The organism is Streptomyces sp. VTCC 41912 (assembly GCF_045799175.1).
GTDB classification, from domain to species: Bacteria; Actinomycetota; Actinomycetes; order Streptomycetales; family Streptomycetaceae; genus Streptomyces; species Streptomyces albulus_C.
The window spans coordinates 1-56,108 of record NZ_JBJMAB010000009.1; the positions used below are offsets into that span (position 1 = coordinate 1).

General features: G+C 73.0%; 48 protein-coding genes and 2 tRNA genes (1 of these 50 running past the window's edge). 11 read left to right on the forward strand and 39 right to left on the reverse strand.

The genetic code is table 11. The features are described 5' to 3' along the window. Nucleotides 1-172: 172 nt before the first annotated feature. The 6 genes from era to ACJ6WD_RS15620 all read right to left on the reverse strand — a co-directional run bounded on the left by era (nucleotide 173) and on the right by ACJ6WD_RS15620 (nucleotide 6,616). A complete protein-coding gene (era, locus tag ACJ6WD_RS15595) occupies nucleotides 173-1,120 on the reverse strand; it encodes a GTPase Era (protein WP_374206794.1) in 948 nt (315 codons plus the stop codon). 96 nt (nucleotides 1,121-1,216) lie between these two features. Beyond that, on the reverse strand, nucleotides 1,217-1,579 hold the full coding sequence (locus ACJ6WD_RS15600; RefSeq protein ID WP_376446071.1) for a cytidine deaminase: 363 nt from the start codon (nucleotides 1,577-1,579) through the stop codon (nucleotides 1,217-1,219). A 786-nt stretch (nucleotides 1,580-2,365) separates the two neighbouring features. After that, a complete protein-coding gene (locus ACJ6WD_RS15605; RefSeq protein ID WP_233657754.1) occupies nucleotides 2,366-3,685 on the reverse strand; it encodes a hemolysin family protein in 1,320 nt (439 codons plus the stop codon). An 11-nt stretch (nucleotides 3,686-3,696) separates the two neighbouring features. Beyond that, the gene (gene ybeY, locus ACJ6WD_RS15610) at nucleotides 3,697-4,194 is read right to left on the reverse strand and encodes an rRNA maturation RNase YbeY (RefSeq protein ID WP_233657753.1); all 498 of its coding nucleotides are present in this window, start codon (nucleotides 4,192-4,194) and stop codon (nucleotides 3,697-3,699) included. Between the two features lie 39 nt (nucleotides 4,195-4,233). Beyond that, nucleotides 4,234-5,235, reverse strand: a complete 1,002-nt coding sequence (locus tag ACJ6WD_RS15615; RefSeq protein WP_020929295.1) for a PhoH family protein — start codon at nucleotides 5,233-5,235, stop codon at nucleotides 4,234-4,236. A 184-nt stretch (nucleotides 5,236-5,419) separates the two neighbouring features. After that, entirely contained in the window at nucleotides 5,420-6,616 is a 1,197-nt protein-coding gene (locus ACJ6WD_RS15620; RefSeq protein WP_016574967.1) for a carbohydrate kinase family protein, read from the reverse strand. Between the two features lie 67 nt (nucleotides 6,617-6,683). Here ACJ6WD_RS15620 and ACJ6WD_RS15625 point away from each other — a divergent pair, with 67 nt between their 5' ends. Then, a complete protein-coding gene (locus ACJ6WD_RS15625; protein ID WP_407615992.1) occupies nucleotides 6,684-8,024 on the forward strand; it encodes a 6-phospho-beta-glucosidase in 1,341 nt (446 codons plus the stop codon). Between the two features lie 229 nt (nucleotides 8,025-8,253). On the opposite strand, the gene ACJ6WD_RS15630 is transcribed toward ACJ6WD_RS15625, so the two are convergent. The 3 genes from ACJ6WD_RS15630 to ACJ6WD_RS15640 form a co-directional block, all read right to left on the reverse strand. Then, entirely contained in the window at nucleotides 8,254-8,883 is a 630-nt protein-coding gene (locus ACJ6WD_RS15630) for an MBL fold metallo-hydrolase (protein ID WP_016573927.1), read from the reverse strand. Then, nucleotides 8,883-9,968 carry an S-(hydroxymethyl)mycothiol dehydrogenase gene (locus ACJ6WD_RS15635; protein ID WP_016573928.1) on the reverse strand — a complete coding sequence of 362 codons (1,086 nt, stop codon included), beginning with the start codon at nucleotides 9,966-9,968 and terminating at the stop codon, nucleotides 8,883-8,885. The genes ACJ6WD_RS15630 and ACJ6WD_RS15635 overlap by 1 nt, the downstream gene beginning before the upstream one ends. Before the next feature lie 187 nt (nucleotides 9,969-10,155). After that, complete coding sequence (locus ACJ6WD_RS15640; protein WP_376556388.1) at nucleotides 10,156-11,463, reverse strand: glucarate dehydratase family protein; 1,308 nt, start codon at nucleotides 11,461-11,463, stop codon at nucleotides 10,156-10,158. A gap of 215 nt (nucleotides 11,464-11,678) precedes the next feature. Here ACJ6WD_RS15640 and ACJ6WD_RS15645 point away from each other — a divergent pair, with 215 nt between their 5' ends. Next, nucleotides 11,679-12,473 (forward strand): HAD family acid phosphatase, encoded by a 795-nt coding sequence (locus tag ACJ6WD_RS15645; protein WP_233657749.1) that lies wholly within the window; start codon nucleotides 11,679-11,681, stop codon nucleotides 12,471-12,473. 40 nt (nucleotides 12,474-12,513) lie between these two features. Here the strand turns inward: ACJ6WD_RS15645 and ACJ6WD_RS15650 are convergent, their stop codons facing one another. Both ACJ6WD_RS15650 and ACJ6WD_RS15655 read right to left on the reverse strand, forming a co-directional pair. Further along, the gene (locus ACJ6WD_RS15650; protein ID WP_376446081.1) at nucleotides 12,514-13,419 is read right to left on the reverse strand and encodes a ribonuclease Z; all 906 of its coding nucleotides are present in this window, start codon (nucleotides 13,417-13,419) and stop codon (nucleotides 12,514-12,516) included. 6 nt (nucleotides 13,420-13,425) lie between these two features. Then, entirely contained in the window at nucleotides 13,426-13,785 is a 360-nt protein-coding gene (locus ACJ6WD_RS15655; RefSeq protein WP_016573932.1) for a histidine triad nucleotide-binding protein, read from the reverse strand. A gap of 240 nt (nucleotides 13,786-14,025) precedes the next feature. On the opposite strand from ACJ6WD_RS15655, the gene ACJ6WD_RS15660 reads away from it, so the two are divergent. Then, nucleotides 14,026-14,457 (forward strand): OsmC family protein, encoded by a 432-nt coding sequence (locus tag ACJ6WD_RS15660; protein ID WP_016573933.1) that lies wholly within the window; start codon nucleotides 14,026-14,028, stop codon nucleotides 14,455-14,457. Nucleotides 14,458-14,506: 49 nt separating this feature from the next. Here the strand turns inward: ACJ6WD_RS15660 and ACJ6WD_RS15665 are convergent, their stop codons facing one another. The 5 genes from ACJ6WD_RS15665 to hrcA all read right to left on the reverse strand — a co-directional run bounded on the left by ACJ6WD_RS15665 (nucleotide 14,507) and on the right by hrcA (nucleotide 19,614). Further along, nucleotides 14,507-15,400 (reverse strand): DUF2510 domain-containing protein, encoded by an 894-nt coding sequence (locus ACJ6WD_RS15665; RefSeq protein WP_407615993.1) that lies wholly within the window; start codon nucleotides 15,398-15,400, stop codon nucleotides 14,507-14,509. Between the two features lie 132 nt (nucleotides 15,401-15,532). After that, nucleotides 15,533-16,276: a 16S rRNA (uracil(1498)-N(3))-methyltransferase gene (locus ACJ6WD_RS15670; RefSeq protein ID WP_233657746.1), complete on the reverse strand. Its 744-nt coding sequence runs from the start codon at nucleotides 16,274-16,276 to the stop codon at nucleotides 15,533-15,535. After that, nucleotides 16,273-17,373 (reverse strand): nitronate monooxygenase, encoded by a 1,101-nt coding sequence (locus tag ACJ6WD_RS15675; protein ID WP_233657745.1) that lies wholly within the window; start codon nucleotides 17,371-17,373, stop codon nucleotides 16,273-16,275. Before ACJ6WD_RS15675 ends, ACJ6WD_RS15670 begins: the two co-directional genes overlap by 4 nt. An 87-nt stretch (nucleotides 17,374-17,460) precedes the next feature. After that, nucleotides 17,461-18,597 (reverse strand): molecular chaperone DnaJ, encoded by a 1,137-nt coding sequence (dnaJ, locus tag ACJ6WD_RS15680; protein ID WP_233657744.1) that lies wholly within the window; start codon nucleotides 18,595-18,597, stop codon nucleotides 17,461-17,463. Beyond that, entirely contained in the window at nucleotides 18,598-19,614 is a 1,017-nt protein-coding gene (hrcA, locus tag ACJ6WD_RS15685) for a heat-inducible transcriptional repressor HrcA (RefSeq protein WP_016573938.1), read from the reverse strand. 321 nt (nucleotides 19,615-19,935) lie between these two features. Between hrcA and ACJ6WD_RS15690 the strand changes: the two genes are divergently transcribed. The 3 genes from ACJ6WD_RS15690 to ACJ6WD_RS15700 all read left to right on the forward strand — a co-directional run bounded on the left by ACJ6WD_RS15690 (nucleotide 19,936) and on the right by ACJ6WD_RS15700 (nucleotide 22,051). Continuing rightward, entirely contained in the window at nucleotides 19,936-20,670 is a 735-nt protein-coding gene (locus tag ACJ6WD_RS15690; protein ID WP_016573939.1) for an MBL fold metallo-hydrolase, read from the forward strand. 138 nt (nucleotides 20,671-20,808) lie between these two features. Continuing rightward, nucleotides 20,809-21,660, forward strand: a complete 852-nt coding sequence (locus tag ACJ6WD_RS15695; protein WP_233657743.1) for a DUF3097 domain-containing protein — start codon at nucleotides 20,809-20,811, stop codon at nucleotides 21,658-21,660. A 115-nt stretch (nucleotides 21,661-21,775) separates the two neighbouring features. After that, a complete protein-coding gene (locus tag ACJ6WD_RS15700; RefSeq protein WP_233657742.1) occupies nucleotides 21,776-22,051 on the forward strand; it encodes a DUF1876 domain-containing protein in 276 nt (91 codons plus the stop codon). Nucleotides 22,052-22,096: 45 nt separating this feature from the next. Here the strand turns inward: ACJ6WD_RS15700 and hemW are convergent, their stop codons facing one another. From hemW to lepA, 4 genes are all read right to left on the reverse strand, one after another. Continuing rightward, nucleotides 22,097-23,329: a radical SAM family heme chaperone HemW gene (gene hemW, locus ACJ6WD_RS15705; protein ID WP_016577213.1), complete on the reverse strand. Its 1,233-nt coding sequence runs from the start codon at nucleotides 23,327-23,329 to the stop codon at nucleotides 22,097-22,099. A gap of 111 nt (nucleotides 23,330-23,440) precedes the next feature. After that, entirely contained in the window at nucleotides 23,441-25,549 is a 2,109-nt protein-coding gene (locus ACJ6WD_RS15710; RefSeq protein ID WP_233657765.1) for an ATP-binding SpoIIE family protein phosphatase, read from the reverse strand. A gap of 195 nt (nucleotides 25,550-25,744) precedes the next feature. Then, on the reverse strand, nucleotides 25,745-27,634 hold the full coding sequence (locus tag ACJ6WD_RS15715; protein WP_407615994.1) for an AMP-dependent synthetase/ligase: 1,890 nt from the start codon (nucleotides 27,632-27,634) through the stop codon (nucleotides 25,745-25,747). A gap of 314 nt (nucleotides 27,635-27,948) precedes the next feature. After that, the gene (lepA, locus tag ACJ6WD_RS15720; protein WP_044375242.1) at nucleotides 27,949-29,823 is read right to left on the reverse strand and encodes a translation elongation factor 4; all 1,875 of its coding nucleotides are present in this window, start codon (nucleotides 29,821-29,823) and stop codon (nucleotides 27,949-27,951) included. Nucleotides 29,824-30,258: 435 nt separating this feature from the next. Between lepA and rpsT the strand changes: the two genes are divergently transcribed. After that, complete coding sequence (gene rpsT, locus ACJ6WD_RS15725; RefSeq protein ID WP_016576187.1) at nucleotides 30,259-30,525, forward strand: 30S ribosomal protein S20; 267 nt, start codon at nucleotides 30,259-30,261, stop codon at nucleotides 30,523-30,525. A gap of 314 nt (nucleotides 30,526-30,839) precedes the next feature. Next, nucleotides 30,840-31,790: a hypothetical protein gene (locus ACJ6WD_RS15730; protein WP_376446969.1), complete on the forward strand. Its 951-nt coding sequence runs from the start codon at nucleotides 30,840-30,842 to the stop codon at nucleotides 31,788-31,790. Between the two features lie 258 nt (nucleotides 31,791-32,048). Here the strand turns inward: ACJ6WD_RS15730 and holA are convergent, their stop codons facing one another. Continuing rightward, complete coding sequence (gene holA, locus ACJ6WD_RS15735; protein ID WP_053164797.1) at nucleotides 32,049-33,032, reverse strand: DNA polymerase III subunit delta; 984 nt, start codon at nucleotides 33,030-33,032, stop codon at nucleotides 32,049-32,051. A 114-nt stretch (nucleotides 33,033-33,146) separates the two neighbouring features. Between holA and ACJ6WD_RS15740 the strand changes: the two genes are divergently transcribed. Then, the gene (locus tag ACJ6WD_RS15740; protein ID WP_016577677.1) at nucleotides 33,147-33,401 is read left to right on the forward strand and encodes a hypothetical protein; all 255 of its coding nucleotides are present in this window, start codon (nucleotides 33,147-33,149) and stop codon (nucleotides 33,399-33,401) included. A 160-nt stretch (nucleotides 33,402-33,561) separates the two neighbouring features. Here ACJ6WD_RS15740 and ACJ6WD_RS15745 read toward each other — a convergent pair whose 3' ends face one another. From ACJ6WD_RS15745 to ACJ6WD_RS15780, 8 genes are all read right to left on the reverse strand, one after another. Continuing rightward, nucleotides 33,562-34,335 carry an arylamine N-acetyltransferase family protein gene (locus tag ACJ6WD_RS15745; protein ID WP_407615995.1) on the reverse strand — a complete coding sequence of 258 codons (774 nt, stop codon included), beginning with the start codon at nucleotides 34,333-34,335 and terminating at the stop codon, nucleotides 33,562-33,564. Then, nucleotides 34,335-37,469: a ComEC/Rec2 family competence protein gene (locus ACJ6WD_RS15750; RefSeq protein ID WP_407615996.1), complete on the reverse strand. Its 3,135-nt coding sequence runs from the start codon at nucleotides 37,467-37,469 to the stop codon at nucleotides 34,335-34,337. Before ACJ6WD_RS15750 ends, ACJ6WD_RS15745 begins: the two co-directional genes overlap by 1 nt. After that, complete coding sequence (locus ACJ6WD_RS15755; protein ID WP_407615997.1) at nucleotides 37,466-38,206, reverse strand: ComEA family DNA-binding protein; 741 nt, start codon at nucleotides 38,204-38,206, stop codon at nucleotides 37,466-37,468. The genes ACJ6WD_RS15750 and ACJ6WD_RS15755 overlap by 4 nt, the downstream gene beginning before the upstream one ends. A gap of 783 nt (nucleotides 38,207-38,989) precedes the next feature. After that, a complete protein-coding gene (locus tag ACJ6WD_RS15760; protein ID WP_016573216.1) occupies nucleotides 38,990-39,835 on the reverse strand; it encodes a DegV family protein in 846 nt (281 codons plus the stop codon). Nucleotides 39,836-40,124: 289 nt separating this feature from the next. Continuing rightward, nucleotides 40,125-40,889, reverse strand: a complete 765-nt coding sequence (locus ACJ6WD_RS15765; RefSeq protein ID WP_233657739.1) for a hypothetical protein — start codon at nucleotides 40,887-40,889, stop codon at nucleotides 40,125-40,127. 276 nt (nucleotides 40,890-41,165) lie between these two features. Continuing rightward, on the reverse strand, nucleotides 41,166-44,063 hold the full coding sequence (locus tag ACJ6WD_RS15770) for a class I tRNA ligase family protein (RefSeq protein ID WP_331248295.1): 2,898 nt from the start codon (nucleotides 44,061-44,063) through the stop codon (nucleotides 41,166-41,168). Nucleotides 44,064-44,384: 321 nt separating this feature from the next. Next, on the reverse strand, nucleotides 44,385-46,343 hold the full coding sequence (locus ACJ6WD_RS15775) for a protease pro-enzyme activation domain-containing protein (protein WP_233657738.1): 1,959 nt from the start codon (nucleotides 46,341-46,343) through the stop codon (nucleotides 44,385-44,387). Nucleotides 46,344-46,690: 347 nt separating this feature from the next. Further along, nucleotides 46,691-46,763, reverse strand: a tRNA-Ala gene (locus ACJ6WD_RS15780). Between the two features lie 165 nt (nucleotides 46,764-46,928). On the opposite strand from ACJ6WD_RS15780, the gene ACJ6WD_RS15785 reads away from it, so the two are divergent. Further along, nucleotides 46,929-48,308 (forward strand): glycosyltransferase 87 family protein, encoded by a 1,380-nt coding sequence (locus ACJ6WD_RS15785; RefSeq protein WP_407615998.1) that lies wholly within the window; start codon nucleotides 46,929-46,931, stop codon nucleotides 48,306-48,308. 249 nt (nucleotides 48,309-48,557) lie between these two features. On the opposite strand, the gene ACJ6WD_RS15790 is transcribed toward ACJ6WD_RS15785, so the two are convergent. The 9 genes from ACJ6WD_RS15790 to ACJ6WD_RS15830 form a co-directional block, all read right to left on the reverse strand. Continuing rightward, complete coding sequence (locus ACJ6WD_RS15790; protein ID WP_407615999.1) at nucleotides 48,558-48,791, reverse strand: hypothetical protein; 234 nt, start codon at nucleotides 48,789-48,791, stop codon at nucleotides 48,558-48,560. Between the two features lie 3 nt (nucleotides 48,792-48,794). Beyond that, complete coding sequence (locus ACJ6WD_RS15795; protein WP_233657736.1) at nucleotides 48,795-48,971, reverse strand: hypothetical protein; 177 nt, start codon at nucleotides 48,969-48,971, stop codon at nucleotides 48,795-48,797. A 766-nt stretch (nucleotides 48,972-49,737) separates the two neighbouring features. Further along, nucleotides 49,738-49,810 (reverse strand) — tRNA-Ala (locus tag ACJ6WD_RS15800). Between the two features lie 112 nt (nucleotides 49,811-49,922). Continuing rightward, the gene (locus tag ACJ6WD_RS15805) at nucleotides 49,923-50,576 is read right to left on the reverse strand and encodes a histidine phosphatase family protein (protein ID WP_407616050.1); all 654 of its coding nucleotides are present in this window, start codon (nucleotides 50,574-50,576) and stop codon (nucleotides 49,923-49,925) included. Continuing rightward, a complete protein-coding gene (gene rsfS, locus ACJ6WD_RS15810; protein ID WP_016577822.1) occupies nucleotides 50,573-51,007 on the reverse strand; it encodes a ribosome silencing factor in 435 nt (144 codons plus the stop codon). Before rsfS ends, ACJ6WD_RS15805 begins: the two co-directional genes overlap by 4 nt. A gap of 207 nt (nucleotides 51,008-51,214) precedes the next feature. Next, entirely contained in the window at nucleotides 51,215-53,110 is a 1,896-nt protein-coding gene (locus ACJ6WD_RS15815; protein ID WP_376447118.1) for a LytR C-terminal domain-containing protein, read from the reverse strand. A 24-nt stretch (nucleotides 53,111-53,134) separates the two neighbouring features. After that, complete coding sequence (gene nadD, locus ACJ6WD_RS15820; RefSeq protein ID WP_037635115.1) at nucleotides 53,135-53,746, reverse strand: nicotinate-nucleotide adenylyltransferase; 612 nt, start codon at nucleotides 53,744-53,746, stop codon at nucleotides 53,135-53,137. Between the two features lie 53 nt (nucleotides 53,747-53,799). After that, nucleotides 53,800-53,961: a hypothetical protein gene (locus tag ACJ6WD_RS15825; protein ID WP_016577759.1), complete on the reverse strand. Its 162-nt coding sequence runs from the start codon at nucleotides 53,959-53,961 to the stop codon at nucleotides 53,800-53,802. A gap of 219 nt (nucleotides 53,962-54,180) precedes the next feature. Then, nucleotides 54,181-54,330: a hypothetical protein gene (locus ACJ6WD_RS15830; protein ID WP_016577758.1), complete on the reverse strand. Its 150-nt coding sequence runs from the start codon at nucleotides 54,328-54,330 to the stop codon at nucleotides 54,181-54,183. A gap of 130 nt (nucleotides 54,331-54,460) precedes the next feature. Here ACJ6WD_RS15830 and ACJ6WD_RS15835 point away from each other — a divergent pair, with 130 nt between their 5' ends. Next, nucleotides 54,461-55,552, forward strand: coding sequence for a M48 family metallopeptidase (locus ACJ6WD_RS15835; protein WP_331248299.1), 1,092 nt, complete (start codon nucleotides 54,461-54,463; stop codon nucleotides 55,550-55,552). Here the strand turns inward: ACJ6WD_RS15835 and ACJ6WD_RS15840 are convergent. Continuing rightward, nucleotides 55,515-56,108, reverse strand: partial view of a hypothetical protein gene (locus ACJ6WD_RS15840; RefSeq protein ID WP_037635114.1) — the 3' portion only. It continues 531 nt past the right edge of the window; 594 of the gene's 1,125 nt are visible here — the last part of the coding sequence; its start codon lies beyond the right edge, outside the window; it ends in the stop codon at nucleotides 55,515-55,517. The genes ACJ6WD_RS15835 and ACJ6WD_RS15840 overlap by 38 nt on opposite strands.

A 56,108-nucleotide genomic window follows, 5' to 3' on the forward strand; every position in this document is an offset into this window, starting at 1 on the left:
AGGCCCGTCACCGCACCCAACAGCCCCGCGCAGCGGACAACGCGCCGCAGGCGCAAACAGCACCCCCACGGCGGGAAAGCCGACAACGTGGGAAGAAGCCCCGCGCAGCGGCAACGCGCCGCAGGCGCAAAACAGCAACCCCCACGGCGGGAAAGCCGACAACGTGGGAAGCCTAAAACCCCAGCTTGCGGAGTTGCTTCGGGTCGCGTTGCCAGTCCTTGGCGACCTTGACGTGGAGGTCGAGGAAGACGGGGGTGCCGAGCAGTGCCTCGATGTGCTTGCGGGACTTGGTGCCGACCTCTTTCAGGCGCTTGCCCTTGGGGCCGATGATGATCCCCTTCTGGCTGGGGCGCTCGATGTAGACGTTGGCGTGGATGTCCAGCAGCGGCTTGTCGGCGGGGCGGTCCTCGCGGGGCAGCATTTCCTCGACGACGACGGCGATGGAGTGCGGCAGTTCGTCGCGGACGCCTTCCAGCGCGGCCTCGCGGATCAGTTCGGCGACCATGACCTGCTCCGGCTCGTCGGTCAGGTCGCCCTCGGGGTAGAGGGCGGGGCCTTCGGGGAGCAGCGGGACGAGCAGGTCGGCGAGGAGCGAGACCTGCTGGTCGCCGACGGCCGACACCGGGATGATCTCGGCCCATTCGATGCCGAGTTCCTTGCCGAGCTGGTCGATGGCGATGAGCTGGGCGGCGAGCGCCTTGGAGTCGACCAGGTCGGTCTTGGTGACGATGGCGATCTTGGGGGTCTTCTTGATCTCGGCGAGTTCGCTGGCGATGTAGCGGTCGCCGGGGCCGAGCTTCTGGTCGGCGGGCAGGCAGAAGCCGATGACGTCGACTTCGGACCAGGTGGTGCGGACGACGTCGTTGAGCCGCTCGCCGAGGAGGGTGCGGGGCTTGTGGAGGCCCGGGGTGTCGACAAGGACCAGTTGGGCGTCGGGCCGGTGCACGATGCCGCGCACGGTGTGGCGGGTGGTCTGGGGGCGGTTGGAGGTGATCGCCACCTTCGTCCCGACGAGAGCGTTCGTCAGGGTGGACTTGCCTGCGTTGGGACGGCCGACGAAACAGGCGAAGCCGGCGCGGTGGGGGGCGGTGGACTCTGTGCGAACGCTCATGGCGCCCATTCTCCCCGATCCCCGCGGCCGGTCCGACCATTCGGCGCACCTGCCGTCGCGGAGGGCGGGGCGCGCCGGCCGCGGGCGCCCCGCCCGGTGGTGCGGTCAGGCCGCGGGGCCGGCCGGGGTGGCGGCGCGCAGGGTGCCGTCGGGGGCGGCGACGAGGACGGGGGTGTCCGGGCCGCCGAGGTCGCGCACGGCGGCCCGGTCGGCGTCGGCGGCCTGGTCGGCGTCGGTGACCACGGCCGCGGCCTCCAGGGACGTGGCGCCGCTGGCGACCGCCATCGCGACGGCCGTCTGCAACGCGCTGAGCTGCAGGGAGTCCAGGGCGACGGTGCCGGCTGCGTAGGTCCGGCCGGTCTCGTCGCGGACGGCGGCGCCCTCGGGAACGCCGTTACGGGCCCGCGCCGAGCGCGCGAGCGTGATGATCTTGCGGTCTTCGGGGTCCAGCGGTGCGGCTTCGGTCATACCGGCGAGCATATGCGGGGGCCCGGTGGGGTGTACGGGGGCGGGCCCTCGGGGCTGGTTCGGGGGCGGTGCGGCCGGTTCGGTCGGCCAGCGGGACCGGGGTGGGCGTCAGAACGCACGATGGCTGAAGAGTCCGGTTGCCCCGCTCCCCTGTGCCGGGGCACCCGGCTCTCCAGCCAACGTCGTTTCCGGGTCCGCACCGGCGGGGCCGCCGCGGGCAGTGCCCGCGGGGCCGCCGCGCGGTGCGGAGTCGTGAGTGACCACCGGGTCTCCGGTCACCGTCGTCGGTGACCGGCCCCCCTCCCGGTGCCCGTGTTCGCGATGTCCGCGGCCTGGCCGGACGTCATCGCGAATTCTTCGGTGATCGTGGAGTCACCGCCCGGCGGCTCCCGCGAAAGGGGCCGCTCCCGGGGCGTTCGCCGCAATATGGGCGGCGCTCCGGAATTCCTCACCTCTGGTCGTGCTGCGGGTCTTTTCACTCGCGGCGAGGGCAGCGGTCCTGTCCGGCCTTACCGCCCGCAGAACTGCCGCGACGGTGTCCACCACCCCGGCTTTTCTTTCACGCATTTCGTTCAGCTTCCCTCTGCCGCAAAGCACCGGCGCCCTTTTCGGCGCCGGTGCGAAGATCTTTCCACGGAATTGGCAAGGGAATCCAGCGCTGCCGGAAATGGCTTTGAGGATATTTCCGCTGCACTGCGGATCAGGAGCGGGTGCGGGGGCGTAGGCCCCGGAATTGCCGGTGGTGCGGGGGTGCACCGCGGGCTGCGGAGGGCACCGGGCGGGCGGTCAGCCGCCGGCGCCGTCACCCTCCGCTTCCGCCGCGCGGACCGGTTCGCAGAGCACCGTGACGATCTTGTTGCGGCGGCCGGCCGGTGCCTCGGCGACCAGCCGCAGCGCCTTGAGATCCGGGTCCGAGGCGTGCTCGGACAGATCGATCTCGACGGTTGCCCCGGCGATCGGAACCCTGCCCAATTGCTTGGCGAGCAATCCGCCGACCGTCTCCACGTCCTCGTCGTCGAGCTCCGCCAGGCCGTACAGCTCGCCGAGCGCGCCGATGTCGAGGCGGGCGGTGACGCGGTAGCGGCCGGCGCCGAGGTCCTGCACGGGCGGGAGTTCCCGGTCGTACTCGTCGGTGATCTCCCCGACGATCTCCTCCAGGATGTCCTCGATGGTGATGATGCCGGCGGTGCCGCCGTACTCGTCGATCACGACCGCGACGTGGTTGCGGTCGCGCTGCATCTCGCGCAGCAGGTCCCCGGCGTTCTTGGTGTCCGGGACGAACACCGCCGGGCGCATCGCCGTGGACACCAGGTCGGTCTCCGCGTCCCGGCTGATGTGCACCTTGCGGGCCAGGTCCTTGAGGTAGACGACGCCGACGACGTCGTCCTCGTTCTCCCCGGTCACCGGGATCCGTGAGAAGCCGGAGCGCAGCGCCAGGGTCAGCGCCTGCCGGATGGTCTTGAAGCGTTCGACGGAGATCAGGTCCGTGCGCGGCACCATCACCTCCCGGACGAGGGTGTCGCCGAGCTGGAAGACCGAGTGCACCATCCGGCGCTCCTCGTCCTCGATCAGCGACTCCTTCTCCGCGAGGTCGACCAGGGACCGCAGTTCCGCCTCGGAGGCGAACGGGCCCTTGCGGAAGCCCTTGCCGGGGGTGAGGGCGTTGCCGAGGAGGATCAGCAACTGCGGCACCGGGCCCATCACCCGGGCCAGCGGCAGCAGCACGTACGCGGCGGCGGTGGCGGTGTTGAGCGGGTGCTGGCGGCCGATGGTGCGCGGGGAGACGCCGACGGCGACGTAGGAGACCAGGACCATCACCGCGATGGCGACGGTCAGCGCCTCCCAGGTGGTGTCGAACGAGCGCAGGCAGGCGTAGGTGACCAGGGCGCCGGCGGCCATCTCGCAGCCGACCCGCACCAGCAGCGCGACGTTGAGGTAGCGGGTGGGGTCGGCGGCGACGGCGGCGAGCTTGGCACTGCCCCGGCGGCCGGAGCGGACGGCCTCCTCGGCGCGGAAGCTCGTCGTCCGGGTCAGTCCGGCCTCCGCGCAGGCGGCGAGCCAGGCGACCACGACGAGCAGTACCGCGACGGCGATCAGGGTGGTCATCGAGCGCCCCGTCAGGTCACGGTCGGGGCCGGCGAGGGACCGGTCATCCCGCGCTCGGCCCGCCAGCCGTCGACGATCGCGGCCTGAAGGCCGAACATCTCGGCCTTCTCGTCCGGCTCCTCGTGGTCGTAGCCGAGCAGGTGCAGCACGCCGTGGACGGTCAGCAGTTGCAGCTCCTCGTCCATGCTGTGCTCCGTCGGGGCGTCCTTGCCCTGCTTCTCGGCGACCTCCGGGCAGAGCACGATGTCGCCGAGAAGGCCCTGCGGCGGCTCCTCGTCGTCCTTGGCCGGCGGCCGCAGCTCGTCCATCGGGAAGGACATGACGTCCGTCGGGCCGGGGAGGTCCATCCACTGGATGTGGAGCTGCTCCATGGCCTCGGCGTCCACGACGATGACGGACAGCTCGGAGAGCGGGTGGATCCGCATCCGGGCCAGGGCATAGCGGGCGACGTCCAGGATCGCCTGCTCGTCGATGTCCGTACCGGACTCGTTGTTGACGTCGATCGACATGGGGAAGGTGGGTCTCGCTTCTTGGTCGCGCAGCGCGGGCTACTTGCCGTTGCGGCTGTCGTACTTCTCGTAGGCGTCGACGATACGGCCGACGAGCTTGTGCCGGACCACGTCCCTGCTGGTGAGCTCGGAGAAGTGGACGTCGTCGACGTCGGTCAGGATGTCCCGGACCTGGCGCAGACCGCTCTTCGTGCCGCCCGGCAGGTCGATCTGGGTGACGTCGCCGGTGATGACTATCTTCGATTCGAAGCCGAGCCGGGTGAGGAACATCTTCATCTGCTCGGGATTGGTGTTCTGCGCCTCGTCGAGAATGATGAAGGCGTCGTTGAGCGTCCGACCGCGCATGTACGCCAGCGGCGCGACCTCGATGGTGCCCGCCGCCATCAGCCGCGGGATGGAATCCGGGTCGAGCATGTCGTGCAGCGCGTCGTAGAGCGGGCGCAGGTAGGGGTCGATCTTCTCGTAGAGGGTGCCGGGCAGGAAGCCCAGGCGCTCGCCGGCCTCGACCGCGGGGCGGGTCAGGATGATCCGGTTGACCTGCTTGGCCTGGAGGGCCTGGACGGCCTTGGCCATGGCCAGGTAGGTCTTGCCGGTGCCGGCCGGGCCGATGCCGAAGACGATGGTGTGCTTGTCGATGGCGTCGACGTAGCGCTTCTGGTTGAGGGTCTTGGGGCGGATGGTGCGGCCGCGGTTGGAGAGGATGTTCTGGGTGAGCACCTCGGCCGGGGTCTCGCTCGCTCCCTCGCCGTTCTCCGCCGCGCGCAGCATGGCGATGGAGCGTTCCACTGCGTCCTCCGTCATCGGTTGTCCGGTGCGGAGCACCAGCATCATCTCGTCGAACAGGCGCTGGACCAGGGCGACTTCCCGGGCGTCACCGACCGCGCTGATCTCGTTGCCCCGGACGTGGATGTCGGTGGCGGGGAAGGCGTCCTCGATCACGCGCAGCAGCGAGTCACCGGATCCGAGGACCGTCACCATCGGGTGCTTGGCCGGGACCGTGAAGTGGGCGCTCGCCTGCGCTCGTGTGGGTGTCTGCGTCATGGGTAGGCCGGGTGGCCTGCTCAACCCCCATCCTTTGCTCATCACAGGTGCGGACCTCGGCAGCGACGCCCGCACTGGCTCCTTGCGCTACCAGAGTACGACGGGGCACTGACAAGCCGGCCGGCTTTTCCGGGCGGCGGCCGGGAGCACGGCCGGGGCGCCGCCCGGCGGGGCCGCGGCGGGCTCAGGCCGGGGGGCGGAACCCGATCGTGGGGACCGCCCGGGCCAGCGGCGACGCGGCCGCGGCCGCCCGCGCGGGGCCCGCCGCCCCGGTGCTGCCCAGGCTCACTCCCGGCGCGGGCAGCACGGCGTCCAGGAAGCCGTACTGGCGCCGCAGTCCGGCGGTGGCTCCGGTGTCGCAGGCCCGGACCCGGCGCCACCAGGCGGCGATCTCCGCCCAGCCCGGTGCGGAGAGCGAACCGCCGAACTCCTGCACCGACAGGGCGGCGCTCAGCCCGGCGAAGGACAGCCGGTCGGCGAGCGGCCAGTCGGCGAGCGTGCCGGTGACGAACCCGGCGACGAAGACGTCCCCGGCGCCGGTCGGGTCCAGCGCCTCCACCACGATGGCGGGCACCTCGGCGCTCTCGCCGGTGCGGGCGTCCACCGCGCACGCGCCCTCCGAGCCGAGCGTGACGACGGCGAGCGGCACCAGGTCGGCGAGCTTGCGGGCGGCGGCGCGCGGACAGTCGGTGCGGGTGTAGCGCATCGCCTCCTCCGCGTTGGGCAGGAACGCCTCGCAGTGCTCCAGGTCGGCGAGGTCGGCCGGGTCCCAGCGGCCGGTGTCGTCCCAGCCGACGTCGGCGAAGATCCGGCTGCCGCGGCCGGCCGCGCAGCCCAGCCAGCCCTCCCGGCGGCCGGGCACCAGCGAGGCGACGCAGGCCCGGGTCGGCGGCGGGCAACCGGGGGCGTGGCCGCCGTCGAAGGCGTGCTCGGGGGCCGGTGCCTCGTGGCCGTGCGAGACCATGGTGCGCTCGCCCTCGTAGGCCATCGAGACGGTGACCGGCGAGTGCCAGCCGGGGACCGTCCGCGACAGTTCCAGGTCGATGCCCTCGCCCCGTTCCAGCGCCTCCCAGCAGTACTCGCCGTACATGTCGTCGCCGAACGCGGCGGCCAGGGAGGTGCGCAGCCCGAGGCGGGCCAGCGCGGTGGCCATGTTGGCGACGCCGCCGGGGCTGGAGCCCATGCCGCGGGCCCAGGACTCGGTGCCGCGGACCGGCGCGGAATCCAGGCCGGTGAAGATGATGTCGAGGAAGACGGTGCCGGTGAGGTAGACGTCGGTGGGCGGGTCGCCCGCGCGGCGCACCGCGGCCAGCGGATCGAGCCCCGGCGGCTCGGTGGCCGGCCCCGCGGGCGGTTGGACATCGCGTCGGCCAGTGTTCACCGCGCTCGCCCCTCTCGTACGCAACTCGTGCCGCCAGTGTGCCTGATGCTGCGGTACGTTCCGCCCCATGAGGCTCTCCATTCTCGGCGGTGGCGGCTTCCGGGTACCGCTGGTCTACCGCGCACTGCTGGACGACCCCACACGCTCCGTCTCCGAGCTGACGCTCTACGACACCGATCCCCGCCGGGTGGCGGTGATCTCCGACGTACTGGCCGAGCTGACCCGGGGCCGTACCCAACCGGTACCCGTACGAGTGGCGGAAACTCTCGACGCGGCGCTGACCGGGGCCGACTTCGTGTTCTCCGCCATACGGGTCGGCGGCACCGCGGGCCGCATCCGGGACGAGCGGATCCCGCTGTCCGAGGGCGTCCTGGGGCAGGAGACGGTCGGCGCCGGCGGGGTCCTGTACGGGCTGCGGACGATCCCGGTGGCGCTGCACGTCGCCGAGCGGGTCGCGGCGCTCGCCCCGGGGGCGTGGGTCATCAACTTCACCAATCCGGCGGGGATGGTGACCGAGGCGATGGCGCAGGTGCTGGGCGACCGGGTCATCGGGATCTGCGACTCCCCCGTGGGTCTGGTGCGCCGCGCGGCGCGGGCGGCCGGCGCGGACCCGGCGGCCCTGGAGGACCCGGCGCGGTCCGGCTACGACTACGTGGGGCTCAACCACCTCGGCTGGCTGCGGTCGTTGACGGTCGACGGCACCGACGTGCTGCCCGGCCTGCTGGGGGACGTGGCGGCCCTGGGCTCCTTCGAGGAGGGCCGGCTCTTCGGCCCGGAGTGGCTCCGCGTCCTCGGTGCCCTCCCCAACGAGTACCTGCACTACTACTACTTCCGGCGGGAGACCCTGCACTCCGTACAGGACACCGCGCAGACCCGCGGGGAGTTCCTGGACCGGCAGCAGGGCGGCTTCTTCGACCGGGCCACGACGGCCGGCTCCCCGGACGCGGTGTACGCCCTGTGGGAGCGCACCCGACTGGAGCGCGAGCAGACGTACATGGCGCACAGCCGGGAGGCGACCGGCGGCTGGCAGCGGGACAGCGACGACCTGGAGGGCGGCGGCTACGACCGGGTGGCGCTGGCGCTGATGCACGCCATCGCCGGCGACTCCGGCCGGCGGCTGATCCTCAACGTCCGCAACGGGACGACGGTGCCGCAGCTGGCGCCGGACGCGATCGTGGAGACGGTGTGCGAGGTGACCGCCAAGGGGGCTCGTCCGCTGCCCTGCGCGCCGCTGCGCGAGGATCAGTTGGGCCTGATGCTCCAGATCAAGGCGGTCGAACGGGCGACGGTCGCCGCGGCCCTGTTCAAGGACCGCGACGCGGCGCTGCGGGCCCTCGCGCTGCACCCCCTCGTCGACTCGGCGGCCGTGGCCGCCCGCATCCTCCAACGGGCGGGCACGCAGAGGTGAGACGGGCGGGCCAGGCGGGCGAGGCGGCCGACGTGGGCGTTCGTGGCGGGCGGTCGTGGCGGGGCAGCGGCCGGGTCCGGGCCGGGCGGGCGGCCGGTGGCGGAGCCGTCCTTGACGGAGCCGTCGGTGGCGGAGCCGTCGGGCCCCGGCCGGAATACCCGCCACCCCGGCCACGTTGTGGCCCCGCAGGGGGCGTTCAGGCCCCCTACGGGAAGTGTTCGCCCGCCCCCTAGTGGCCCCGGGCGACCCATTCCGCCAGGTGCGGTGCTTCCCGTTCGATGGTCGTCTGGTCTCCGTGGCCGGTGCGGACCACGGTCGTCGGCGGCAGGGTCAGCAGCCGGTCGCGGATCGAGTCGATGATCGTCGGGAAGTCGGAGAAGGACCGGCCGGTGGCGCCGGGACCGCCCTGGAAGAGCGTGTCCCCGGTGAAGACGGTGTTCAGGTCGGGGGCGTGCAGGCAGACCGCGCCGGGCGCGTGGCCGGGCGTGTGCAGCACCGTCAGGTCGATGCCGGCGATGGTCAGCACCTGACCGTCCGACAGGTCCCCGTCGGGGGCGGTGTCCGGGTGGGTCTGCTTCCACAGCGGCAGGTCGTCGGGGTGCAGCAGGATCCGCGCCCCGGTGCGGGCGGCGAGCGCCGGGGCCGCGTCGATGTGGTCGTTGTGCGCGTGGGTGCAGATGATCGCGCGCAGGGTGCGCCCGTCGAGGGCGCGCAGGATGGCGTCGGCGTCGTGCGCGGCGTCGATGACGACGGCCTCCGAACCGTCGCCGACGATCCACACGTTGTTGTCGACGTCCCAGGTACCGCCGTCCAGCGAGAACGTCCCCGAGGTGACGAGGTGGTCGATACGGGCGCCCATCACAGCACCACCACCGAGCGCAGCACGTCACCGGCGTGCATCCGGTCGAAGGCCCGCTCGACCTCGTCGATGCCGATGGTCTCGGTGACGAACCCGCCGAGGTCGATCCGGCCCTGCTGGTGGAGGTCGATCAGCATCGGGAAGTCCCGGGACGGCAGGCAGTCGCCGTACCAGGAGGACTTCAGGGCGCCGCCGCGGCCGAAGACGTCCAGGAGGGGGAGTTCCAGGGTCATCTCCGGGGTGGGCACGCCCACCAGGACGACCGTGCCGGCCAGGTCGCGGGCGTAGAACGCCTGCCGGTAGGTCTCCGGGCGGCCGACCGCGTCGATGACGACGTCCGCGCCGAAGCCGCCGGTCAGCTCGCGGACCGCCTCGACGGGGTCGGTGCTGCGGGAGTTGACGGTGTGGGTGGCCCCCATGGTGCGGGCCGTCTCCAGCTTCCGGTCGTCGATGTCGACGGCGATGATCTTGGCGGCGCCGGCCAGGCGGGCGCCGACCACCGCCGCGTCGCCGACGCCGCCGCAGCCGATGACCGCGACCGTGTCGCCGCGGCCCACCTGGCCGGTGTTGATCGCGGCGCCGATCCCGGCCATCACCCCGCAGCCCAGCAGCCCCGCGACGGCCGGTGCGACCTCGGGGTCGACCTTGGTGCACTGGCCGGCGGCGACCAGCGTCTTGTCGGCGAAGGCGCCGATGCCCAGTGCCGGGGTCAGCTCGGTGCCGTCCTTGAGCGTCATCTTCTGCCGCGCGTTGTGGGTGTTGAAGCAGTACTGGGGGCGCCCGCGCAGGCACGCCCGGCAGGAGCCGCACACCGCACGCCAGTTGAGGATGACGAAGTCCCCGGGGGCGACGTCGGTGACGCCCTCGCCCACCGACTCCACCACGCCGGACGCCTCGTGGCCGAGCAGGAACGGGAAGTCGTCGTTGATCCCGCCCTGCTTGTAGTGCAGGTCGGTGTGGCACACCCCGCACGCCTGCACCTGCACCACGGCCTCACCGGGCCCCGGGTCGGGCACCAGGACGGTCTCCAGCCGGACCGCCTCGTTCTTCCCCGGCGCCACGACGCCGCGCACTTCCTGTGCCATCGGTACCGCCCCTCTTCGAAGATCACGTACAGGACCACTGTGGCCCACCGCCACCGGCCCGTGCCACACCGTACGCGGACGCGGCAGGGGCACGCCGCGCGCCGCTCCCGCGGGGCCGGCGCGCGGGACGGGGCACCGGACGGGGCACGGGGGCGCCCGTCCGGCACGCCGGAGGGCGCCGCGGGCGTCACCAGCGGGGCACCGGGGGCGTGGTCCAGTCGGGGTGGACGCGGCGCATCGCCGCGGCGTCGTCGCGGTTGCGGTACGTGCCGTCGTCGGCGAGCCAGCGGTGGTGCAGTGCGGCGAGCCGGTCCCGGTCGAGGGTGACGCCGAGGCCGGGGGCGTCGCCGACGTCCAGGTGGCCGTCGCGGAAGGCGAGGCGTTCGGTCAGCACGTCCTCGGTCTGCCAGGGGTAGTGGGTGTCGCAGGCGTGGTCCAGGTCGGGGACGGTGGCCGCCACGTGGGTCATGGCGGCGAGGCTGATGCCGAGGTGGGTGTTGGAGTGCATGGCCAGGCCGAGGCCGAAGGTGCGGCAGAGGGCGGCGAGTTCCCGGGTGGCGTGCAGGCCGCCCCAGTAGTGGTGGTCGGAGAGCACGATCCGGACGGCGTCGCGGGCGATCGCCTCGGGGAGCTCCTCGAAGGTGGTGACGCACATGTTGGTGGCGAGCGGGACCGTGGTGCCGGCCGCGACCTCGGCCATCGCCTCGGTGCCGCTGACCGGGTCCTCCAGGTATTCGAGGACGTCCGCGAGTTCGTCGGCCACCTTCAGCGCGGTGCGCACCGACCAGGCGCCGTTGGGGTCCAGGCGCAGGGGCCGGCCGGGGAACGCCGCGGCCAGTGCCCGGATCGCGGCGGCCTCCCGGTCCGGCGGGAGGACCCCGCCCTTGAGCTTGAACGAGGTGAAGCCGTACCGGTCGGCGAACCGGCGGGCCTGGGCGACGATGCCGGCGGGGTCGAGGGCGGCGCCCCAGTCGTCCGGTTCGCCCGGGCCGTCGGGGTGGCGTTCCCACCGGTAGAAGAGGTAGGCGCTGTAGGGGACCCGGTCGCGTACCGCACCGCCCAAGAGGGCGTGCACGGGCAGTCCGGTGGCGTGCCCCCAGGCGTCGAGGCAGGCCACTTCGAAGCCGGAGCGGACCGAGCGGCGCAGTTTGTCGGCGGTGCGGACGCCGCGCAGTCCGGCCGCGTCGACGCCGTCCGGGCCGGTCGTCCCCGCGGCGCCGTCCCCGGGGTCGGCGAGCGCGGCCAGGGCGTTCAGGTCCGTGACCTTTCGGCCGACGAGTGCGGTGGCCAACGGGCGGGCGAGCGCGAGGTATTCGGCGTCGCCGTAGGTCTCGCCGAGCCCGGTGGCGCCGCCCGCGGTGACCAGTTCGATGATCAGGCGGGGGGTGTACGGCTGGTGCACGCCTTGGGTGTTGAGCAGTGGGGGGTCGGCGACCAGGACCGGGGTGAGCCGGACCTCGGTGACGACCAGGTCCGCTGGGCGGTGGGCGACCATCGGCGTTCGTCTCCATATGTAGACAACATCCATGGATCGGGATGGAGGCTAAGGAGCACACTCACGGCACGTCAAGAGGCCCTCGCAAAGCGTCAGTTGGGCGTCACCATTGCGCCACCCTTGAACAACCCTTTAATCTCCGCGCGTAGATAGCCGTGGTCCGCCTCTGTTACACCTACCCGGGACCACTCCCACGCTTCCCTAAGGAGCCGCGCATGCCCCGCCCCGCCCTCTCCCGCCGCGTCCGTCTGGGCGGTGCGGTGGCCGCCGCCGTCGTCGCCGGCACCGCGGTCTTCGGCGCCGGCCAGGCCACCGCCGAGCACTCCGTGCCGCGCACCGACAAGGAGATTCCCAACCTCACCCAGGTGCAGGACAAGATCAAGGCGTACTACGGCGACACGGTGACGGCCGACGGCGAGCACTACGCCTCCCCCGCCAGCAACTACGCCCGCCAGATCCGCGGCATCGAGGCCACGGCGCGCACCTACCTGACCGGCGCGCTCGCCAAGAAGGGCAACGGGAAGACCAAGCCGGCCATCGTCCTCGACATGGACGACACCACCCTGCTGACCTACAACTACGAGCTGAAGGTCGGCTTCAACTTCACCCCCAAGTCCCAGGACGAGTACCTGGAGCACACCGACATGGCCGCGGTCTTCGGGATGAACGACCTGGTCAACTGGGCGCACAAGAAGGGCGCCGAGGTCTTCTTCGTCACCGGCCGCAAGGAGGCGCAGCGCGACTGGAGCGTGCGCAACCTCAAGAACGTCGGCTACGCCGTCCCGCTGGACCCCTCGCACGTCTACCTGCGGGACAAGGAACACCCGCCCGCCTACCTGCCGTGCGGCACGACCTGTTCGACGATCGACTTCAAGTCGGGCACCCGCCGGCACATCGAGTCCCTCGGCTACCGCATCGTCGCCAACTTCGGCGACCAGTACAGCGACCTGGCGGGCGGCGCCTCGCGGCGCACCTTCAAGCTGCCGAACCCGATGTACTACCTGCCGTAGGCCGGTGCGCCCCGGCGCCCGCAACGGGCGCCGGGGGCCCTCAGCGCCGCTTGGGCAGCGGCACCCGCAGCAGGTCCTTGGCGATGGTGAGTTCACCGGTGAAGCCCGCCGCGCGCGCCTGCCGCTCGAACTCCTCGGGGTCGGCGTAGCGCTGCGAGAAGTGCGTCAGCACCAGGTGCCGGACCCCGGCGTCGGCGGCCACCCTGGCCGCCTGGCCGGCCGTCAAGTGTCCGTGCTCCTCGGCGAGTCGGACGTCCTCGTCGAGGAAGGTGGACTCGATCACCAGCATGTCCACGCCCGCCGCGAGCGCGTGCACGCCGTCGCACAGCCGGGTGTCCATGACGAACGCGAAGCTCTGGCCCGGCCGCACCTCGCTGACCTCGTCGAGGGTGACGCCGTTCAGTTCGCCGTCCCGTTGGAGGCGACCGACGTCCGGTCCGGCGATGCCGTGGGCGGCCAGCCGCTCGGGCAGCATCCGCCGGCCGTCGGGCTCGGTGATGCGGTAGCCGTACGACTCGACCGGGTGCGAGAGCTTGCGCGCCGTCAGGGCGTACCCCTTGGCGCGGTCCAGCTCGCCGTCGGCGGAGACCGGCTGCTGGGCGATCCGGACCGTCTCGCGGTAGGCCGTGGCATACCGCAGCCGCTCGAAGAACCGCTCCCCGCTGGCCGGGTAGTGCGCGGTCACCGGATGCGGCACCCGGTCGAGGTTGATCCGCTGGATCACCCCGGCCAGTCCCAGCGAGTGGTCGCCGTGGAAGTGGGTGATGCAGATCCGGTTGATGTCGTGGGCGGCGACCCCGGCCCGCAGCATCTGGCGCTGGGTGCCCTCTCCGGGGTCGAAGAGCAGCCCCTGGCCGTCCCACCGCAGCAGGTAGCCGTTGTGGTTGCGGTGCCGGGTGGGGACCTGGCTGGCGGTCCCGAGGACGACCAGTTCGCGTACCGACATGGCTCGCTATCCGGGGGGCCACTGGAGGCCGCGGCCTCCGAGGACGTGCAGGTGGGCGTGGAAGACGGTCTGGCCGGCGCCGGCGCCGGTGTTGAAGACGACGCGGTAGCCGGTGTCCTCGATCTGCTCGGCGGCGGCGACCTCCCGGGACTCGCCCAGTATGTCGGCGATCACCTGCGGCTCGGCGGCGGCGAGCGACGCCGCGTTCGGGTAGTGGGTCTTGGGGATCACCAGGACGTGCGTCGGCGCCTGGGGGTTGATGTCGCGGAACGCGACGGTGGTCTCGGTCTCGCGGACGATCGTCGCCGGGACCTCCCCCGCCACGATCTTGCAGAACAGGCAGTCGGCCTGCGGTTCTCCCGCCACCGGTGGACTCCTCCCGGGTCGCGCGGCACGCGCCGTACGCACCGTGCGTACGCCCTCCGGATGCTAGCCGATCACCCCGCACGGGCCCGGGGCCGGTCCGGGGCCGACCGCGGGGCCGGCCACGGGGCCGCCCGGGGGTCGGCCGGCGCCGGCCCGGAGCCGGGTCACCCGGTTCGCGGCCCGGCCGACCTAAGCTGATCGTCCAGATCGCATCGGCCCCACACCCGGGAGTTATGCACCATGGCAACGACGCGCACGGCCAAGACCCACTGGGAAGGCAACCTCCTCCAGGGCAAGGGCACCGTCGCCCTGGAATCGTCCAAGATCGGCAGCTACGACGTGAGCTGGCCGGCCCGTTCCGAGGAGCCGGGCGGCAAGACGAGCCCCGAGGAACTGATCGCGGCGGCCCACTCCTCCTGCTACTCGATGGCGTTCTCGCACGGCCTCGCCGGCAAGGGCTACACCGTCGAGGCGGTGGACACCCAGGCCGACGTCACCTTCCAGCCGGGCGAGGGCATCACCGGCATCGTGCTGACCGTCAAGGCCCGGGTCCCCGGCCTGTCCGAGGCGGACTTCCAGGCCGCGGCCGAGGACGCCAAGCAGAACTGCCCGGTCAGCCAGGCACTGGCCGGCGTCAAGAACATGACGCTCCGGGCCGAACTGCTCGGCTGACCGGTCGGCGACGGCGTGCCGGTCGGTCCGCGGGCCGGTCGGCACGCCGCTACGCGTCGCCGTCCTTGTCCGGCTTGAGCAGGGTGTCCATGGTGAGTGCGGCCGCCAGGGACAGGGAGCGCAGGGGCTCCGCCATCGGGCGCAGCACCTCGTAGTAGTAGTAATCGGCGCCGAAGGCGACGTCCAGCACCCGGTCCAGCAGGGAGCGGCCGATCCTGGCCACCTCGGTGCCGGTGTGGTCGGTGAAGGTGAAGTTGAAGGCGCTCCAACTCGCCTGGATGTGGCCGATGGTGGCCCCGCCCACGACGAGGTCGAAGCTGCCGAAGGTGACCACCCGGTCCTGGAGGATCTCACCGACCGGCGTCCCGTCCGGCCGGGCGACCTGCACCTTGGCCTTGAGCACCTTGGTGCCCCGGCTCAGTTCCAGGAAGGGCACGCCGGCGGCGTCCCGGATCTCGAACTTCCGGGAGAGGTAGCGGTCCATCGTGCTGACGAAGCGCATGACCTTGCGGGCGGCGTTCTGGCCGGTCTCGGCGACCGACCCCACTTCGATGCCCTTGCGGTCCAGCACCGAGTAACTGGTGCTGATGTCCACCCACTTGAAGTCCTGGTTGACCGCGAGCACATCGGCCGAGAGCAGCCCCTCCGGACCGCCACCGCCCGGCGGGAACTGCTGCTGGACGGGGGCCTGCGGGACCTGCGGCGGGTACGGCTGCTGCGGCGCGGGGGCCTGCGGGGCGTACGGCTGCTGGGGCGGGTACGGCTGTTGCGGCACAGGGGGCTGCGGGGCCTGCGGGGCGTACTGCTGCGGCGCCGGTGCGGGCACCTGTGGGGGTGCCGCCTGGGTGTGTTCCGTCCAGCGGGCGCCGTCCCACCAGCGCAGCGCCGCCGCGCCGGACGGGTCCTGGTACCAGCCTTGGGGAACCGCAGGGTGGTCAGTCACGGCGACGACTGTATCCCCCGACGCCCCAACCACCTTACGGCGGGCGGGAGTTCGCACCCGCCCCGGCAGACGTCGCGCGGGTACCGTCGGGGGTTCGGGACCGACGCCGGCGCCGCGCGCCACCGGACGGGACTAGCTCCAGCGGCCGGTGCGGCCCAGCAGGAGCGCGGTCGCCGCGGTCCCCGCCGTGGAGGTCCGCAGCACGCTCGCGCCCAGGCGGTACGGCTTGGCGCCGGCCTCCGCGAAGGCCGCCAGCTCCTCCGGCGAGACGCCGCCCTCGGGGCCGACGACCAGCACGATCGAGCCGGCGGCGGGGAGTTCGGCGGTGGCCAGCGGGGTGCTGCCCTCCTCGTGCAGAACGGCGGCGAAGTCGGCGTCGGCGAGCAGCGCGGCGACCTGCTTGGTCGACAGCGGATCGGCGACGCGCGGGAAGGTCAGCCGGCGCGACTGCTTGCCCGCCTCCCGGGCCGTGGCCCGCCACTTGGCCAGCGACTTGGCGGCCCGCTCGCCCTTCCACTGGGTGACGCAGCGCGCCGCGGACCACGGCACGATGGCGTCCACGCCGGTCTCCGTCATGGTCTCCACGGCCAACTCCCCGCGGTCGCCCTTGGGCAGTGCCTGGACGACGGTGAGGGTGGGGGCCGGCGGCTCCTCGGTGCGCAGCCCGGTGACGGCGACGGTGAGCCGGTCCTTGCCCTCGACGGCGGCGACCGTGCCCTCGGCGCCGGTACCGGCGCCGTCCGTCAGGACGACCTCCTCACCGACCCGCAGCCGCCGCACGGACACCGCGTGCCGCCCCTCGGGGCCGTCCACGGTCAGCGTGCTCCCGGCCAGCACGCCGGCGAGCGATTCGACGAGGAAGACGGGCGCGGTCACACCGCACCGCCGGTGCCGTGGCCCGCGTCGCCGGGGCCCAACGCGGCCCGGGTGGCGTCGAGTTCGGCCGCGAGCACCGCCACCAGCTGCCCGGCGGGCATCTCCCGGGCCAGCCGGTGCCCCTGCCCCGCCCAGAGGTTCAGCCCCTGTGCGTCACCTGCCTTGGCGGCGGCCTTGCGGACCGGGGAGGTGAGGTAGTGCACGGCGGGGTAGGCGGCCGGCGCGTACGGGCCGTGCTCCCGCAGGAAGCGGTTCACCAGGCCGCGGGCCGGCCGGCCGGAGAACGCCCGGGTCAACTCGGTGTGCGTGAAGAGGGGGTTGGTCAGCGCCTGCTTGTGCAGCGGGTTGGCACCGGACTCGGGGGTGATCAGGAACGCCGTGCCCAGCTGCGCCATGGAGGCGCCGGCGGCCAGCACCGCGGCGATCTGCGAGCCGCGCATCAGCCCGCCGGCGGCGATCACCGGGATCTGCACGGTCTCCCGGACCTGGGCGAGCAGCGCCAGCAGCCCCAGGCCGGAGCCGGTCCCGTCCGCGTGCGGATCGTCCCGGTGGGTGCCCTGGTGGCCGCCCGCCTCGACGCCCTGCACGCACACCGCGTCCGCCCCCGACCACTGCGCGGCCTGCGCCTCGGCGGCGGTGGTGACCGTGACGACGGTGTGGGTGCCGACTTCGGCGAACGCGTCGAGGACCGCCCGCGAGGGGCAGCCGAAGGTGAAGGAGACCATCGGCACCGGGTCGTCGCGCAGGATCGCGAGCTTGGCCTCGTAGTTGTCGTCCGTGGGGCCGTTGACGTCGCCGAGCTCGGTCTCGTACCAGGCGGTCTCGCCGGCGAGTTGCTCGCGGTAGACCTCGACGGCGGAGGCGTCGGCCAGGGAGGGCTGCGGCATGAAGAGGTTGACGCCGAAGGGGCGGCGGGTCAGCCCCCGCAGCTGTTTGATCTCCTGGTACATGCCGTCGGCGGTCTTGTAGCCGGCGGCCAGGAAGCCGAGTCCCCCGGCTTCGCAGACGGCTGCGGCCAGCTCGGGCCCGGAGCCGCCGCCGGCCATCGGGGCCTGCACGATGGGGTAGCGGCAGAAATCGGTGAGCGCGGTGGGCATGCCCACATCGTGTCACGCCCGGCGCCGTACCCCGAACCGGGGCGGCGGCCACGGGGAACTCCCCGGACCCCGCCCCGACGGGTGTGCCTACCGCCCGTTGAAGGCGTCCTTCAGCCGGGAGAACAGCCCCTGCTGGCCCGGCTGGAACTGGCCCTGCGGGCGCTCCTCGCCGCGCAGCTTGGCCAGCCGGCGCAGCAGCTCCTCCTGCTCGGGTTCGAGCTTGCTCGGGGTCTGCACCTCGACGTGGACGATCAGGTCGCCCCGGCCGTTGCCCCGCAGGTGGGTCACGCCGCGGCCGTGCAGCGGGATCGACTGGCCGGACTGGGTGCCGGGCCGGACGTCGATCTCCTCGACCCCGTCCAGCGTCTCCAGCGGGCACTTGGTGCCCAGGGCCGCCGCGGTCATCGGGATGGTGACCGTGCAGTGCAGGTCGTCCCCGCGCCGCTGGAACACCGAGTGGGCCAGCTCGTGGATCTCGACGTACAGGTCGCCGGCGGGTCCGCCACCGGGGCCCACCTCGCCCTCGCCGGCCAACTGGATGCGGGTGCCGTTGTCGACACCGGCGGGGATCTTGACGGTGAGGGTGCGGCGGGAGCGGACCCGGCCGTCGCCCGCGCACTCGGGGCACGGCGTCGGGACGACGGTGCCGAAGCCCTGGCACTGCGGGCAGGGCCGGGAGGTCATGACCTGGCCCAGGAAGGACCGGGTGACCTGCGAGACCTCGCCGCGGCCGCGGCACATGTCACAGGTCTGCGCCGAGGTGCCGGGCGCCGCGCCCTCACCGCTGCAGGTGGTGCAGACGACGGCCGTGTCGACCTGGATGTCCTTGGTGGTGCCGAACGCGGCCTCGTTGAGCTCGATGTCCAGGCGGATCATCGCGTCCTGGCCGCGGCGGGTCCGCGAGCGCGGGCCGCGCTGCGAGGCCGTGCCGAAGAACGCGTCCATGATGTCGGAGAAGTTCCCGAAGCCCGCGCCGAAGCCGCCCGCGCCACCGGCGCCGCCGGCCTGCGAGAGGGGATCGCCGCCGAGGTCGTAGACCTGCTTCTTCTGCGGATCCGACAGGACCTCGTAGGCGGCGTTGATCTCCTTGAACCGCTCTTGGGTCTTGGGGTCCGGGTTCACATCCGGGTGCAGCTCGCGCGCCAGCCGCCGGAATGCCTTCTTGATCTGGTCCTGCGAGGCGTCCCGGCCGACGCCGAGGACCGAGTAGTAATCCGTGGCCACTTACGACTCCGCGAGGATCTGTCCGACGTAACGTGCCACTGCGCGTACCGCTCCCATCGTTCCGGGGTAGTCCATGCGGGTCGGTCCGACCACGCCCAATTTGGCGACGGCCTCGTCGCCAGAACCGTATCCGACGGTGACGACCGAGGTGGACGTCAGGCCCTCGTGAGCATTCTCATGCCCGATGCGTACGGTCATGCCCGAGTCCTTGGCCTCCCCGAGCAGCTTGAGCATCACCACATGCTCCTCAAGGGCTTCCAGCACCGGCCGGATGGTCAGGGGGAAATCATGCCCGAAGCGCGTCAGATTGGCGGTGCCGCCGATCATCAGCCGCTCTTCGGTCTCCTCCACCAGAGTCTCCAGCAGTACCGACAGTACTGTCGAGACGGTCGCCCGGTCGTCCTGTTCGAAGGATTCCGGGAGATCCTGCACCAGTTGCGGGACGTCCGCGAAGCGGCGGCCGACGATCCGGCTGTTGAGCCGGGCGCGCAGGTCCGCCAGGGACGTCTCGCCGAACGGCGTCTGGCAGTCGATGAGCCGCTGCTCGACGCGTCCGGTGTCGGTGATCAGCACCAGCATCAGCCGGGCCGGGGCCAGTGCCAGCAGTTCGACGTGCCGGACGGTGGACCGGGTCAGCGACGGGTACTGCACCACCGCGACCTGCCGGGTCAGCTGCGCCAGCAGCCGCACCGTGCGCCCCACCACGTCGTCCAGGTCGACGGCGCCGTCCAGGAAGTTCTGGATCGCCCGCCGCTCGGGGACGGACAGCGGCTTGACGCCGGCCAGCTTGTCGACGAAGAGGCGGTAGCCCTTGTCGGTCGGGATCCGCCCGGCGCTGGTGTGCGGCTGGGCGATGAACCCCTCGTCCTCCAGGGCGGCCATGTCGTTGCGGACGGTGGCCGGGGAGACGCCGAGTTGGTGCCGTTCGGTCAACGCCTTGGAGCCGACCGGCTCCTCCGTCCCGACGTAGTCCTGGACGATGGCGCGCAGCACTTCGAGTCTGCGTTCACTGAGCATTGCGCCACCTCCAGTCGGCCGTCCGCCGCGTCGTCACTTCTCCTGGCACTCACGTGGGCCGAGTGCCAGACCCGGAGCCAGTGTACGGCCGGGTAGCGCGGGTGCGGCAAGGGCGGGCGTGGTGGGCACTTACCCACCGCCGCGGAATCCGACCCCCGGGCCGCGTTCGGAAGCGCCCTGACCGCCCCCCGAGCGCGCCCCCGGTCCCGTCGCCGGCGCGTCCTCTGCTCGACGCGCCGGTGGGCGTCCGCGGGGGCCCGCCACCGAGGCGCCCGCCCGGAGTCCCGGGCAACGCTATCGCGGGGGCGCTAGCGTCTCGGTATGCGCACCACGTGGGAAGAAGCGGGCTGGGAGCGGCTGGGGGACGGCGTCGCCCGGCGACGGATGCCCGGTTGGGACGAGACGATCGGCGTGATCGCCGGTTCGGACGGCGTGCTGATCGTCGACACCGGGCCGACCCTCGGGGCCGGTGCGGAACTGCGCCGCACGGTCCGCGCGGTGCTGGGGCGCGATGTGACGCATGTCGCGCTCACGCACCCGCACTTCGACCACGTCCTGGGCACCGCGGCGTTCGCGGGCGTGGAGGTGTTCGGCGCGACCGGGGTCGACGCGCTGCTGCGGCACGGCAAGGACGCGCTGCGGGAGGACGCGGTGCGCCACGGGGTGGACCCGGACGCCGCGGCGGAGGCCGCGGACCTGCTGGTCGTCCCGCACCACCACGTGCACGGGCAGCTGACCCTCGGCCTCGGCGACCGGGAGGTGCTGCTGGCCAACGTCGGCCCCGGGCACACCGCGCACGACCTGGCCGTCCTGGTGCCCGGACGGGCCGGTGAGCGGGAGATCGTCTTCTGCGGGGACCTGGTCGAGGAGTCCGGTGAGCCCCAGGCGGGCCCCGACGCGCTGCCGCGGCGGTGGCCCGACGCGCTGGACCGGCTGCTGGCACTGGGCGGCGAGGACGCGGTGTACGTGCCGGGCCACGGCGCGGTGGTCGACGCCGCCTTCGTGCGGGCCCAGCGCGACGCCCTGGCCGCCCGCTTCGGCACCGACTCGCCGTGAGCCGGCGCCCGTTGACCCGCCGGCGGGCGCCCGCTCCGCGCGGCCCGCGCCCCGCGTCGCGCGCCCCGTGATCCCGTCGGCCCCACCGGGCCGTCGCCCCCACCCCCGACCCGTCGATCCGCAGGGAAGCAGACCCGCATGCACAGCAGGCACTACAGCCCCGACCTCACTCCCCCCTGGAAGAAGCCGAAGCCGGTGCCGGAGGTGCCGGCCGACCCCGGGCTGGTCGTCGAGGAGGTGGTGACGGGCTACTGCGGCGCGGTCCTGCGGTGCGAGAAGACCGCCGAGGGGCCGACGGTCACGTTGGAGGACCGCTTCGGCAAGGTGCGGGTGTTCCCGATGGTGCCGCGCGGCTTCCTGCTGGAGGGCCGGACGGTGACCCTGGTCCGGCCGCCGGGCCGCCCGGCGCCGAGCGGCCCGGCGCGCACCGCGTCCGGTTCGCTGGCGGTCCCCGGGGCGCGCGCCCGGGTCGCCCGGGCCGGCCGGATCTACGTGGAGGGCCGGCACGACGCGGAGCTGGTCGAACGCGTCTGGGGCGACGACCTGCGGATCGAGGGCGTCGTCGTGGAGTACCTGGAGGGCGTCGACGACCTCCCGGCGATCGTCGAGGCGTTCGCCCCCGGCCCGGACGCCCGCCTCGGCGTGCTGGTGGACCACCTCGTCCCCGGCTCGAAGGAGTCGCGGATCGCGGCGGCGGTGACCGGGGCGCACGCGCTGGTCGTCGGTCATCCGTACATCGACGTCTGGCAGGCGGTGAAGCCGTCCTCGGTGGGCATCCCGGCGTGGCCGCAGGTCCCCCGGGGCCAGGACTGGAAGACCGGGGTGTGCCGGGCGCTGGGCTGGCCGGAGAACACCGGCGCGGCCTGGCAGCGGATCCTGTCCCGGGTGCGGTCCTACAAGGACCTCGAACCGGCGCTGCTGGGGCGGGTCGAGGAGCTGATCGACTTCGTGACGGCGCCGGAGGACGCCGAGGGGGCGGGCGGACGCTGAGGCCGGCGTTGGCCGGCCTCAGCAAGCGCCGGGCCGGGGTGCGCCGGTGGTGCACGCCGTGCGCCGGGCGGGCCGCGAGCGCACGCTGGTAGCAGCGATTCCGGAGGTGACCGCCATGTTGAAGACCGCTGTCGGATGGCACGTCGAGCTGGAATTCGAGGAGGACACCCACCGCACGCGGGCCGCAGCGCTGGTACGGCTGCCGGACGGGACCGAGGTGCGGTCGCACGGTTACGCCAGCCGCCACCCGGCCGACGGGAACCAGCCCCGGGTCGGCGAGGAGGTCGCGGGGGCCAGGGCCCTCAACGACCTGGCGATGCAGTTGTTGACCAAGGCCCACGACGAGATCGACTCGGCGTCGGGCCGCACGTCGTTCCCGCTGTCCCACTGACCCACTGGCCCACTGGCCCCACCGAGCCGCGGGGCGGCGGAGCGGTCAGTCGACCAGGTCGCGCACGACGGCGTCGGCGAGCAGCCGCCCGCGGAGCGTCAGGACCGCCCGCCCCGCCTCGTAGGGGCCGGGCGCCAGGAGGCCGTCGGCCACCGCGCGGGCGGCGGCGCGGGCGCCCGCGGGGGCGAGGAGGTCGAGCGGGCAGCCGTCGGCGAGGCGGAGCTCCAGGAGGATCCGCTCGACGCGCCGGTCCTCGTCGGCGAGGAGTTCCCGGCCGGCGCCCGGTGAGCGGCCCTCGGCGAGGGCCTGGGCGTAGGCGGCGGGGTGCTTGACGTTCCACCAGCGGACGCCGCCGACGTGGCTGTGGGCGCCGGGGCCGGCCCCCCACCAGTCGGCGCCGGTCCAGTACAGCTCGTTGTGGCGGCACCGGGCGGCCTCGGTGGTGGCCCAGTTCGAGACCTCGTACCAGGAGAAGCCGGCGGCGGTGAGGTGCTCCTCGGCGATCAGGTAGCGGTCGGCGTGCACGTCGTCGTCGGTCATCGGGACCTCGCCGCGGCGGATCCGGCGGGCCAGCTGGGTGCCCTCCTCCACGATCAGGGCGTACGCCGAGACGTGGTCCGGGCCGGCGGCGGTGGCCGCTTCGAGGGAGGCCCGCCAGTCGTCGTCGGACTCGCCGGGGGTGCCGTAGATCAGGTCGAGGTTGACGTGCGCGAAGCCGGCCGCGCGGGCCTCGGCCACGCAGGCTTCGGGGCGGCCGGGGGTGTGCGTGCGGTCGAGGACCTTCAGGACGTGCTGCCGGGCGCTCTGCATGCCGAAGGAGACGCGGTTGAAGCCGGCCGCGCGCAGCTCGGCGAGGTAGCGCGGATCGACGGACTCCGGGTTGGCCTCGGTGGTGATCTCGGCGTCCGGCGCCAGGCCGAACTCGTCGCGCAGCGCCGCCAGCATCCGGCCGAGGTCGGCGGCGGGCAGCAGCGTCGGGGTGCCGCCGCCGACGAAGACCGTCTCGACGGGGCGGGGGTCGTCGCCCAGCACCTTGCGGGCCAGCCGGACCTCCTCGACGAGGGTGTCGGCGTAGTTCTCCCGGGACGCCAGGGCGCCGCCGGGGCCGCGCAGCTCGCTGGCGGTGTAGGTGTTGAAGTCGCAGTAGCCGCAGCGGGTGGCGCAGTACGGCACGTGCAGATAGAAGCCGAGGGGGCGCTCGGCGGCGCCGGTCAGCGCGTGGCGGGGCAACGCCCCGTCCTGGGGCATCGGCTCACCATCTGGCAGTGCGGAAGGCATGGGGTCCATTGTCCGTCATGCCGGACGGTGCCGGTCCGCGGTCCGTCCCCGGGGCCCGCGTGCCCGTGGCGGCGGGCCGGTGCCGGGGGCGACGCCGGCCCGCCGGCCCGGCTATCCGCCGCAGCCCGCCGCCTGGAGCACCATCAGGGCGAGGTCGTCGTCGGGCGGGGTGGGCCCGAAGGCGTGCACGGTGCGGCGGATGTGCTCGGCGATCGCGTCGGCGCTGCGGCCGGCCGCCCCGGCGAGCGCGCTGGCCAGCCCGTCCTCGTCGTCGAAGAGCCGCCGGCCGCAGCGGCGCTCGGTCACCCCGTCGGTGACGCACACCAGCGTCTCCCCGGGGCAGAGGTCGAAGGACTCGCTGACGTACGCCGCGTCCTCCACGACGCCCAGCAGCATCTGCGGCGCCGCGGCGACCCGCACCGCGCCGTCGGCACCGAGGACCAGCGGCAGCGGGTGACCGGCGCTGGCGAGGGTGCAGCGGGCGCCGCCCGCGCCGCCGCGGTACGGGACGATCTCGCCGTACAGGAGGGAGAGGAAGCGGGCCTGCTCGCCCTCCTCGCGGATCTCCACGGGGGCCTCCGCGCCCGCGCCGGCCGCCGCCACCGCCGCCGCGACCGCGGCGACGGAGTCCGCGGCCTCCCGGGCCATGGTCTTGTTGAGCCGGTCGAGGACCTCGGCGACGCCGAAGCCGTCGCGGGCCAGCAGCCGCAGCACCGGCCGGGCCAGGCCGGTGACCGCGGCGGCCTCGGGGCCGGAGCCGCAGACGTCGCCGAGCGCGAAGCACCAGCGGCCGTCGCCGGCGTCGAAGAGGTCCCAGAAGTCACCGCCGGCCCAGGCGCCTTCGCGCGGCTCGTAGACCACCGCCGACGCGACGCCGGGCACCCGGGCCCGCCCCTGGGGCAGCAGCCGGCGCTGGAGGACCCGGCTGATGCGTTCCTGGCGGCTGTAGGCGCGGGCGGTGGCCACCGCGCGGGCGGCCCGGCCGCACAGGTCCTCGGTGAGCGCGACCACCTCGCCGGGGAAGCGCCGCAGCCCGGCCCGGCCGAGCAGCAGGGTGCCGAGCCGGCGGCCGCCGGCGACCAGGGGGCAGGCCAGGGCCGCGCCGCCGGGCTCGGGGCCGGTCGGTTCGGGCGGCCACGGCCAGGGCACCGGGACCGGGCGGTTGTCGGTGGCGCCGTCGGTCCACCGGCTGGGCGGTTCCTTCTCCAGGGCGGTCCGCAGCGAGTCGATCCGGCCCTCGGCGAGGTGCCAGACGCGGGCCAGCCGCGGCGCCTGGCCGTCCTCGGCGAGGCCGCGTCCGGGGGCGCCGCCGTCGCCGTCGTGGAGCCACACCGCGCACCAGTCGGCGAGCCGCGGGACGATCAGCTGGCAGGCCAGCGAGGCGACCTGGTCGGCGTCGAGCTGTCCGGAGAGCAGGTCGGACGCCTCCGCGAGGAAGGACAGCGCGCCGCTGTCGACGCCGCCGCGGTCCCGTTCGGGGCGGTCCTCGGGCGGGGCGGGGCGGCGCGGCACCGGGGCGAGGAGTTCGGAGGCCCGCAACTCCCGCCGGAAGCGCTGGTCGTCGAAGGTGTCGTAGGCCGCGCGGGCGCCGTGGCCGGCGTACGCGTCGGGGCCGTCGTACGCCCCGTAGCCGTCGTGGGTGCCGTAGCCGTCGTAGGTGCCGTAGGCGCCGTCCGTGGTCTCCGGCTCCGGCCAGGTCGCGTCGGGGGCGCCGACCGGCAACCGGAACCACACCGTCTTCATCGCGCGCCGGTAGGTCACGCCCCAGGCGTCGGCCACCGCGCTGATCAACCGCAGGCCGTGGCCGCCGCCCTCGGGCGCCCCGGTGTCCTCGCCGGCCCGCACCGGCCGGGTGGGGTGGCGGTCGGAGACCTCGACGACCAGGCCGGGGCGGGGCGGCTCCTCGGGGACCGCGTCCGGAGGGTCGTCGGGGTACGGCACGTGCTCCTCGGCGGGGTCGAGGCGGCACAGCAGCTCGACGGTGGTGCCGGCGTGCACCACCGCGTTGGTCACCAATTCGCTGACCAGCAGCACCGCTTCGTCCGCCAGCCGGTCGGTGAGCCGGTCGGCGCCGGGCAGCCGCCGCTCGGTCCAGTCCGCGAAGGCGGTCCGGACGAAGCGACGCGCGGCCGCCGCGGCCCGCGGGTCGCCGGGCAGCGTGGCCCGCAGGGAGCGGGCGGCCGCCCCGGCAACGTCGTTCCGTCCGGCCGAAGTTGTCATCCTCATCGAGCAACTCCCGAGCAGTCCCCAGCGGCGCCGGTTGCGCCTACGCCAGAGTGACAGAACGAGCCCACCCATAAACGGTGAGTCACGGAAGTGCGTGGTCAGAGGGGTCAATTCGACTGACCCGGCGCGCCAGTTGACCGGTGCGCCGCGGTCCGGCCGCCGGCCGCCGGGGCCGGGGTGCCGGCGCCACTACGCCTCCCGCGCCCCGGCGTACATCTCGTCGAGCAGGTCCTTGAACGCCCGCTCCACCACCGGCCGCTTGATCTTGAGGCTGGGGGTGATCTCCCCGTGTTCGATGTCCAGGTCGCGCGGCAGCAACCGGAACTTGCGGATCTGCTGCCACCGCTGGAGCTCCCCGTTGACCCGTTCCACGTAGCCGTCGATGAGCGCCCGGACCTGGTCGGTGGCGACGACCTCGGCGTAGCCCTTGCCGCCCAGGCCGTGCTCCTCGGCCCACTTGAGGATGGTCGGCTCGTCCAGCGCGATCAGGGCGGTGCAGAAGTTCCGGTTGGCGCCGTGCACGATCACGTTGGAGACGAACGGGCAGACCGCCTTGAACTGGCCCTCCACCTCGGCGGGCGCGATGTACTTGCCGCCCGAGGTCTTGATCAGGTCCTTCTTGCGGTCGGTGATCCGCAGGTAGCCGTCGGGGGACAGTTCGCCGATGTCCCCGGTGTGGAACCAGCCGTCCTCCTCCAGGACCTCGGCGGTCTTGTCCGGCAGGCCGTGGTAGCCCTGCATGATGCCGGGGCCGCGCAGCAGGATCTCGCCGTCCTCGGCGATCCGCACCTCGGTGCCGGGCAGCGGCTTGCCGACGGTGCCGGTGCGGTACGCCTCGCCGGGGTTGACGAAGCTGGCGGCGCTGGACTCCGTCAGGCCGTAGCCCTCCAGGATGTGGATGCCGGCGCCGGCGAAGAAGTAGCCGATCTCGGGGGCGAGGGCGGCCGAGCCGGAGATCGCGGCGCGCAGCCGGCCGCCGAACGCCTCCCGCAGCTTGGTGTAGACCAGCGCGTCGGCGACCTTGTGCTTGGCGGCCAGCGCGAACGGCACCGAGGCGTTGCCGGTGCGGCGGAAGTTGTCCTGGGACGCCTTGGCGTACTCGCGGGCCACGCCGGCCGCCCACTGGAAGACCTTGTACTTGGCGCCGCCGCCCTCCCGGGCCTTGGCCGCGACGCCGTTGTAGACCTTCTCGAAGATCCGCGGGACGGCCGCCATGTACGTCGGCCGGACCACCGGAAGGTTCTCGATGATCTTGTCGACCCGGCCGTCCACCGCGATCACGTGCCCGACGGAGATCTGCCCGGCGGTCAGCACCTTCCCGAAGACGTGCGCCAGCGGCAGCCAGAGGTACTGCACGTCGTCCGCGGTGACCATCCCGGTCGCCTGGATGGCGCGGGCCATGTACGACCAGCAGTCGTGCGCCAGCCGGACGCCCTTGGGGCGGCCGGTGGTCCCGGAGGTGTAGATGAGGGTGGCCAGTTGGTCGGCGCGGAGCGCGGCGACCCGCTCCTTGACGCACTCCGGGTGCTGCTCCAGGTAGGCGGTGCCGCGCTTCTCCAGCTCGGCGAGGGAGAGCACCCAGTCGTCGGGGTCGTCGTCGGCGGGCCGGGCGGCGGTCTCGTCGATCACCACGACGTGCGACAGCTCGGGCAGCTCGGCGCGCTTCTCGCGGGCCTTGGCGAGCTGCGCGGCGTCCTCCGCGATCAGCACCCGGCTGCCGGAGTCGGCCAGGATGAACGCGGTCTCGTCAACGTTGGTGGAGGGGTAGACGGTGGTGGTGGCGGCGCCGGAGCACAGCACGCCGAGGTCGGCGAGGATCCACTCCACCCGGGTGTTGGCGGCCAGCGCCACCCGCTCCTCGGGGCGCACGCCCAGGGCGATCAGCCCGGCGGCCGCGGCGAGCACCCGCTCGGCGGCGTCGGACCAGGTCAGCGTCTTCCAGTCGTCCGGTCCTGAGCCCGCGGCAGGGGGGACGGGGTAGCGGTACGCCTCGACGTCCGGGGTGGCCGCGACCCGCTCCAGGAACAGGGTCGCCACCGAAGGCGGCCGGTTGTCGATCAGCGTGTGAGTGTCGGTCACGGCGTCCTCCGGGGCCCGCTTCGTTGCTGGTGACTCGCGAGTAACCTTTGAGCAGTGATCAGAGTAGAACGCGTGACGCCGCCGCGTAAGGGGCTGCACCCGACTGGATTCACGATGTGACCCGCGCGATGGGTGCACATGACACGCGCTTGACCGAGGCGCCCGCCCCCGCCCGTCCGACAGGGGCGAAGGCCCCGCCGGAATGCTCGACCGCCCCGTCCTGACGGCCCGGAAACGGCACGGGGCGCCGGTTCCCGAGGAACCGGCGCCCCGCCCGGGCGTCCGCCGTCGACCGCCGCGCGATCGACCCGCCGCTACTTCTTGGCCTTGCTGTCACCGTCGGAGTCCGAGGACAGCACCGCGATGAAGGCGTCCTGCGGGACCTCCACGCTGCCGACCATCTTCATCCGCTTCTTGCCTTCCTTCTGCTTCTCCAGCAGCTTCCGCTTGCGGGAGATGTCACCGCCGTAGCACTTGGCGAGGACGTCCTTGCGGATGGCGCGGACCGTCTCGCGGGCGATCACCCGGCTGCCGATGGCGGCCTGGATCGGCACCTCGAAGTTCTGCCGCGGGATCAGCTCGCGCAGCTTGCCGACCAGCCGCACGCCGTACGCGTACGCCTTGTCCTTGTGGGTGATCGCGGAGAACGCGTCGACCTTGTCGCCGTGCAGCAGGATGTCGACCTTGACCAGGTCGGAGGTCTGCTCGCCGGTGGGCTCGTAGTCCAGCGAGGCGTAGCCGCGGGTCTTGGACTTGAGCTGGTCGAAGAAGTCGAAGACGACCTCCGCGAGCGGCAGGGTGTAGCGGATCTCGACCCGGTCCTCGGAGAGGTAGTCCATGCCCAGCAGCGCGCCGCGCCGGGTCTGGCAGAGCTCCATGATCGCGCCGATGAACTCGCTGGGCGCCAGGATCGTGGCCCGGACGACCGGCTCGTGCACCACGTCGATCTTGCCGGTGGGGAACTCGCTGGGGTTGGTGACGGTGTGCTCGACACCGTCCTCCATCTCCACGCGGTAGACCACGTTGGGAGCGGTCGCGATCAGGTCGAGGCCGAACTCGCGCTCCAGCCGCTCCCGGATGACCTCCAGGTGCAGCAGGCCCAGGAAGCCGACGCGGAAGCCGAAGCCCAGCGCCGCCGAGGTCTCCGGCTCGTAGACCAGCGCGGCGTCGTTGAGCTGGAGCTTGTCCAGCGCGTCGCGCAGCTCCGGGTAGTCCGAACCGTCCAGCGGGTACAGGCCCGAGAACACCATCGGCTTGGGGTCCTTGTAGCCGCCGAGGGGCTCCTGCGCGCCCTTGCTGAGCTGGGTGATCGTGTCACCCACCTTGGACTGCCGGACGTCCTTCACACCGGTGATCAGATAGCCCACCTCGCCGACGGACAGGCCGTCGGCCGGCGTCATCTCCGGCGAGTTCGTGCCGATCTCCAGCAGCTCGTGCGCGGCGCCGGTGGACATCATCTTGATCCGCTCGCGCTTGCTGAGCGTGCCGTCGACGACCTTCACGTACGTCACGACGCCGCGGTAGGCGTCGTAGACCGAGTCGAAGATCATCGCGCGGGCGGGGGCGTCCTTGACGCCGACCGGGGCCGGCACCTCGCGGACGACCTTGTCCAGCAGCTCGGGCACGCCGACGCCGGTCTTGGCGGAGACCTTCAGGACGTCCTCGGGCTCGCAGCCGACCAGGTTCGCCAGCTCGGCGGCGAACTTCTCGGGCTGCGCCGCAGGCAGGTCGATCTTGTTGAGGACGGGGATGATCGTGAGGTCGTTCTCCATCGCCAGGTAGAGGTTGGCGAGGGTCTGGGCCTCGATGCCCTGGGCGGCGTCGACGAGGAGGATGCAGCCCTCGCACGCGGCCAGGGAGCGGGACACCTCGTAGGTGAAGTCGACGTGGCCCGGCGTGTCGATCATGTTCAGGATGTGGGTGGTGCCACTTCCCTCCTCGCCCTCGGAGGGGCTCCAGGGCAGCCGGACCGCCTGGGACTTGATCGTGATGCCGCGCTCGCGCTCGATGTCCATGCGGTCGAGGTACTGCGCGCGCATCTGCCGCTGGTCGACGACACCGGTGAGCTGGAGCATCCGGTCGGCGAGCGTCGACTTGCCGTGGTCGATGTGCGCGATGATGCAGAAGTTACGGAGGAGCGCCGGGTCGGTACGGCTCGGCTCCGGCACGTTCGTAGGGGTCGCGGGCACGCAGGGTCCATTCAGTGAACGCGGGTAGGCGGGACTCGGTGTCATGTGATGTCTCCCCCATCGTCCCATGAGCGCCGGGGGTGGGGCGGTACGGGCATCCGGGGCGGGGTCGCCGACGGGCCCCGCCGGGATCGGGACGGGATCGGGACGGGATCGGGACGGGTATCCGTCGGCTCCGACGAGGTCCGGTGAGGGGCGACGGGCCCCGGACGGCGTGCGGTGGCACGCGGCGCCGGCGGCACCCCCGCACGGGCGGTGCGGTCCGCCGGTGGAGCGGCGGGCCCGGGACTCCGTCCCTGGTCGGGCCCGAGGTCCGGCCGACGAGGCCCGGTTTGGGCGTCGCAGACCCGACTGGTAGCCTGACCCACTGCGCTTCGTGCCCTCTCTCGTGCGCGGCGCAACTCGAAACTCCAACGAACCTGAAAAGGCTCTTTCGTGGCGAACATCAAGTCCCAGATGAAGCGGATCAAGACCAACGAGAAGGCTCGTCAGCGCAACAAGGCTGTCAAGTCCTCCCTGAAGACCGCGATCCGTCGCACCCGCGAGGCCATCGAGGCCGGTGACCTGCAGAAGGCCACCGCCGCGCAGGCCCTGGCGGCCCAGAAGCTCGACAAGGCCGTCAGCAAGGGTGTTCTGCACAAGAACAACGCCGCCAACAAGAAGTCGGCGCTTGCCAAGAAGGTCGCGTCCCTCAAGGGCTGACCCTCTGCCGACCGCGCTCGACGCGGTCACCCCGCCGTTCAGGGAACCAGCGGCCCCTCTCTCCGCTCCCTGCCGGTGCACCACCGCGCCGCACACGGCCTGCGTTCGCCACGCGGGTGCGGCGCACCCGGCTCCTCGGCGGCCCACGGCCTGCCGAGCAGCCATCCAGAACTGGATACGAAGGCCCTGCCTCTGCCCCTCGCCGGGCGGGGCGGGGCCTTTCGTCGTAGGCGGCGACGCAAGCCCCCGCCGTGCAGCGCCCCGATCCCGTCCGAGCAGGGTGCACCGTCGGAGGCGTCCGCTACTCTGCGGCCATGTCTAATACGGGGGACCAGAACCCTCCCTTCGCGGGAGACCAGAACGCTCCTTTCTCCGCGCCGCAGCCGCCCGCCTACGGCCCGACGCCCGCACCGCCGCCTCCGGTGCCCGCCCAGCAGAACCCCTACGCCCAGCCGGGCCCGCAGGGCGCGCCACCGGGGACCCCGCCGGCGCCTCCCCAGGGGCCGGGCGGCTACGGCTATCCGGCGCCGGCCGGGGCATACGGGGCGGCGCCCACCGGTGCGCCGGGCGCAGCGCCGTCCCGGGGCGTCTCCGGCTGGCTGTGGGCCGTCGGGGGCGCGGTCGCCGCCACGGCGATCGGCGCCTCGGTGATGTTCGCCACCGGGGCCTTCTCCTCGGAGCCGCACCCCGTCCTCAAGGGCTACGCGTTCCGCGACGACCTGTGCTCCGTGACGTCCCTGACGCCCTTCGAGAACGCCCACTACAAGACGAAGCCGAGCGCCGGAACGGGCTCGACCGGCTCGTCGGGCCCGTCCTCGCCGCCCAACCCGCAGCACAGCGGCTCCCGGATGGGCTCCATGGACTCCATGTGGTGCAACGTCTCCCTCACCCCGGACGGCGCCGGCACCACCGACTACTCGTCGAGTTGGGTCTACAGCGCCGCCACCCTGCACAAGAAGACCGACCCGGCCCCCGAGTTCGCCGACCTGTACCGCGCGTACGAGACGCAACAGACCTCGACCACGTACAAGGTCGAACCAGTCTCCGGCATCGGTGACGAGGCGTTCCTCGTCACCCGCACCGACTCCGGCGCCCTCAACAGCTCCTACGTGATCCTCGCCGTCCGCGACGGTTGGATGACCTACCAGACGACGTGGTCCAGCTACACGGCGGGCAGCAGCAGCGTGAAACCGCCGGGCCCCGCCGAGATCGCCACCATGCTGGAATCCAGCGCACGGGAAACCCTCAGCCGGCTCCACGACTGAGCCGACTCCGCCTCCGGGGGCCCGGAGGCGGAGGGGGCGGGGGTACGGGGGGCCGGGGGTACGGGGGGCGGCACGGGGCGTGGGTTCGCTCGCGGATCGTGCCCCGCAGGCACCGGGGCGTCCCGAATCCGTCGCGCGGTTGGTCCGTGAATGTTCGCTCGCGGTCGGTCCGTGGTCGGTCCGTGGTCGGTCCGTCGACGCAACGGGGCTTGGTCCGCGGGGCGTCGGGGCTCGTCATGCGGCGTCCCCGGGGCCCCGCTACCGCGAGCGGGCCGCCCGCGCGATCGTCACCACGGCCTTCTCCAGGGCGTATTCGGGATCGTCCCCGCCGCCCTTCACCCCCGCGTCGGCCTCGGCCACCGCGCGCAGCGCCACGGCAACGCCGTCCGCCGACCACCCGCGCATCTGCTGCCGGACGCGGTCGATCTTCCAGGGCGGCATGCCCAGGTCCCGAGCGAGGTCGCCCGGGCGGGCGCCGCGCGGGGCGGAGGCGAGCTTGCCGATGGACCGGACGCCCTGGGCCAGCGCGCTGGTGATCATCACGGGGGCGACACCGGTCGCGATCGCCCAGCGCAGCGCCTCCAACGCCTCGGCGGCCCGCCCCTCGACCGCCCGGTCGGCGACGGTGAAGCTCGACGCCTCGGCCCGACCGGTGTAGTAACGCGCGACCACGGCGTCATCGATCGTGCCCTCGACGTCGGCGGCCAACTGGGCGCACGCCGAGGCCAACTCGCGCAGATCGCTCCCGATGGCGTCCACCAGCGCCTGGCAGGCTTCCGGCGTGGCCGAGCGACCGGTCGCCCGGAACTCGCCGCGGACGAACGCGAGCCGATCGGCCGGCTTGGTCATCTTGGGGCAGGCCACCTCGCGCGCCCCGGCCTTGCGGGCCGCGTCCAACAGCCCCTTGCCCTTGGCCCCACCGGCATGCAGCAGCACCAGGGTGATCTCTTCCGCCGGCGAGCCGAGATACGCCTTGACGTCCTTGATGGTGTCAGCGGACAGGTCCTGGGAAGCGCGCACCACCACGACCTTGCGCTCGGCGAAGAGCGAAGGGCTGGTCAGCTCGGCAAGCGTGCCGGGCTGGAGCTGATCGGGGGTGAGGTCCCGCACGTCGGTGTCCGCGTCCGCCGCCCGGGCGGCGGCCACCACCTGCTGCATCGCGCGATCGAGCAGCAGCTCCTCCTGCCCCACCGCGATCGTGACGGGGGCGAGCGGATCGTCGTTAGCTGTCTTCCTGGCCATCGCGTCCCAGCATCCCACGCCCCACCGACAATCCCACCCGCCCAGGACCACACGCCCTGACCCGTCACGCGGTCCCCCACCGCCGCCCGCCGGCCGATCCTCGACAATGGACCGGTGAACGACACCCACCACAGCCGCCACGTGCTCGTCCTCCCCGACCGCGACGCCGCCGAGGAGGTCGCCGAGGCGCTGACCGAACGCTTCGGCGTCGCCGAGGAACCCCAACTGGTGCGGGACGCCCTGGCCGGTGAGGACGACGCCGAGGACGCGCAGTGGCTCGTGGTGGTCGAGGACCCCGACGCCGCCTACGACGCGGCTCGGCTGGATGCCCTCGCGGGGGAGTACGAGGGGTGGCGGGAGACCGAGTAGGGGGCCTGCCTTTCCTCCCCTCCCCCCACCCGCCGCCTCCCCGCCTCTCCCCCTCCCCCCGCTCCCCTCCCCCCCCCCGCTCCCCACCACCCCCTCGCCCCTCGCCCCTCGCCCCACGCCCCGCCCTCACCTGCCCCGCACCAGGGGCCCTCGCGCGTGGTCATCCGCCCAGGAGGACCGGCTCCCGATCGAGCGTGATGCCGAAGTGGGTGAGGTACGCCGGCACGACCTCGTCCGCCGCCAGCTCGCGCTCCTCCCGAGCGCCATCGGCACCGGTGATCACCAACGTGCGGCCGGAGAGCGTGACCCGTCCGGTCTCGGTGAGCTGTGAGCAGACCAGCGACTGCCGGAAGTGCGACCGGGGCGACGTGCGCTGCCACCAGCACCCCACCTCGAAGTCCGCCAGCTCGCGCGGACGCTGCTCCAGGCGGTACTGCGGCTCTCCGTTCCGGTGGACGTCGAGGTCGCCCTCCGGCGTGCGGGCTATCCGGAAGACGCCCGCGGGGTCGTGCTGGTCCGCAATGCTGTCCAGCCGCAACGGACGGTGGCTGTTCCGGCCGAAGCCGACGTCCGTGAGCCAGGGCCCGGTGGGCGTGTGCACCCGCAGCGCGAGGTGGTCGTACGGAATGCCCAGCCCCTCCGGCCCGAACACCCGGGCCGACAGCAACTCGACCTCGTACCCCAGCGCCCCGAGCAGCATCGCGAAGGCGCCGTTGAGCTCGTAACAGAACCCGCCCCGGCGGGCCCCCACGATCTTGTCCAGCAGCGGCTGCTCCGCGAGGACGATCTCCTCTCCCAGGTGGATGGCGAGGTTCTCGAACGGCACGGCTCGCAGGTGGCTCAGTTGCAGCGCACGCAGCGCGTCCGCATCGGGGACGGCCGGTCGGTCGGCGGCTATCCGCCGAAGGTAGGCATCCGCAGTGGCCTCGTCCATCAGCCGTTCTTCCTCTCCACACGTCGCACGGCTTCCCGCTTCCCGCGGGAGGCGCCGCTGCTCCAGTCCGATGCGCGCCGACGCCCCTGACACCCGGCGCACGCGCACTTCCCGCCTGGGCCGGCACCCGCCCGCTTTCCTCTCAGCGCACGCAGCTCGCGTCGTATGCCGCACGGACCCACAGGCCCACAGGCCCGCCGACCCGCCGACCCGCCGACCCGCCGACCCGCCGACCCGCCGACCCGCCGACCCGCCGACCCGCATGATCTTCCTCTCCGGGCGGGCTCCCTCGCTATTCGGTGGGCCTCGCTCCCCCTCGCGGGCGACTCTTCTCCCGTCCGGTGGAACGCGACGCGGCAGCCGCATCGACGGCCAACCCGGCACCAGCGGCCTCCCCTCCCTCTCAAGCACCCTGCCGACGGCCTTCCACGACGGGCCCCGTCTCGGGACGGCCGATCGCCGGACGCCCTCGACCGCCTCCGGGACCGACGCCCGCCGACCACCGCGGAGAGCCTGCCGGGAGTGCCGACCACCGCGATGGCGCCGTCGACGTCCGTGCGCAGCACCAACGCACCACCCGCCCGCAACGCCGCGAGGGTGCGGGGAGCCGGATGCCCGTACGGATTTCCGACGCCGCAGGAGATCAGGGCCAGCCGTGGCGCCAGACGGTGCAGGAACTCCGGGTCCTGATAGCCGGAACCGTGGTGCGCCACCTTCAGGACGTCGACGGCGGCCAGCTCCGGATGGGCGCTCAACAGGGCCTGCTGAGCGGGCGGTTCAAGATCCCCCAGGAGCAGGACGGTCAGCCCACCCGTCCGGACGAGCAGGGCGACGCTGGAGTCGTTGGGCCCGGAAAATCCGCCCTCGCCGGCCGCCGTCCCCACCCCCGGCGGGGAGGCGCCCGGCCAGAGGACCTCCCATGTGAGAGGGCCCAGCTGACGCCGCTCCCCCGGTACGGCGCGGGCCAGGGGGATGCCGGCACCGGCCGCCGCCCGCCGGACGAACGCCGCCTGCCCGCTCGGCTCCTGGAACGTCGTGGTCTCGATCGCGCCGACCGAACGGCCCCGCAACGCCCCGGACAGACCGTCCACGTGATCCGCGTGGAAGTGCGTGAGGAGCAGGAGCGGGATCCGGTGGACGCCCAGAGCGGTCAGGCAGTGGTCGATGGCGCGGGGCTCGGGCCCGGTGTCCACCACCAGCGCCGTACCGTCGCCCGCCGCCAGCACCAGTCCGTCCCCCTGTCCCACGTCGCACGCCACGACCCGCCAGTCCGGTGGCGGCCAGCCCGTCAGCACCCGGGTGAGTGGCGCGGGCCGGCACACCGCCAGCACCAGGGCCAACGCGCACAGCACGCACAGCCACCGGCGGCGCAGCGCCCGACGGCCGACCGCCAGCAACACCACGGTGGCCGCGGCGAGCGCCAGCCCGCCCACCCAACCGCCGGGCCAGCCGACCTCCGCGCCCGGAAGCTCCGCCCCGGTGCGGGCGACGCCCGCGATCCACCCCGCCGGCCAACCCGCGCACCACGCCAACGCCTTGGCGACCGGCAGGGCAATCGGGGCGGCGGCGAGCGCGGCGAAGCCCAGGATCGTGGCCGGGGCCACCGCGAGCTCGGCGAGCAGGTTGCAGGGGACGCCGACCAGCCCCACCCGCGCCGCGAGCACCGCGACGACGGGCGCGCAGACCGCCTGGGCGGCCGCCGCCGCGGCGATCACCTCGGCGAGCCGGGCCGGCACCCGACGGCGTTGCAGGGCCGCGCTCCAGCGCGGGGCGAGGAGCAGCAGCGCCCCGGTGGCCAGCACGGACAGCAGGAAGCCGTACCTGCGGGCCAGCCAAGGGTCGTAGAGGACCAGCAACAACACCGCGGCCGCGAGTGCGGGGAGCAACGAGCGGCGGCGCCCGGTGCCGATGGCGAGCAGCGTGATCAGTCCGCAAGCGGCGGCCCGCAACACGCTCGGGTCCGGGCGGCACACGACGACGAAGCCGAGGGCGAGCGCCCCGCCCACCACGGCGGTGCCGCGCAGCGAAAGCCCCAGATGCCGTGCCACGCCCCGGCGTTCGGCCCGGCTGGCGAGGTGTGGTGGGCCGATGAGCAGGGCCAGCACGATGGTGAGGTTGCTGCCGGACACCGCCAGCAGGTGCGTCAGGTCGGTGGTGCTGAAGGCGTCGTCGAGCTCCGGCGGCACGCGTGCGGTGTCACCGACGACGAGGCCCGGCAACAGTGCGCGGGCGTCGGCGCTCAGCCCGTCGGTCGCGTCGCGCAGCCCGGCACGCAGGCTGCCGGCCAACCGTTGGAGGGCGGAGGGCGGCTCCACCTGGGTCGGTGGCCCGTCGGCGGTGACTCTCAGCACCGCGGCCATCCGGTCCGCCGACGCCAGCGGCGGTGCGGCACGCGCCACCACCCGGATCCGGGTCGACGGCAGCAACCCCCGCCACTGCGACAGCGCCTCCCCTCGGCCCGCGCCGGCTCCGCGCTCCGGCCCCGCCCTCGCACGCGCGGCGTCCTCCTCCCCTCCGCCGTCCCCTCCGCTCGTCCCCCCTCCGTCCTCCTCGTCCTCAGGGTCGCGATGCTGGACCACGGCCAGCACCGGGGTGCGGGCCTCGGTGACCGTGCCGTCCGGTGCTGCGACGCGGACGGCGTCGGCGGTGAACACCAGTGCCGGCGGCGTGCGTTGGGAGCCGCGGACCTTGGGCCGGGTCATCCGGGGATCGTCGGTCACCTCCAGGTCCACCGTGAGCCGCGCGTACCGCTGGGCCCAGGCGGGCAGGGGTCCGCGGCGTACGTCTGCGGCGTGCAGCGCGGCGGACGCGGCGCCCGCCACGGCGCAGAGCAACACCGCCGCCAGCGCCACGCACGCCCCTGCCGGCCGCCCGTGCCCCGCCTCCCGGGCCTGCGGGAACCGGCCGCCGGCACCCGGCGCACGCACTTTGGCCCGCCACAGCAGAAGTGCCGCGACCACCACGGCCGCCGCACAGCCCAGGGCCACCGCGCCGCCTGGTGCCCCCAGGGCGAACGCTGCCGCCGCCCACGCCGCCAGCGCGGGCCCGACCAGGCGCAGATCGGCGGGACCGGCCCGGTTCGTCTCCGCCTCGGCACCGAGGGGCGGGGCCGCCGCCTCCCGAGCCAGTGTCATGGCGTCACCAGGGGGCGCAGATCGGCGAGCCGGCGCGCACCGATGCCGGTCACCTGCCGTAGCTGGTCCACCGAAGTGAACCCGCCGTGCTGGGTGCGGAATTCGACGATGTGGCGGGCCAGCACCGGGCCCACTCCGGGCAGGGCGTCCAGCTGCTGCTCCGTCGCCGTGCTCAGGCTCACCGGTCCGCCCGCCAGGCCGGGCGGACCGCCGCTGCCCGCTCCGCCTCCGGCGCCACCGCCCCCGGTCGGCCCGCCACCGCTGACGCCGCCCGTGGTGCCGGCGCCCGGTTCGCCGACCAGGATCTGTTCGCCGTCGGTCAGCAGCCGCGCCTGGTTCAGCCCACGCAGCTCCGTGCCGCGCAGCGCTCCCCCCGCCGCCGCCAGCGCGTCGGTGACCCGGGAGCCCGCGGGCAGCCGGTGGACGCCCGGATGCCGGACCTTCCCCGCAACGTCCACGACGACCATCCGGACCGCTCCGCCTGGCGGTCCCCCCGCCGTCGGGCCACGGGGCGAGGGGTCCGCCGATGCCCAGGTCGGGCCCGGCGGGCGGGCCCCGGGTCCGGGCGCCGCGATCGGCCGCTCGGCACCCGGCGCACTCACCCGTTCCGGAGTCGCCGCCCAGAAGTGCTGGACGGCGAAGCCCACGGCCACCACCAGCACGAGGGCCAGCGCAGCCAACGCCTTCGAGTCCGTGCCGCAGCGCAACTGGAGCCACAGCGGCAGCCGTTCACGCACCGCCGACCGCCAGCGCTCCGCCCTGCGAACAGCGGGCGGATCGTGTTCGCGGCACGGCGGCGCCCGATGCGCGTGGGGTTCGCCCCTCGTGCCGAACGGGCCACGGCCGCCGCTCGGGCCGAGCGGTCCCCGCACGGCGCCCCGGCCGCGACTGCCCTCGCCGATGGCACCCGGGGCCGGCCCCTCGCCCTCCCCCTCGCCGGCACCGGGCCGGTCCGCACGATCCCCCTGCGCCGGACGTCCGCTGCCCCCTCCGGGATCCTGCCCGGAGGGGGCGTCCCTGCCCGCGCCGGAAGCCCCCTCCTCGTCAGCATCCGCCGCACCCGCTTCCAGGCCGGCACCGAAGATCACCGCGGCCCGCGCGCGCATCCGCTCGCGCTTCCACTGCCGCGCTCGCTCGCGCTCCCGCTTCCCCCACCGCGCGAACGGCGCTGCGGAGGTCATGGCTCCGGCCGAGGGGCCGGCCCCGCCGCCCGACGGTTCGGACTCGGAGAGGGACACCGACACGGACGTTGCATCCGGTGAGAAGGCCGTTCGAAAAGTGCTCATGGCGCTCGACGGTAGGCACCTCGCGCGGATCTCGCTGAACGGCCTCACGACCCGTGGATAAGTGGCGAGTTGTGGATAATTCCGTCACCCACAAGGGCATCCGAAGGCACCATCCGCCACGGCCCGAGCACGCGTCACAGAGCCGTCACGCGACGACCGACTCGTCGCCGCCGACCGCCATGACGCCCGCGCCCGCGCCTCGCTCCGCCGCCGCGCTGGACGCCGACGGCCAACTCACCGCGGCGAGACCACGGCTCCGAGCAACCCGGGCCCCGTGTGCGCCCCGATCACCGCGCCGACCTCGCTCACGAGCAGCTCGTTGAGCCCCGGCACCCGTTCCCGGAGCCGCTGGGCCAGTGCCTCCGCGCGCTCCGCCGCCGCCAGGTGGTGCACCGCGATGTCGACCTGCCCCTCCCCGGCCCGCTCCGCGGCGATCTCCTCCAGGCGTGCGATGGCCTTGGAGGCCGTGCGGACCTTTTCCAACAACTCGATGCGTCCGTCGGCCAGTTGCAGGATCGGCTTGACGGCGAGGGCCGAGCCGAGCAGGGCCTGCGCCGCCCCGATCCGGCCGCCGCGCCGCAGGTAGTCGAGGGTGTCGACGTAGAAGTAGGTGGAGGTGCCCGCGGCACGCTTCTCCGCGGCGGCCACCGCGTCGTCGACGTCCCCGCCCGCGTCCACCACGTCCGCCGCGGCGAGCGCGCAGAACCCGAGGGCCATCGCCACCATCCCGGTGTCCACGACCCGCACCGGCACCGGGGCGTCCTTCGCCGCCAGCACCGCCGCGTCGTAGGTGCCGGAGAACTCCGAGGAGAGGTGCAGGGAGACGATGCCGGCCGCCCCGGCCGCCGCGAGGGTGCGATAGGTGTCCGCGAACACGGCGGGGCTCGGCCGCGAGGTCGTCACGGGGCGACGCTTCTGGAGCGCCTGCGCGACGGATCTCGCGGAGATCTCGGTGCCCTCTTCCAGGGCCTGGTCCCCCAGGACGACGGTCAGCGGTACGGCCGTGATGCGGTGGCGTTCGACAGCCGTCCGCGGCAGGTAGGCCGTGGAATCGGTGACGATCGCGACATGGCGGGACATGACTGGGAGGTTATCCGGGGAGGCGGGCGCTCGACAGTGCGGGCCCCTCCCCAAGATCTTCCAGGTTTGGCCAAGGCTACGCCAAGTCCGCCCAGGTCACGGCCCGTCGACGACGAACGCACACGAAGGCGACGACGCGAAGACGAGGAACGGACCGCGACCGATCGCCGGACACGACCGGACCGCGGGAACGACGGCACGCGACGTCCGCCGCGAGCCCTGACGACCCGCCCGGAGCACGAGCGCTCGCGGGCCTTCCCCCCCCTCGCCCTCCGAGGGGCGGCCGGCCCTAGCCCGCTACGCCGCCGCTGCCCTCGGCCCGGCGGGACGGTTCCGGCTGCGGTGTCTTCTCCCACGGGTACGTCGGCCGGGTGCGCGGGTCCCGGGCCGGTATCGCCGGGGCCTCGTCCTCCACCGCCCCCCAGGAGTACGCCCCGCCACTGGTCGGGCCCGCATTCGCCCCGGACGCCCCGCCGGCCGTCCCCCGCTCCCGCTCGCCTCCCGGCGCGTCGTCCGTCCAGTGCCGCAGGGCGCCCGCCTCCACGTCGATCTGGTCGCTCAGCGCGGCGAGGTCGTCGTCGGCGAACTTGCGGGCGCGGTCCCGGGCGGCCCAGCGCAGCGACTCCGCGGAGTGCGTGATCCGCGCCAGGCGTTCCCGCAGCTCGGGGAGGCGGTCCGCGAGGGTGGCCCGGTTGGGTTCGCGCTCCAGGCGGCGGAGGTCGTCGTCGAGCTCCCGGCCGTGCGCACTGAGCCGCTCGAAGAGGCGTCCCGCCTCGGCGAGCGAGGCGTCGTCGGGGGAGGCGTCGCGCAGGATCTCCTGCGTGGCGCGCATCGAGGTGCGCAGCGAGAGCCGCAGTTGCGCCAGTTCGCCGACGACGCCGGGCTGGGTGAACTGCCGGGCCCGCAGGGTGGTGTCCTCGACCGTCCGCCGGGCCTGCGCGACCTTGCGGTCCACCCCGCGCTTGGCCGCCTGCGCCGCCTTGACCGCGACGAACACCCCGGCGACCACGAACAGCACGAAGAGCAACCCGAAGATGGCGACGGCAGCTTCCATGGGCACTCCCCTGAGGTGTCGACGGCGCCGGTTCTGCGCCGGCGCCCGTACCTCCACGGTAAACGCGTCGGGCAGGTCGGGGGTTCCAAACGAACCCCCAACCTGCCCGTAGGGGAAACCCCCTACACCCGCCCGAAGCCCCGGCCCCACACACCACTCCGGCCCACAGAAGACCAGGTCGGGAGCGTGGAGGCGAGGATCAGGGGGGTGCGCTCGACGGCCGCGGGGCCGGGGCGGGATCTCCCGTCGCCCCGGCCCCGCGCGCCGCCGTCCGGCTCACGCCGGAACGATGTTCACCAGCTTCGGCGCTCGGACGATCACCTTCCGGATGCCCGCGCCGTCCAGCGCCGCGACCACCGCCGGCTCGGCCAGCGCGGCCGCCTCCAGGTCCGCGTCGGAGATCGTCGGCGCGACCTCCAGACGGGCCTTGACCTTGCCCTTGATCTGCACGACGCAGGTCACCGTCTCGTCCACGACGTACGCCGGGTCGGCCACCGGGAAGTCCGCGTGGACGACCGAGTCGGCGTGGCCCAGCTTGCGCCACAGCTCCTCGGCGATGTGCGGCGCCAGCGGGGCGACCAGCAGCACCAGCTGCTCCGCCACGGTGCGCGACACCGGGCCGCCCACCTTGGTCAGGTGGTTGTTCAGCTCGGTGATCTTGGCGATGGCGGTGTTGAAGCGCAGGTTCGCCATGTCCTGGGTGACGCCGTCGATCGCCTTGTGCAGGGCCCGCAGGGTGGCCTCGTCCGGCTCGGCGTCGACGACGGTGACCTCGCCGGTCGCCTCGTCCACCACGTTGCGCCACAGCCGCTGCAGCAGGCGGTACTGGCCGACGACGGCCCGGGTGTCCCACGGGCGCGACACGTCCAGCGGGCCCATCGCCATCTCGTACAGGCGCAGGGTGTCCGCGCCGTACTCGGCGCAGATCTCGTCCGGTGTGACGGCGTTCTTCAGGGACTTGCCCATCTTGCCCAGCAGCCGGGAGACCTTGCCGCCCTCGTAGTAGAAGACGCCGCCGTCGTGCTCCTCGACCTCCGCCGCCGGGACCGCGATGCCGCGGGCGTCCCGGTAGACGTACGCCTGGATCATGCCCTGGTTGTACAGCTTGTGGAACGGCTCGACGGACGAGACGTGCCCCAGGTCGTGCAGCACCTTGGACCAGAAACGGGCGTACAGCAGGTGCAGCACGGCGTGCTCGGCGCCGCCCACGTACAGGTCGACGCCGCCGTGCGGCTGACCGCCGCGCGGGCCCATCCAGTACTGCTCGACGGCCGGGTCGACCAGCGCGTCGTCGTTGTTCGGGTCCAGGTACCGCATCTCGTACCAGCACGAACCCGCCCAGTTGGGCATGGTGTTGGTCTCGCGGCGGTAGCGCTGCACCCCGCGGCCGTCGCCCAGGTCCAGCTCGACGTTGACCCAGTCCTCGTTGCGGGACAGCGGGGTCTCGGGCTGGGTGTCGGCGTCGTCCGCGTCGAAGGTGCGCGGCGAGTAGTCGTCGACCTCGGGCAGTTCCAGCGGCAGCATCGACTCGGGCAGCGAGTGCGCCACGCCGTCCTCGTCGTAGACGATCGGGAACGGCTCGCCCCAGTAGCGCTGACGGCTGAACAGCCAGTCGCGCAGCCGGTAGTTGACGGTGCCCGCGCCGATCCCGTTGGCGGACAGCCACTCGGTGATCTTCGCCTTGGCCTCGGTCACGCCCAGGCCGTCCAGCGAGATCGCGGCACCGGCGGAGTTGACCAGCTTCGCGTCGTACGAGGCGAACGCGTCGTCCCAGGTGGCGGCGTCGGTGCCGCGGCCGTCGGTCGGCTCGACGACGCAGCGCACGGGCAGCTCGAAGGCGCGGGCGAAGGCGAAGTCGCGAACGTCGTGGGCCGGGACGGCCATGATCGCGCCGGTGCCGTAGCCCATCAGGACGTAGTCGGCGATGAAGACCGGGACCTGCTCGCCGCTGACCGGGTTGGTGGCGTACACACCGGTGAAGACACCGGTCTTGTCCTTGGCCTCGGCCTGCCGCTCGACGTCGGACTTGGCGGCGGCCTGCTTGCGGTAGGCGGCGACGGCCTCGGCCGGGGTGGCGTGCCCGCCGGTCCACACCTCGTGGGTGCCCTCGGGCCAGGCGTCGGGGACGATGGAGCCGCCGCCGTTGTCGGCGCCGGCGATCAGCGGGTGCTCGGGGGCCAGGACCATGTAGGTCGCGCCGAACAGGGTGTCCTGGCGGGTGGTGAAGACCGTGATCTTGTCGGTGTCGCCGACCGGGAAGTCGACCCGGGCGCCCTCGGACCGGCCGATCCAGTTGCGCTGCTGCAGCTTGATGGCCTCCGGCCAGTCCAGCGCGTCCAGGTCGCGCAGCAGCCGGTCCGCGTAGGCGGTGATGCGCATGTTCCACTGGCGCAGCTTGGCCTTGAAGACCGGGTAGTTGCCGCGCTCGGAACGGCCCTCGGCGGTGACCTCCTCATTGGCCAGCACCGTGCCCAGTCCGGGGCACCAGTTGACCGGGGCGTCCGAGGCGTACGCCAGGCGGTACTCGCCCAGCACGTTGGCCCGCTCGATGCCGGACAGCTCGGCCCAGGGCCGGCCGTCGGGGGTGGGCCGGGTGCCGGCCTCGAACTGGGCGACCAGGGTGTCGATCGGCCGCGCCGAGTCCGCCTCCGGGTCGTACCAGGAGTTGAAGATCTGCAGGAAGATCCACTGGGTCCACTTGTAGTACGCCGGGTCGATGGTCTCGACCGAACGGCGCTGGTCGTGGCCCAGGCCCAGGCGGCGCAGCTGGCGCCGCATGTTGACGATGTTGGCCTCGGTGGAGACCCGCGGGTGGGTGCCGGTCTGCACGGCGTACTGCTCGGCGGGCAGGCCGAAGGCGTCGAAGCCCAGGGTGTGCAGGACGTTGTGGCCCGTCATGCGGTGGTAGCGGGCGTAGACGTCGGTGGCGATGAAGCCCAGGGGGTGGCCTACGTGCAGCCCCGCACCCGAGGGGTACGGGAACATGTCCATGATGAACTTCTTGGGACGGGCCACCAGCTCGGCGTCGCCGCCCAGGTCGCCCTTGGGGTTCGGGGCCTCGTAGGTCCCCTCCGCCTCCCAGAAGTCCTGCCAGCGTGCCTCGATGTCCGCGGCCAGCGCGGCCGTATAGCGGTGCGGCGCTGCCACCTCAGCAGCATTGGTCGTCTCGCTCATCGTCCTCAAAGCTCCATCGATCGTCTCTGCCTGCGGCTGCTGCGGACACGGTTTCTGCGGAAACAAAAATGCCCCTCTCACAGGAGGGGAAGCCGCGCCGATGCCGACCCGGGCGGCCACAGCGAAGGGCCCGGTCGGGACTGATCAGCGCGGCCCGCTAAGCAGAAGGCGTACGGCACACATGGCGCCAGGGTACCGCAGGGCACCCAGGGCCCGCGCCCGGGATTCCCCCGGCGCGGGCCCCGCTCCCGTACACCCGCGCTCCTGCCGCGGCGCCCTCAAGGACACGGGGCCACGGAGCGCGGGTGCCGCGCACGCGCGTCAGGGACGGTACGAGCTCACGTATCCGGCCCCCGGCGTGCCGACGCCGGTGACGTCGTCGTAGCCGACGGTGGCGTGCAGCGAGCTGTCCTTGCCCAGGCTGCGCAGCGAGGTGATGGTGCCCTTGCTGGCGTCGATGCCGTTGGCGAAGTCGACCCGGACGACCGCCAGGTCGCGGCCGGCGCCCAGCGGGTGGTCGGTGACGTCGTGCAGGGCGGACGTGCCGTAGCGCTGGTAGATGGCCGGGTTGGCGAAGCCGATGGCGATGCCGTGCCGGGCCTGCTGGGCCAGCGCCTGGACGCCCGCGATCACCGGGGCGGCCAGGGAGGTGCCGCCGATGCGGTACTCCTCGTAGCCGAGCTTGCCGTCGGGCAGGGTCTGGGTCTGGCCGACGAGGAAGCCGGTGTTGGGGTCGGCGACCGCCGCGATGTCCGGGACGGTGCGCATGGCGCCGCCGCCGTTGGCCTTGGCCAGCGCGTCCGGAACGACACCGCGCTGGTAGAAGGGCTGCGCGACGGTCTTGCTGGTGCCGCCGCCCGCGCCGCCGTTGAAGGCGCCGGGGAAGTCGGTCCAGTCGTTGCCGTCCTTGGACAGCACGGCCTTCTGGGTGCCCCAGCCGGTCTCCCACTGGTAGCTGTTGCCCTTGCCGACGGCCAGGGAGGTGCCGCCGACGGCGGTCACCCACGCGGAGTTCGCCGGGGTGTCCACCTGCTTGGTGCCGGTGTTGGCGACCTCGTCACCGTTGTCGCCGGAGGAGAAGTAGAAGCCGATGCCCTCGACGGCGCCCCGCTGGAAGAGCTGGTCGTAGGCGGCTGCCGTGTCCGGGGTCTCGTTGGCCTCGATGTCGCCCCAGGAGTTGGAGACGATGTCGGCGAGCCGCCCGTCGACGACCTTGCCGAGCGAGTCCAGCAGGTCGTCGTCGTTGCAGGAGGCGGCGCCGACGTAGACGATGTCCGCGCCGGGGGCGACCGCGTGCACGGCCTCGACGTCGAGGGTCTCCTCGCCGTACCAGCCGGCCGCGCCGCACTCCTTGATGTGCGTGTAGTCCTTCGGCAGGACCTGCGAGAGCTGACCCTTGCGGTAGCGCGGGTCACCGTTGCGGCCGGCGTAGGTGTCCGCGTCCTTGGCGATGGTCGGCGAGGCGTAGGCGTCGGTGATCGCGACGGTGACGCCCTTGCCGGTCCACCCCTTCGCCCCGTAGGCGGCGCGCAGCTGCTTGCCGGTGTAGCCCTTGATCGCGTACGGCGCCTTGCCCCCGTAGGCCGAGGGCAGGTTCTGGTTGGTCCGCGAACCGTAGTAGGTGGAGAACGGCCCGGCGTTGCGGAAGACCGCGGACGGCGGCGGCAGTTCGGTGGAGTGGTGCCGGGCCATCCGGGGCGCGTTGTCCAGACCGGTGACCGTCAGGACCGCGTCCGACACCGTCGACGGCGCCGAGGCGGTGGCCGACGGCGCGTGGTACGTGTGACCGTTCTTGCGGTAGTTGTGCAGGTCGGTGGCGAAGGCCCGCTCGGCGGCGGCCGCATCGCCGGTGACCGTCACGTAGCGGTCGGTGGTGCCGGTGACCGTCAGGCCGGACTTCTTCAGCCAGGCGGTCACCCGGGCTATCTGGTCCGGCGTGGCGCCGTAGCGGGCCTGCACCTGGGCAGGGCGCAGGTACTTCCCGTACAGGGCGGAGTGCGGGTCGGACACGGCCTTGGCGTAGTCCGCGAGGCCCTTGGCGTCGCGGCCGGCCAGGTAGACCCGGGCGTTGACCGCGGTGGCGCCGGAGGTGGCGCCCTGGTCGGCCTGGTCAGTGGCCCACCGCGGCTTGGTGCCCTGCAGTGCGTGCCGGCCACCGTCGTGGCCCGCGGCGTCGGCGGCCGGTGCGCCGAGCGCGAGCGCTCCGGCGACCAGCGGCAGCGCCGCCGCCCAGGCCAGACCGACGCGGACCCGCGGTGATCTGGTGCGGCTTGCTCTCATGGAACCCCCTGCTGTGGCGATGCGGTGCGCTGCGTGGTGACGCCGCGTCGGTGCGCCGGTGCGCGCCACCTCGTCAGCGGTGAATGCGTCGGATGTGACGCTCACGCGATTCGCCACTCTTTCGGTGAACCGTTCATGTCAGGGTTATGCGATCACCAAGAAGAGACCAAGGAACGGCAACAGCCGGGCAGAATCAGCCGCGGAAGGGGGGTTCAACTTGCCACATCGAGAACGTTCTTGACCGAACATCAGGGCAACCTCGAAAGGCCCGGCACCCCGGCAACCGGCGAACCTCGCACGCACGACAGAGCGGGTCGTCCTTGACGGACGACCCGCTCTGTCTCTTGTGGAGCTAAGGAGAATTGAACTCCTGACCTCCTGCATGCCATGCAGGCGCTCTACCAACTGAGCTATAGCCCCAGGTCTTGCCCCGCTGCGGTTTTCCTTCCGGACCCCCGCTGCGGCATCGCCTACATTACACGGCCCACCCGGCCTTCTGCCAAATCGTGCTCCCGCAAGCCCACCGACGGGACCCAAGGTACTGTCGGCGAGCCGTGCCCGATTCGTCCTGGGGAGCCGTACGCCGTGACTGCGCTGGATCCCGACCAGCCCACCGAGCTTCGCGGCCCGCGCCCCGGCGCGGGCCCGATCCGCCGCCACCCGGTACTCGCCGCGGCGGTGGCCTGCCTGGTCTCCTTCGCCGCCTTCTGGGTCGCCCAGCGCCTGGCGCACGTCTCGATGGTGGACCTCATGGTCTACCGCGCCGAGGGCGAGACCGCCCGCGACGGCAAGGACCTCTACGACATGGTGGCCACCTCCGCGCGGCTGCCCAACACCTACCCACCCTTCGCCGCGCTGCTGTTCGTCCCGCTCACCTTCTTCGGTGTCCCGCTGATGCGCACCCTGGCCACGGCCGGGAACCTCGTGCTGCTCGTCGCCGTCGTCCACCTCTCCCTGCGCCTGGTCGGCCGGCCCCGGCGCATTCCCCCGCTCGCCGCGACGCTGGCCCTGTCCGCGCTGCTGGTGTGGTGCGAGCCGGTCTGGACGACGCTGCGCTACGGACAGATCAACCTCCTGCTCGCCGTACTGGTCCTGTGGGACCTGACCCGACGGGACACCAACCGATGGGCCGGGATCGGCATCGGCATCGCGGCCGGCATCAAGCTGACCCCGGCGCTGTTCGCCGTCTTCCTCGCCCTGGCCGGTGCGGTGCACGCCGTCCGACGGCTGCGCGCCGGCGCCGGGTGGCGGGGCGCCTGGAACCCCTGGCTCCGGCAGGCCGCCGTCGCCACCGGGACGTTCTGCGCCACCGTCCTGCTCTCCGCGGCCCTGCTGCCGCGCGACTCGCACCGCTTCTGGACCGAGATCGTGTTCGCCGCCGACCGGGTCGGTGAAGTGGAGATCACCGCCAACCAGTCGCTGCGCGGGGCCCTGGCCCGCCTGTTGCACACCCATGACCCCGGCGCCGCCTGGCTCGTCCTGGCCGCACTGGCGGCCGTCGCCGGGCTGGCGCTGGCCGCCGGGGCGCTGCTGCGCGGCGATCGCGCGTGGGCGACCCTGACCTGCGCGGCCACCGCCCTGCTGATCAGCCCGATCTCCTGGTCGCACCACTGGGTGTGGGGCGTGCCGATGCTGATCCTGCTGGGCGGCGAGGCGCTGCAGCACGCGGGGACCAGGGCCCGCCGCTGGTGGGCGGTGACCGTCGCCATGGGGCTGCTGTTCTGCTCGTTCGCGCTGTGGTGGGTGCCCCACCGCTGGCACCAGCACGAGGAACTCCACCAGAACGCCGGCCAGATGCTGCTCTCCGCGATCTACCCGCTGGCCGGGCTCACCCTGCTGGCGCTGACCGCGGCCCGACTCCGGCGCCCGCTGCCCACCGACGCGATATCCGAGCCGGCGACGCCGCCCGGGGCCCCGGCCGCGGCCGTCTCCGGCCCGGGGGGCGCGCCGGACGCCATGCGCTAGCCACCACTCGCCCGCTGCCGATCACCGTCATGTCCGCCCCCGTCACGCTGTCTTCCCCGGCACGCCGTCGTGGTCCCGCGGCCGACCGTTTCGGCAGCGGGTTCCGACACGTGAACACCGCGTCGTTCCACGGGAATTCCGAACCATCGGAATCGAGCGAAGGTGTTCAACTCTGCTCAATGCGAGCCGGAAAGTGACCGCTTGGGGAGACTCAGGGTCGTTCCGGAACGGTCCCGTGCAGGCGCCGGCTCATGCGGTGGCGAAGGAATAGAACCGTTTCAGCGTGCAGTGCTCCTCCAGCAGCCGACCGTAGATCGGCTCCCCTTCGAGCTCGCGGTAGGTCTCGATGGGTTCGCCCTTTATGACCAGGGCACGCGCGCATTCCTCGCACCAGTACTGGTAGTCGGCGTTGACCGGTTCCATGTCGCGGACGATCGGCGTGCCGCTGCCGCACCAGTCGCACTTCCTGCTGTGGGCGCCCATCCATCAGCTCCAACTGCGGCCGCAGGCCGTACAGACGAAGGAAACACCGCCGTTGTCGCCCAGCACCTGGGCGACGCGGGAGGAACCGCACGCGGGGCACTGGAGGGTCACGCCCGCGGTGTCGCACGCGACCGTCGGGCCGGGCGGGTCGTCAACCTGCCCAAGGATGCTGGCGGGCATCGCGATCTCTCCTCCCCTGGCGGCCGTCCGATTCTGCCACGGACCGCCCACCAGGTCAGGTCCGCCTGCGGAGCATCCCCACCGGCCCGGTGGGCGACGCCGCGCCGGGCAGTGCGAGAACGCTCCGCCGCACCCTCGGAGCTCCCCTCCCGCCGCCAACCGGTTCAGGAAGAGCGTCCGGAAAAGCGAGGTTTCCGGCCGGCTCCGGCCCCGGTCGCGGCACGGCGTACCGCTCCCCGAGGATCAGTCACCGGCACCGAGTCCACGACCGGGAAGAGGAGTTGACGTGGCGTCGGCAGCCGCCGGCCGTGCTCCCGTGCAGCGGGCGCGGGTGCGGCCCTGACGACGCCCTCGCGCCCAACTCCGCGTCCCCTACGGGCGGCACACGCCGGCGCCCCCGTACGCGAGGTCCTGACCCGCCCGGCCGTCGCGGGCCCGCACCGGGTGCGCCCCTCCGTCGGCGCCCGGGGACTCCGTCCCGCATCGGCAACCGCACGGCATGATCCAGCACGTGCCACGCACCGCGCACCATCGGCCCGTTCCCGAGGCCCGCGCGACCCCGGAGCGGAGGCCGGAGCGCTTCGTCGCCGCACTCGACGGGCCACCCACCCCGGAGGAGTGAGGTGGCTCACGCACCGGCGGAAAATCGGCGGGCGGCCTTCCGACACGGCCGCGGGTCACGTGCGCGCGAGGCCGTGCCGGGTGCACCGTCCAGCCCGTAACGCAAAGATCCCGCCTCCTGAGGGAGGCGGGATCTTCCGGGCTGTGGAGCTAAGGAGAATTGAACTCCTGACCTCCTGCATGCCATGCAGGCGCTCTACCAACTGAGCTATAGCCCCGGGTCTTGTTCCGTTCCTCCGGGGGTTTCCCCGGCGGCGCCGCGAACAAGAAGAACTTTAGCCTGCGACCTGCCCAGATGTGAAATCCGGGCCGACCGGCCCGCTCCGGGGCTCAGTCGTCGTCGCCGAGCACCGGCTCCGGCAGGGTGCCGGCGTTGTGCTCCAGCAGCCGCCAGCCGCGGGCGCCCTCGCCCAACACGGACCAGCAGCAGTTCGACAGGCCGCCCAGGCCCTCCCAGTGGTGGGCCTCCAGGCCGAGCAGCCGCCCGATGGTGGTGCGGATGGTGCCACCGTGGCTGACGACGACCAGCGTGCCGTCGTCCGGCAGCTTGTCGGCGTGGTGGAGGACGACCGGGGCGGCCCGGTCGGCGACCTCGGTCTCCAGTTCGCCGCCACCGCGGCGCACCGGCTCACCGCGCTTCCAGGCGGAGTACTGCTCGCCGTACTGAGCGAGGATCTCCTCGTGCGTCAGGCCCTGCCAGGCGCCCGCGTAGGTCTCCCGCAGCGCGGAGTCGTGGGACACCTCAAGCCGCGTCAGGGCGGCCAGCTCGCCGGCCGTCGCCGCGGCCCGGCGCAGGTCGGAGGCGACGATGGCGTCCGGCTGCAGGGCAGCCAGCAGCCGGGCGGCGCGACGGGCCTGGGCGACGCCGGTCTCGGTCAGTTCGATGTCGGTCGAACCCTGGAAGCGGCGCTCCAGGTTCCACGACGTCTGACCGTGGCGCCACAGGACGACGCGGCGGCCCCGGCCGCCCTTGGTGCCGTTCAGCGCAGGTCTCCGTCCTCGTCGACCGCGGTGGCCCGGGAGTGCTCCGCGGCCTTGCCGCGGGTGGCCTTCGCCTCCTCGGGCAGGTCGATCTCCGGGCAGTCCTTCCACAGGCGCTCCAGGGCGTAGAACACCCGCTCCTCGCTGTGCTGGACGTGGACGACGATGTCGACGTAGTCGAGGAGCACCCAGCGGGCTTCGCGGTCGCCCTCGCGGCGGACCGGCTTGGCGCCGAGGTCCTTGTTGAGGCGCTCCTCGATCTCGTCGACGATCGCCTTCACCTGGCGGTCGCTGGGCGCCGAGGCCAGCAGGAAGGCGTCGGTGATCGAGAGGACGTCGCTGACGTCGTACGCGATGATGTCGTGCGCGAGCTTGTCGGCCGCTGCGAGGGCGGCGGCGTTGATGAGCTCAAGGGAACGGTCCGTGGCGGTCACAAGCGGCTTTCCGGGTCGAGGGGGCCGCTCCGGCCGGGGCGCAGGACGCGCGGCACAGCCGAGGCGCACCGGCGGTCCTGGGCGGCCGGATCGGCGGTCAGGTACCCCTCAAGGGTCTCACGGACCACCGACACTCCCGGCGGGGATTTCCGCCCCACCGGGAGGTCCCGGCATCCTGCCTGGTCAGCTGCGCGGTCCGGGGTGCGGTCAGCCCTTGTAGTCCTGGCCCAGGACGACCACGATGTCCGCGTTGGCGGCGACCTTCCCCTGCTGTACGGCGCCCGCGGGCAGGCCGAGCGTCTTGGCGACCTCGGTGGCCTTGGCCCGCTGCGGAGCGTCGGCGTAGGTCACCTGGGAGGTGGCCGCGGTGGAGCCGCTGCCGCCGTCGACGAAGGTGTAGCCGCCGTTGAGCAGTGCGACCTGGGCCTTGCCGGTGGCGGCCTGGTTGCCGGAGGCGTTGCGGACCGCGACCCGCGGGGTCACGCCCGGCGAGGTCTTCTTGACCGTGCCGCCCAGGACGTCCTTGACGACGCCGGCCGCGGTGCTCTGGCTGATGGTCCCGTCGGCCTGCACGGGAAGCGTCTCGGTGCTGTACTTGCCGGTCTTCGCCAGCTCGGCCCGTTGGGCCAGCGAGCTGCCCAACTGGGCCTCGGTGAGCGGCGGGTCGAGGATCTGGAGCAGGGACTTCACGGTGGCGGTCGCGCCGTCCGCGTCGCTGGAGACCTTCGCCAGCGTGGCCTGCATGACCTGCCCGAACCGCGCCAGTTGCTTGGCCTGGGTGTCCCCCGGGCCCTGGTAGGTGGCGTAGGCGACGGCCGCCTGCCCGTTGAGGAGCTGGCCGGTGCCCTGTTTGACGACCGGGGAGTCGCCCTTCTTGGCACCGGGGACGGCGGCGTCGGTGTCGACGGTGATGCCGCCGACCGTCTCGACGAGGTTCTCCAGGTAGGGGGTGTCCAGCCGCCAGCTGGCGTTGAGGTCGGCGCCCAGCAGGGTGTTGAGGGCCTCCCGGGTCGCGTCGGTGCCGTCGTCCTTGACGGACTTGCCGAGCGTCGTGGTGGTGCCGTCGTCCTTGGTGACGATGAGGCTGTTGGGCAGGAGGAGCGTGGTGCCCTTGTGGGTGGTCTCGTTGTCCACCAGGAGGGCGGTGGAGGTGTTGCCGGTCTTGGTGTCCCGCAGGTTCACCACCAGCACGTCGCGCTTCTGCCCGCTGGCCTCGGCCGCGGCGCCGCCGCCGGCGCCGGCCAGCCCCGGCAGCTTGCCCGCCCACCACAGGTAGCCGACGCCGCCGACCACCAGGAGGGCCAGGACCACCGAGAGCGCGATGAGCCGGCTGCGGCCGCGCCGCTTGGCCTCCTCGCGCCGCTCGGTGCGGCTCTCGGTGAACTTCAGCCAGTCGATGACGTCTTCGGAGTCGTCGTCCGGCTCCTCCACGAAGGAGAACTGCTCGGTGTGGTAGTCCTCGGCGTCCGGACCGCCCCCGGGAGCCGCGGCGCCCTTGGGGCCGGCGGGCGCGGGCGGCTCCACCGGGGCGGCCGCCGGCGCCGAGCCGGCCTGCCCCTGGGGCACCCGCGCGTACTGCGGCTGCTCGTGGGGCTCCTGACCCGGGTGCGGCTGCTGTTCCCCGTAGGAGAACTGCTCGTACGGCGGTTGCGGGGCCTGCTGGGGGATCCAGTCCGCCTGCTGGGGCGACTGCTGCGCGGGCGCCTGTGGGGGCTGGGCGTACGGGTCGTACTGCTGGGGGTAGCCGGGCTGCTGCTGGACCTGCTGGCCGCCGTACCCGTCGTAGCCGTACTCGGGCTGCCCCTGGTACGGCTGGTGGGCGGGCGGGCCCTGGCCGCCCTGCGTCCCGTAGGGGTCATAGGGGCCATAGGGGTCGTAGCCGGGCTGGGCGCCGGGCCCGGCCGGCTGCCCGTAGGGGTCGTGGGGCTGCTGCCCGTACTGCTGCTGCGCTTCGTACTGCTGCGGCGCCTCGTGGGACACCGGCCGGCCGTACGCGTCGTAGGTGTAGCCCTGCCCCTGCTGCCCGTGCTGCCCCTGCTGCGGGGCGTACGGGTCCTGGGGATGCGGGTCCTGCGGCCCGTACGGATCGTGTCGGTCGCTCACCGGTGCCCCTTTCCATCTGCCCCGTCAGCGGTCGTCGCGGTACAGCTGCTTCTTGTCGATGTAGCGCACCACACCGTCCGGTACGAGGTACCAGACCGGATCCCCCTGGGCGACGCGCGCCCGGCAGTCGGTCGAGGAGATGGCCAGCGCGGGCACCTCGACCAGGGACACCGCCCCCTCGGGCAGCCCGGGGTCCGCGAGGACGTGGCCGGGCCGGGTCACCCCGATGAAGTGGGCGAGCGACACCAGCTCCGCCGCGTCGTGCCAGGTCAGGATCTGGCTGAGCGCGTCGGCGCCGGTGATGAAGAACAGATCTGCGTCGCAGTGCTCCGCCCGCAGGTCACGGAGCGTGTCTATCGTGTACGTCTTGCCGCCGCGGTCGATGTCGATCCGGCTGACGGAGAACTGCGGATTGGACGCGGTCGCGATGACCGTCATCAGATAGCGGTCCTCGGCCGGGGACACCGTCTTGTGGCTCTTCTGCCACGGGTGCCCCGTGGGCACAAAAACGACCTCGTCGAGGTGGAACTGACTGGCCACCTCGCTGGCGGCGACCAGGTGTCCGTGATGGATCGGGTCGAATGTGCCGCCCATCACGCCCAGCCGCCGCTTCACGGGCCCTGTGTGCTCTCCCATGCGTGCAGACCCTACTTGGCGGGACGCGGTGCCGGGGGCCGGGGCGGGAAGGCTTAGCGGTCGCGGTTGAAGCGGGTCGTGATCCAGAGCAGGAGAAGCAGGATGAAAAGGGCGCTTCCACCGGTGAGGTAGGGGCTCAGGCTGGCGTGCTGGCCACCTTCGTGCCCCGCTTCGGCGAGGGATACCAGGGACTGTGCGGCGGAGTTCAGGCTCATCGTTGGCGGTACCAATCCGGGCGGGGGTGCGGACAGAGGCTTCCGCCACATCGTAAGCGCCACGTCACCGGGGGCTCACGCCGACTCCGCCCGAAGGCGTCCCATGGGCCTCCCGGACCGTTCCGGGGGCCGGCGTGGGTGCGGCTCGGCACCGGTCCCGGCGGGCACCGGTCCCGGCGGGCGCCGGTCCGGTGCGGTCGCCGCCGCCCTGTCCCGGCGTCAGTCCTGGTTGCCGTAGCCGCGCAGCAGGATCCACGCGAGCAGCGCGGAACCCACCACGCCGACGATGATCACGGTGCGCAGGATCCAGCCGGGGCCGCTGTCCTGAGCGTTTTCGGCGGCGGCGAGCAGCAGGCTCGGATGCGGCATGGCGGTGGCTCCCTTTTGTACGGGCCTGGCGGGCATTGGTCCGCACGCCAGCGTACGCCCGGGCATCCATTCGCCCGTCAGTGGCGTCCTCTAGTCTGAATCACACGCAGTCGAACAGGGGGAGGCCCCAATGACGGAGAGCCCAGGCAGCGACGCGAACGCCCCGAGCCGGAACCGCAAGCGGTTCCCCGGCATCTCGTCGCGGTCCTACGAGCACCCGGCAGATCGCTCGGCGCTGGTCGCGCTGCGCAAGCTGAGCGGGTTCGACACCGTCTTCAAGACGCTCAGCGGTCTGCTGCCGGAGCGCAGTCTGCGGCTGCTCTTCCTGTCGGACTCGGTCCGTGTCAGCGACCAGCAGTTCGCCCATCTCCACGCCATGCTGCGCGACGCCTGCTACGTCCTGGACCTGGAGAAGGTCCCGCCGATGTACGTCAATCAGGACCCGCAGCCCAACGCCATGTGCATCGGCCTGGACGAGCCGATCATCGTCGTGACGACCGGCCTGGTCGAGCTGCTCGACGAGGAGGAGATGCGGGCCGTCGTCGGCCACGAGGTGGGCCACGCCCTCTCGGGGCACGCGGTCTACCGCACGATCCTGCTGTTCCTGACCAACCTCGCCACCAAGGTGGCCTGGATCCCGCTCGGCAACGTCGCGGTCATGGCGATCGTGACGGCGCTGCGCGAGTGGTTCCGCAAGTCGGAGCTGTCGGCCGACCGGGCCGGCCTGCTGGTCGGGCAGGACCTCCAGGCGTCGATGCGCGGCCTGATGAAGCTGGCCGGCGGCAACCACCTGCACGAGATGAACGTCGACGCGTTCCTCAAGCAGGCCGAGGAGTACGAGTCCGGGGGCGACCTGCGCGACTCCGTGCTGAAGATCCTCAACCTCCTGCCGCGCAGCCACCCGTTCACCACCGTGCGGGCCGCCGAGCTGAAGAAGTGGGCCGAGAGCCGCGACTACCAGCGCATCATGGACGGCCACTACCCGCGCCGCGACGAGGACAAGGACGCCTCGGTGTCCGACTCGTTCAAGGACTCCGCGGCGCACTACGCCGACTCGGTGCGCACCAGCAAGGACCCGCTGATGGGCCTGGTGCGGGACATCGCGGGCGGTGCCGGCGACCTGGGCGGCAAGCTCCGCGACACGGTGTTCGGCACGCGCCCGAACGGGAACGGCACGAACGGCGCTAGCGGATCGGACGGCTCGGAGTCGGCTGGGAAGTAGCCGACAGCTCGCCGCAGAGCGCGGCGTTGACCCGGCCCCGCGCGTAGGGGTCGGTGCCGGCGGGCCGGTCGGGTCCCGCGTGCTGTCCGGCGAGCAGCGGGTGCAGCGTGTCGGCCGGGTCCGAGGAGCAGGTCATCGGCCCGGCCTGCAGGCTGCTCTGCACGACCACCAGGCGGTGGTCGGCCAGGTCGTCCCGGCCGATCCGGAAGTGCAGTTGGCGCCGGACGGTGACGAGCGAGGCGGCGCCCGCCGTCGGCGTGCCGGTGTGCTGCCCGGCGGCGTCCGCCGGGGCGCCCGGGGCCGGCTGCACGGCGTAGACGAAGGTGTAGTCGGCGGCGACGTCGAGGGTGTCCGGGCTCAACTCCGTTGCGTCCAGCGTGCCGTTGACGCGGACGTTGCGGTCGGCGAGCCGGAGCTGCTTCGCGTCGAAGCGGACCAGCCAGCCGGTCGCCGCGTCCCGCCCGTTGTCGTCGGGGTGTGCGAGGCTCCGGTCGAACTGGTCGAGTTGGCCGGTGTCCAGCAGCAGCCGGACAGGCCGCACGGAGCCGCCGGTGAG

What these genes read in the sequence shown, in the direction of transcription:
- ACJ6WD_RS15765 (WP_233657739.1), bottom strand. Translation starts at nt 40,889, where the DNA reads ATGGAAGCTGCCGTCGCCATCTTCGGGTTGCTCTTCGTGCTGTTCGTG.
- hrcA (WP_016573938.1), bottom strand. Translation starts at nt 19,614, where the DNA reads ATGCTCAGTGAACGCAGACTCGAAGTGCTGCGCGCCATCGTCCAGGAC.
- ACJ6WD_RS15710 (WP_233657765.1), bottom strand. Translation starts at nt 25,549, where the DNA reads ATGACAACTTCGGCCGGACGGAACGACGTTGCCGGGGCGGCCGCCCGC.
- nadD (WP_037635115.1), bottom strand. Translation starts at nt 53,746, where the DNA reads ATGGGAGAGCACACAGGGCCCGTGAAGCGGCGGCTGGGCGTGATGGGC.
- ACJ6WD_RS15695 (WP_233657743.1), top strand. Translation starts at nt 20,809, where the DNA reads ATGCACAGCAGGCACTACAGCCCCGACCTCACTCCCCCCTGGAAGAAG.
- era (WP_374206794.1), bottom strand. Translation starts at nt 1,120, where the DNA reads ATGGGCGCCATGAGCGTTCGCACAGAGTCCACCGCCCCCCACCGCGCC.
- ACJ6WD_RS15750 (WP_407615996.1), bottom strand. Translation starts at nt 37,469, where the DNA reads ATGACACTGGCTCGGGAGGCGGCGGCCCCGCCCCTCGGTGCCGAGGCG.
- ACJ6WD_RS15760 (WP_016573216.1), bottom strand. Translation starts at nt 39,835, where the DNA reads ATGTCCCGCCATGTCGCGATCGTCACCGATTCCACGGCCTACCTGCCG.
- ACJ6WD_RS15770 (WP_331248295.1), bottom strand. Translation starts at nt 44,063, where the DNA reads ATGAGCGAGACGACCAATGCTGCTGAGGTGGCAGCGCCGCACCGCTAT.
- ACJ6WD_RS15745 (WP_407615995.1), bottom strand. Translation starts at nt 34,335, where the DNA reads ATGGACGAGGCCACTGCGGATGCCTACCTTCGGCGGATAGCCGCCGAC.
- ACJ6WD_RS15690 (WP_016573939.1), top strand. Translation starts at nt 19,936, where the DNA reads ATGCGCACCACGTGGGAAGAAGCGGGCTGGGAGCGGCTGGGGGACGGC.
- ACJ6WD_RS15630 (WP_016573927.1), bottom strand. Translation starts at nt 8,883, where the DNA reads ATGGGCGCCCGTATCGACCACCTCGTCACCTCGGGGACGTTCTCGCTG.
- ACJ6WD_RS15830 (WP_016577758.1), bottom strand. Translation starts at nt 54,330, where the DNA reads ATGCCGCATCCGAGCCTGCTGCTCGCCGCCGCCGAAAACGCTCAGGAC.
- ACJ6WD_RS15835 (WP_331248299.1), top strand. Translation starts at nt 54,461, where the DNA reads ATGACGGAGAGCCCAGGCAGCGACGCGAACGCCCCGAGCCGGAACCGC.
- ACJ6WD_RS15660 (WP_016573933.1), top strand. Translation starts at nt 14,026, where the DNA reads ATGGCAACGACGCGCACGGCCAAGACCCACTGGGAAGGCAACCTCCTC.
- ACJ6WD_RS15640 (WP_376556388.1), bottom strand. Translation starts at nt 11,463, where the DNA reads ATGGTCGCCCACCGCCCAGCGGACCTGGTCGTCACCGAGGTCCGGCTC.
- ACJ6WD_RS15700 (WP_233657742.1), top strand. Translation starts at nt 21,776, where the DNA reads ATGTTGAAGACCGCTGTCGGATGGCACGTCGAGCTGGAATTCGAGGAG.
- ACJ6WD_RS15730 (WP_376446969.1), top strand. Translation starts at nt 30,840, where the DNA reads ATGTCTAATACGGGGGACCAGAACCCTCCCTTCGCGGGAGACCAGAAC.
- ybeY (WP_233657753.1), bottom strand. Translation starts at nt 4,194, where the DNA reads ATGTCGATCGACGTCAACAACGAGTCCGGTACGGACATCGACGAGCAG.
- ACJ6WD_RS15645 (WP_233657749.1), top strand. Translation starts at nt 11,679, where the DNA reads ATGCCCCGCCCCGCCCTCTCCCGCCGCGTCCGTCTGGGCGGTGCGGTG.
- ACJ6WD_RS15650 (WP_376446081.1), bottom strand. Translation starts at nt 13,419, where the DNA reads ATGTCGGTACGCGAACTGGTCGTCCTCGGGACCGCCAGCCAGGTCCCC.
- hemW (WP_016577213.1), bottom strand. Translation starts at nt 23,329, where the DNA reads ATGCCTTCCGCACTGCCAGATGGTGAGCCGATGCCCCAGGACGGGGCG.
- ACJ6WD_RS15795 (WP_233657736.1), bottom strand. Translation starts at nt 48,971, where the DNA reads ATGCCCGCCAGCATCCTTGGGCAGGTTGACGACCCGCCCGGCCCGACG.
- holA (WP_053164797.1), bottom strand. Translation starts at nt 33,032, where the DNA reads ATGGCCAGGAAGACAGCTAACGACGATCCGCTCGCCCCCGTCACGATC.
- ACJ6WD_RS15775 (WP_233657738.1), bottom strand. Translation starts at nt 46,343, where the DNA reads ATGAGAGCAAGCCGCACCAGATCACCGCGGGTCCGCGTCGGTCTGGCC.
- ACJ6WD_RS15625 (WP_407615992.1), top strand. Translation starts at nt 6,684, where the DNA reads ATGAGGCTCTCCATTCTCGGCGGTGGCGGCTTCCGGGTACCGCTGGTC.
- ACJ6WD_RS15790 (WP_407615999.1), bottom strand. Translation starts at nt 48,791, where the DNA reads ATGGGCGCCCACAGCAGGAAGTGCGACTGGTGCGGCAGCGGCACGCCG.
- ACJ6WD_RS15605 (WP_233657754.1), bottom strand. Translation starts at nt 3,685, where the DNA reads ATGACCACCCTGATCGCCGTCGCGGTACTGCTCGTCGTGGTCGCCTGG.
- ACJ6WD_RS15635 (WP_016573928.1), bottom strand. Translation starts at nt 9,968, where the DNA reads ATGGCACAGGAAGTGCGCGGCGTCGTGGCGCCGGGGAAGAACGAGGCG.
- ACJ6WD_RS15600 (WP_376446071.1), bottom strand. Translation starts at nt 1,579, where the DNA reads ATGACCGAAGCCGCACCGCTGGACCCCGAAGACCGCAAGATCATCACG.
- ACJ6WD_RS15675 (WP_233657745.1), bottom strand. Translation starts at nt 17,373, where the DNA reads ATGCCCACCGCGCTCACCGATTTCTGCCGCTACCCCATCGTGCAGGCC.
- ACJ6WD_RS15825 (WP_016577759.1), bottom strand. Translation starts at nt 53,961, where the DNA reads ATGAGCCTGAACTCCGCCGCACAGTCCCTGGTATCCCTCGCCGAAGCG.
- ACJ6WD_RS15615 (WP_020929295.1), bottom strand. Translation starts at nt 5,235, where the DNA reads ATGACGCAGACACCCACACGAGCGCAGGCGAGCGCCCACTTCACGGTC.